The sequence below is a fragment of the Pseudomonas sp. H3_C08 genome, from assembly GCF_054669455.1.
Window position 1 is genome coordinate 6216961 of record NZ_CP162803.1, and the last position, 57671, is coordinate 6274631.

At 58.3% G+C, this 57671-nt stretch carries 43 protein-coding genes (2 of these 43 only partly in view); 20 read left to right on the plus strand and 23 right to left on the minus strand.

The window, feature by feature from the left end:
* The 3 genes in view from AB4N74_RS28190 to AB4N74_RS28200 are tightly spaced (each overlapping or abutting the next) and all read right to left on the minus strand, a layout consistent with a single transcriptional unit that may run on beyond the window.
* A protein-coding gene (locus AB4N74_RS28190; RefSeq protein ID WP_460097892.1) for a hypothetical protein crosses the window boundary here: on the minus strand, positions 1–121 show its 5' end (the start). 1844 nt of this gene lie to the left of the window's left edge; the window shows 121 of its 1965 coding nt (coding positions 1–121); the start codon lies at positions 119–121; its stop codon lies off the left edge, out of view.
* Positions 118–2004 carry a hypothetical protein gene (locus tag AB4N74_RS28195; protein ID WP_460097893.1) on the minus strand — a complete coding sequence of 629 codons (1887 nt, stop codon included), beginning with the start codon at positions 2002–2004 and terminating at the stop codon, positions 118–120. Before AB4N74_RS28195 ends, AB4N74_RS28190 begins: the two co-directional genes overlap by 4 nt.
* The gene (locus AB4N74_RS28200) at positions 1979–3346 is read right to left on the minus strand and encodes a hypothetical protein (protein WP_460097894.1); all 1368 of its coding nucleotides are present in this window, start codon (positions 3344–3346) and stop codon (positions 1979–1981) included. Before AB4N74_RS28200 ends, AB4N74_RS28195 begins: the two co-directional genes overlap by 26 nt.
* A 728-nt stretch (positions 3347–4074) precedes the next feature.
* Here AB4N74_RS28200 and AB4N74_RS28205 point away from each other — a divergent pair.
* A complete protein-coding gene (locus AB4N74_RS28205) occupies positions 4075–4374 on the plus strand; it encodes a DUF6388 family protein (RefSeq protein ID WP_093435776.1) in 300 nt (99 codons plus the stop codon).
* A 51-nt stretch (positions 4375–4425) separates the two neighbouring features.
* Here the strand turns inward: AB4N74_RS28205 and nadC are convergent, their stop codons facing one another.
* Positions 4426–5274, minus strand: coding sequence for a carboxylating nicotinate-nucleotide diphosphorylase (gene nadC / locus AB4N74_RS28210; protein WP_460097895.1), 849 nt, complete (start codon positions 5272–5274; stop codon positions 4426–4428).
* Positions 5275–5660: 386 nt separating this feature from the next.
* Between nadC and AB4N74_RS28215 the strand changes: the two genes are divergently transcribed.
* From AB4N74_RS28215 to AB4N74_RS28235, 5 genes are all read left to right on the plus strand, one after another.
* Complete coding sequence (locus AB4N74_RS28215; protein WP_460097896.1) at positions 5661–7841, plus strand: DUF1631 domain-containing protein; 2181 nt, start codon at positions 5661–5663, stop codon at positions 7839–7841.
* A 64-nt stretch (positions 7842–7905) separates the two neighbouring features.
* Complete coding sequence (gene ampD / locus AB4N74_RS28220; protein WP_093435788.1) at positions 7906–8466, plus strand: 1,6-anhydro-N-acetylmuramyl-L-alanine amidase AmpD; 561 nt, start codon at positions 7906–7908, stop codon at positions 8464–8466.
* Positions 8463–9302, plus strand: a complete 840-nt coding sequence (ampE, locus tag AB4N74_RS28225) for a regulatory signaling modulator protein AmpE (protein ID WP_093435791.1) — start codon at positions 8463–8465, stop codon at positions 9300–9302. The genes ampD and ampE overlap by 4 nt, the downstream gene beginning before the upstream one ends.
* Positions 9303–9529: 227 nt before the next feature.
* Complete coding sequence (locus tag AB4N74_RS28230; RefSeq protein WP_460097897.1) at positions 9530–11560, plus strand: methyl-accepting chemotaxis protein; 2031 nt, start codon at positions 9530–9532, stop codon at positions 11558–11560.
* 243 nt (positions 11561–11803) lie between these two features.
* A complete protein-coding gene (locus AB4N74_RS28235) occupies positions 11804–12193 on the plus strand; it encodes a hypothetical protein (RefSeq protein ID WP_093435799.1) in 390 nt (129 codons plus the stop codon).
* Here AB4N74_RS28235 and AB4N74_RS28240 read toward each other — a convergent pair whose 3' ends face one another.
* Both AB4N74_RS28240 and cra read right to left on the minus strand, forming a co-directional pair.
* Positions 12194–12970: a TatD family hydrolase gene (locus AB4N74_RS28240; protein ID WP_460097898.1), complete on the minus strand. Its 777-nt coding sequence runs from the start codon at positions 12968–12970 to the stop codon at positions 12194–12196. It lies immediately after the preceding gene.
* A gap of 3 nt (positions 12971–12973) precedes the next feature.
* Positions 12974–13969, minus strand: coding sequence for a catabolite repressor/activator (gene cra / locus AB4N74_RS28245; protein ID WP_093435805.1), 996 nt, complete (start codon positions 13967–13969; stop codon positions 12974–12976).
* Between the two features lie 308 nt (positions 13970–14277).
* Between cra and ptsP the strand changes: the two genes are divergently transcribed.
* From ptsP to AB4N74_RS28265, 4 genes are all read left to right on the plus strand, one after another.
* Complete coding sequence (gene ptsP / locus AB4N74_RS28250) at positions 14278–17139, plus strand: phosphoenolpyruvate--protein phosphotransferase (protein WP_116256438.1); 2862 nt, start codon at positions 14278–14280, stop codon at positions 17137–17139.
* A complete protein-coding gene (gene pfkB / locus AB4N74_RS28255; protein WP_093435812.1) occupies positions 17139–18080 on the plus strand; it encodes a 1-phosphofructokinase in 942 nt (313 codons plus the stop codon). The genes ptsP and pfkB overlap by 1 nt, the downstream gene beginning before the upstream one ends.
* An 11-nt stretch (positions 18081–18091) precedes the next feature.
* Entirely contained in the window at positions 18092–19825 is a 1734-nt protein-coding gene (locus AB4N74_RS28260) for a PTS fructose-like transporter subunit IIB (RefSeq protein WP_460097899.1), read from the plus strand.
* Between the two features lie 186 nt (positions 19826–20011).
* Positions 20012–21553 (plus strand): alkaline phosphatase D family protein, encoded by a 1542-nt coding sequence (locus tag AB4N74_RS28265; protein WP_186623088.1) that lies wholly within the window; start codon positions 20012–20014, stop codon positions 21551–21553.
* A 238-nt stretch (positions 21554–21791) separates the two neighbouring features.
* Here AB4N74_RS28265 and AB4N74_RS28270 read toward each other — a convergent pair whose 3' ends face one another.
* Together AB4N74_RS28270 and AB4N74_RS28275 are read right to left on the minus strand one after the other, a co-directional pair.
* On the minus strand, positions 21792–24320 hold the full coding sequence (locus AB4N74_RS28270; protein WP_460097900.1) for a PepSY domain-containing protein: 2529 nt from the start codon (positions 24318–24320) through the stop codon (positions 21792–21794).
* A gap of 235 nt (positions 24321–24555) precedes the next feature.
* The gene (locus tag AB4N74_RS28275; RefSeq protein ID WP_099757982.1) at positions 24556–26871 is read right to left on the minus strand and encodes a TonB-dependent receptor; all 2316 of its coding nucleotides are present in this window, start codon (positions 26869–26871) and stop codon (positions 24556–24558) included.
* Positions 26872–27078: 207 nt separating this feature from the next.
* Here AB4N74_RS28275 and AB4N74_RS28280 point away from each other — a divergent pair, with 207 nt between their 5' ends.
* Both AB4N74_RS28280 and AB4N74_RS28285 read left to right on the plus strand, forming a co-directional pair.
* Positions 27079–27759 (plus strand): Fe2+-dependent dioxygenase, encoded by a 681-nt coding sequence (locus AB4N74_RS28280; protein ID WP_257357006.1) that lies wholly within the window; start codon positions 27079–27081, stop codon positions 27757–27759.
* Positions 27756–28511 (plus strand): tetratricopeptide repeat protein, encoded by a 756-nt coding sequence (locus AB4N74_RS28285; protein ID WP_460097901.1) that lies wholly within the window; start codon positions 27756–27758, stop codon positions 28509–28511. The genes AB4N74_RS28280 and AB4N74_RS28285 overlap by 4 nt, the downstream gene beginning before the upstream one ends.
* Before the next feature lie 271 nt (positions 28512–28782).
* On the opposite strand, the gene AB4N74_RS28290 is transcribed toward AB4N74_RS28285, so the two are convergent.
* The 5 genes from AB4N74_RS28290 to AB4N74_RS28310 form a co-directional block, all read right to left on the minus strand.
* Complete coding sequence (locus AB4N74_RS28290; RefSeq protein WP_007915304.1) at positions 28783–29946, minus strand: type III PLP-dependent enzyme; 1164 nt, start codon at positions 29944–29946, stop codon at positions 28783–28785.
* 636 nt (positions 29947–30582) lie between these two features.
* Positions 30583–31740: an osmoprotectant ABC transporter ATP-binding protein OsmV gene (locus AB4N74_RS28295; protein WP_034154441.1), complete on the minus strand. Its 1158-nt coding sequence runs from the start codon at positions 31738–31740 to the stop codon at positions 30583–30585.
* The gene (locus AB4N74_RS28300) at positions 31737–32390 is read right to left on the minus strand and encodes an ABC transporter permease (protein WP_320335793.1); all 654 of its coding nucleotides are present in this window, start codon (positions 32388–32390) and stop codon (positions 31737–31739) included. Before AB4N74_RS28300 ends, AB4N74_RS28295 begins: the two co-directional genes overlap by 4 nt.
* A gap of 12 nt (positions 32391–32402) precedes the next feature.
* Positions 32403–33308, minus strand: coding sequence for a glycine betaine ABC transporter substrate-binding protein (locus AB4N74_RS28305; protein ID WP_460097902.1), 906 nt, complete (start codon positions 33306–33308; stop codon positions 32403–32405).
* Between the two features lie 21 nt (positions 33309–33329).
* The gene (locus AB4N74_RS28310) at positions 33330–34019 is read right to left on the minus strand and encodes an ABC transporter permease (protein WP_169844036.1); all 690 of its coding nucleotides are present in this window, start codon (positions 34017–34019) and stop codon (positions 33330–33332) included.
* Between the two features lie 358 nt (positions 34020–34377).
* Here AB4N74_RS28310 and AB4N74_RS28315 point away from each other — a divergent pair, with 358 nt between their 5' ends.
* The 3 genes from AB4N74_RS28315 (at position 34378) to AB4N74_RS28325 (ending at position 38438) form a co-directional block, all read left to right on the plus strand.
* Complete coding sequence (locus tag AB4N74_RS28315; protein ID WP_316917672.1) at positions 34378–35961, plus strand: peptide chain release factor 3; 1584 nt, start codon at positions 34378–34380, stop codon at positions 35959–35961.
* A gap of 859 nt (positions 35962–36820) precedes the next feature.
* Positions 36821–38020, plus strand: a complete 1200-nt coding sequence (locus AB4N74_RS28320) for an MFS transporter (RefSeq protein WP_099757987.1) — start codon at positions 36821–36823, stop codon at positions 38018–38020.
* 160 nt (positions 38021–38180) lie between these two features.
* A complete protein-coding gene (locus tag AB4N74_RS28325) occupies positions 38181–38438 on the plus strand; it encodes a hypothetical protein (RefSeq protein WP_186623098.1) in 258 nt (85 codons plus the stop codon).
* 213 nt (positions 38439–38651) lie between these two features.
* On the opposite strand, the gene AB4N74_RS28330 is transcribed toward AB4N74_RS28325, so the two are convergent.
* The 9 genes from AB4N74_RS28330 to AB4N74_RS28370 all read right to left on the minus strand — a co-directional run bounded on the left by AB4N74_RS28330 (position 38652) and on the right by AB4N74_RS28370 (position 51281).
* The gene (locus AB4N74_RS28330; protein ID WP_007917625.1) at positions 38652–39632 is read right to left on the minus strand and encodes a peptide ABC transporter ATP-binding protein; all 981 of its coding nucleotides are present in this window, start codon (positions 39630–39632) and stop codon (positions 38652–38654) included.
* The gene (locus tag AB4N74_RS28335; protein ID WP_093435852.1) at positions 39632–40600 is read right to left on the minus strand and encodes an ABC transporter ATP-binding protein; all 969 of its coding nucleotides are present in this window, start codon (positions 40598–40600) and stop codon (positions 39632–39634) included. The genes AB4N74_RS28330 and AB4N74_RS28335 overlap by 1 nt, the downstream gene beginning before the upstream one ends.
* A gap of 10 nt (positions 40601–40610) precedes the next feature.
* Positions 40611–41534, minus strand: a complete 924-nt coding sequence (locus AB4N74_RS28340; RefSeq protein ID WP_134174556.1) for an ABC transporter permease subunit — start codon at positions 41532–41534, stop codon at positions 40611–40613.
* An 11-nt stretch (positions 41535–41545) separates the two neighbouring features.
* Entirely contained in the window at positions 41546–42556 is a 1011-nt protein-coding gene (locus AB4N74_RS28345) for an ABC transporter permease subunit (protein ID WP_075947650.1), read from the minus strand.
* A gap of 73 nt (positions 42557–42629) precedes the next feature.
* On the minus strand, positions 42630–44225 hold the full coding sequence (locus tag AB4N74_RS28350) for an ABC transporter substrate-binding protein (protein ID WP_093435859.1): 1596 nt from the start codon (positions 44223–44225) through the stop codon (positions 42630–42632).
* Positions 44226–44302: 77 nt separating this feature from the next.
* Positions 44303–45718 carry an OprD family porin gene (locus tag AB4N74_RS28355; protein WP_257357009.1) on the minus strand — a complete coding sequence of 472 codons (1416 nt, stop codon included), beginning with the start codon at positions 45716–45718 and terminating at the stop codon, positions 44303–44305.
* 175 nt (positions 45719–45893) lie between these two features.
* A complete protein-coding gene (locus AB4N74_RS28360; RefSeq protein WP_093435865.1) occupies positions 45894–47492 on the minus strand; it encodes an ABC transporter substrate-binding protein in 1599 nt (532 codons plus the stop codon).
* 301 nt (positions 47493–47793) lie between these two features.
* A complete protein-coding gene (locus AB4N74_RS28365; RefSeq protein WP_093435868.1) occupies positions 47794–49419 on the minus strand; it encodes an ABC transporter substrate-binding protein in 1626 nt (541 codons plus the stop codon).
* 260 nt (positions 49420–49679) lie between these two features.
* Positions 49680–51281: an ABC transporter substrate-binding protein gene (locus tag AB4N74_RS28370; protein ID WP_460097903.1), complete on the minus strand. Its 1602-nt coding sequence runs from the start codon at positions 51279–51281 to the stop codon at positions 49680–49682.
* 872 nt (positions 51282–52153) lie between these two features.
* On the opposite strand from AB4N74_RS28370, the gene AB4N74_RS28375 reads away from it, so the two are divergent.
* Positions 52154–52510, plus strand: a complete 357-nt coding sequence (locus tag AB4N74_RS28375; protein WP_460097904.1) for a DUF6124 family protein — start codon at positions 52154–52156, stop codon at positions 52508–52510.
* Between the two features lie 171 nt (positions 52511–52681).
* Here the strand turns inward: AB4N74_RS28375 and AB4N74_RS28380 are convergent, their stop codons facing one another.
* On the minus strand, positions 52682–53398 hold the full coding sequence (locus AB4N74_RS28380) for an SIMPL domain-containing protein (protein WP_016984326.1): 717 nt from the start codon (positions 53396–53398) through the stop codon (positions 52682–52684).
* Between the two features lie 315 nt (positions 53399–53713).
* Between AB4N74_RS28380 and AB4N74_RS28385 the strand changes: the two genes are divergently transcribed.
* The 4 genes from AB4N74_RS28385 to AB4N74_RS28400 all read left to right on the plus strand — a co-directional run.
* Complete coding sequence (locus tag AB4N74_RS28385) at positions 53714–54976, plus strand: ATP-binding protein (protein WP_093435878.1); 1263 nt, start codon at positions 53714–53716, stop codon at positions 54974–54976.
* Entirely contained in the window at positions 54969–55529 is a 561-nt protein-coding gene (locus tag AB4N74_RS28390; RefSeq protein ID WP_003221630.1) for a response regulator transcription factor, read from the plus strand. The genes AB4N74_RS28385 and AB4N74_RS28390 overlap by 8 nt, the downstream gene beginning before the upstream one ends.
* Before the next feature lie 96 nt (positions 55530–55625).
* Positions 55626–57353, plus strand: a complete 1728-nt coding sequence (locus AB4N74_RS28395; protein ID WP_093435882.1) for an ABC transporter ATP-binding protein/permease — start codon at positions 55626–55628, stop codon at positions 57351–57353.
* Positions 57354–57543: 190 nt separating this feature from the next.
* A protein-coding gene (locus AB4N74_RS28400) for a FadR/GntR family transcriptional regulator (RefSeq protein ID WP_175559635.1) crosses the window boundary here: on the plus strand, positions 57544–57671 show its 5' end (the start). 622 nt of this gene lie beyond the right edge of the window; the window shows 128 of its 750 coding nt (coding positions 1–128); the start codon lies at positions 57544–57546; its stop codon lies beyond the right edge, outside the window.

Here is a 57671-nt window from a genome sequence, read left to right on the forward strand (position 1 = left end):
CTCGGCTAATAACGAAGTTTTTTGGTACTTCGGGTGTCATATTCTTTCGATTGCGCCAATCATAGGTATCAGGGGCTGAAAGGAGAGATGTGTTCGAAAGGATGGATGGAAGCGCACTCATTGAATAAATCCTAAATCAATAAATAATGACAATTTTGCTGACCAGTAATTTGTGAGTTGTCCATCAAAAACTTCTCCCTGTATTTGATTGACTAGGTTTTTTTTATCTTCTGAAATAAGTTCAATGGTTTTTATTAGGTGTTTCAATGCGCTTTTTGATTCCCCGAAAAGATTATCGAAATGTGCATCGGAAGATGTTGCTTGTTCAAGCTCATTTATAAAGTATTGCATGCTGAGTAGTTTTCTTACTCCCTCGCTATCTGGGTTTACAGCGAAGTTTTTGCAAAACAGGCACCCGACCATATTTTTACAGTCAGGTTCGATTCGGGAAAGATGATTAAATTTTGAGTGTGCGCCTGGAGTGCCATTACAATTCCCTCCGGGAATTTTAAGGGTTCCGGTAGTTTCATAATTTTGAATGTGTGATTCTAATTCATCAAAGAAATTAGAAAATTCCAAGTTTTGCTGAAATTCGCTTCCGTTGGTATAACTTTTTTCAACTGTTTCCACCCTGTTTTGTAGTTGCTCCGCAGCTGCGGTAACTCCAAAGTGATTAGCTACCCAGTCGGCTTTGAATACTCGCCACTGACGGGCGTTGACGGGTTTTAGGTGCGGATCAAATTGTTTTTTTGCTAGGTCGAAATATGTATATAAGAAGTTCGGGTCGATAGGTATAAGCTTTGATCCGGTATCACGAAAAAAAAGTAAATTAGTGTCTCTGCCATCAGCAAGAAAATTCCTCAGGCGGCAGTATTTTTGGAACTCTTTTAGGAATTTAATGTGGATCTCAAAGTCTACTAAGTGTCCGGCTCTAGTTTTAAAGCTTCGGAAATGTTGACGCGTTATGACGGGGTTGTCTTCCATCTTTGGTTCCCATACTTGTTTGACTAGATCTGCGGGGTTAATTCCTGTAATGGCAAACATTTTTAATTGAAATGAATTTACTGCCCAGTACGCTATCCTTAGTCTGGCCGGATGACGAGGGTCTAAGTTGGCGCGCTCCAAAGCTAATTCGCTTCGTTTACGATTAGATCTCGCGCCGCTAGGAGGGTAGTCAAACTTCTTCGCTATATAGTCAAGTGAATTTAGCTGTCCATTAGCGTAATCCCACATCCAGTTCCCATTGACCATCTCCTCTCGCTTAGCCAATTTCCATTTCGGCATAATCCAGCAAGTACAGGGCAGCGCCCAAGCGCTTTCGTGGGGGAGGTGGAGAAGGTAAGGAAAAGGAAGTTTATCGAGTAAAAAGTCAGTGATGTTATGAAAAAGGTTATCCGCGAGATGTAGCGCTTGATTTACTTCGTCTTCGTCCGGGATTTCTGTATGATTAGTATCATTGTTGAACCTTATTGGGCTAATTCCGGATTTTACTTTTGATATTTTATGTTCATACCACCATGTTAAAATGGCGAGCGCTCCTCCTTGTTTATGCAATGCTGTCTGAGAGTTAAGTCCAGCGTAGAGAAGCTCGTCTCGAAGCTCAAGGATATAATTGTGAAACGCGTGTCTTGCATTTTGTATATCTTCAAAGATGTCTTTGTATCCGTTGAAGTCTGCCCAATCTACGAATGCAATTCCGTTTTTTATTTGGTTTCTAACAGTGACTTCAGATAGGTTTTTTTGGGCGATGCTTTGCAGAGATCCAATAACTATCTTCGAGATGACATTTCGGCGTGAAGGCCTGAAGCTGTGTTTTTCAACCGAGTAAATCCAATCTGTGCGCATTCTTACCAGGTATGCTATCGCACCTATTTGAATTGCGGTTTTACCCTTGGGGGATAGAATTTTGTAAAGCTCTGGCGAATTCGCGGTCGCAATGGCTTCGAAATCAGTTACAGACGCGTCCTCAAGCTTGATTTCATATATGTTTGAGTTTTGGTTCATGCGTATTTAAGGTGTCGTGAATGAGTGTGTTTCGGTTTGGAAGCATCTTGTTCTCCCAAGCCGTTTGGATCAGTTTTTTATCAGACGTTTTTTTTGCCAATGACAAATACTGAAGGGTTGTATCTAGCTTTGAGTGCCCCAATTTTTCTTGGGCCATTTTGAGTAGATTATCCATGCTTATAATCCCTAGTTCTACTAATGCGAGATTGTCAAGCAGTAGGTTAAGTCCCGTAGTTGCACGGATGTCGTGAAAGTGAAAGCTTCTATTGAATCCATTTAGCTTAAGGATGGGTGTGAGTTGGCAGTGGATAAAGGTTCTTATTGAATTGCCCTTTGGAGACCATTGAGAGTTTTGATAATGAGTGTCGTCATTTGCTGCGTAAAATGGGTTTCCGTGGGTGCTTATGAAAACGTAATTATCAGCAGCGCTATACTGCGATGCCAGTTTAGTAACGCGGTTCGCGTAATCTGCACTTGATATGTATGTCTTGATCATATTGTAAAGCCAGCCGGGAAACTCAAGCACACCAACCTTTGAGTATTTGGTGTCAATGCCAGTCCCGGGCCCGGATCTCACGTTTATAATTTCGTCATCGGATATGTTTTTCTTTTCAAAGTGCTTTTTTCTAAGAGTGCATACCGACTGAATCCGCGCCCCTGTAATAAGTGAGGTAACGAATATTAAAATCATTACGTAATTGTTGAGTTTCTTTAGTGATTGGAGAAGTTTGAACTGGTCATCATCGTCCAGTGGAAACAATTTCCCATCATCAATAACACTATTTGCTGATGCTGGTTCACCTTTCGATTTGATATTAAGGTCAGTGCTGATGATTTCTTTGTATCTGGCTAGGCCTATTTTTTGTTCGTACCTAACAACTGTTTTCTTTTCTATCCATAATGTGTATTTGAAAGTCACATTGCGGGAAGACATCAGCCAGCGATAAAATGTTACGACGCGATTTATCTTTCTATTTCCGGTGCTAGTGGCATATTTACTATCTGCAATGTATTGGCTAAAAAAGTAAGTTGGTCGTAATGGCTTTAGTCTGTGATCCGTTTTGTAGCTCATGTTGTTGGTGTGCATTACATTCATAAACGTGACGAGATCATCAGCAATCCCTTTTAATGTCTCGTAATTAGTGATGGCACGGTACTCAGGTTTGGTAAGATCAGTTATGAAGTTAATACCATCCTCCCATGGCTCACCACTAGGTGTAATTATGCATGGGATATAGAGTGCAGTCATTTCAATGAGTGTGCTGTGCAGAGACTCTATTTCAGTACTTTCGACTGAGGTTTGGGTTGGTGATGGGTTTTTGATCTTTATTGTGCTGTACATGTGCAATGTCTATCGACTAGTTGCATATATGTTGTGATATGTGAGGTTTGATTGTCAAACTTATTTCGGGTTGGTTTTATGGGTTGGTTTTATGGGTTGGTTTTATGGGTTGATTTTATGAGTTGATTTTATGAGTTGCTGAAGTAAGTTGGTTTTATGAGTTGCTGTGGTGGGTTGGTTTTATGGGTTGTTTTGATAGGTTGGTTTTATGGGTTGCTGAGGTAAGTTGGTTTTATGAGTTGCTGTGGTGCGTTGGTTTTATGGGTTGGTTTTATGGGTTGTTTTGATAGGTTGTTTTGATAGGTTGGCTTTGTGGATTGCTATATTGGATCGGTGCTATTGGAGGAGGCGCAGGGCTCAACTATCCCTTGAGGTTACTGCGCCGCGAACACCTTGGCGTTTTGCCATTTTTGTACTAGCTTGTAGAGCCGAATAGGCCAAACTAGCTCGTAGAAGGTCGCAGGTTCGATTCCTGTCTCGGGCACCACCTTCTTGATCACTCTCACTTATCCCCATGTGGATTTATGTTCCGCAGGTCAGCTTTTTGTGGGAGAGATGTAAAGACCCGTGTAATTCGTCATGCAAACGTCCTATATTCGGTGCCTGCATGAGCATCGCTTAGCAGTTTTCAGATGATCCCGAATGGTTCCGAAGGCCGGTCAATCCGCGTCAGAGAGATCCTTGATGATCCAGATCCATCCTCCATTCCTAAGATCAGCGAGAACGCCATGACCGAATTAACTCAAGAGCAACGTCACGTACAGGCGCTGGAAAAGTACAAACTCGACGCCCCGCAGCTGTTGGAAGAGATCAAGGATCTCAGTCCCGATGATCAGAAAGATCAGATTCAGTGGGCCTTCGAAGATGAAGCCGAAGCCCAGGGCTTGCAGCCGTGGGAACTGACGCTCAAGTACACGAGCACGCCGGAAGAGTTCGAGGCGCAGCGCCTTGTGCTGCACAAAGAGGCGGCGGAAGTGCTGGGTGTCGAGTGGGAAGAATACTGCGAGATGAATAATCTGGTGGTCTGAAACAAAAACGCCAGCCTCAACCGGGCTGGCGTTTTTTATTGCGTGAAACCTTCAGAGGCTCAAGCGCATCGACAGATCCACCGCTTTCACATCCTTGGTCATCGCACCGATCGAGATGTAATCCACGCCGGTCTCGGCAATCGGCAGCAACGTGCTTTCGTTGATGCCACCGCTGGCTTCCAGCTTCGCCTTGCCGCCGTTCAGGCGCACGGCTTCGCGCATGTCATCCAGGCTCAGCTCGTCGAGCATGATGATGTCGGCGCCGGCGGCCAGTGCCTCCTTCAGCTCCCCCAGACTTTCCACTTCGACTTCCACCGGTTTGCCCGGCGCGATCTTGTGCGCGGCGGCAATGGCTTGTGGAATGCCACCGCTGGCGGCGATGTGGTTTTCCTTGATCAGGAACGCGTCGTACAGACCGATGCGATGGTTGTGGCAGCCACCGCAGGTCACCGCGTATTTCTGCGCCAGACGCAGGCCTGGCAGGGTTTTGCGGGTGTCGAGCAGTTTGACCTGGGTAGTACCGACGAAATCGGCCAGGTACTGCGCGCGAGTCGCCACACCCGACAGCAGTTGCAAGAAGTTCAGCGCACTGCGTTCCCCGGTCAGCAGCGAACGGGCCGGCCCTTCCAGATGAAACAGCGGCTGATTGGGGTTCACCCGCTCGCCATCGACCACTTGCCAGTGCACCGCGACCCGTGGATCGAGCTGACGAAACACGGCATCGACCCACGCCGTGCCGCAGATGACGGCGGCATCGCGCGTGATGATGGTGGCTTTGGCCAGACGTTCGGCCGGGATCAGTTGCGCGGTGATGTCGCCGCTGCCGATGTCTTCGAGCAACGCACGGCGCACGTTGGCTTCGATTTCGGCGGTCAAATCGGCGAGACGTAGATTCGGCATAACGGGCTCCACAAACAAAGTGGTTCGATTATAGGGGCATGGCGCGAGCCAACCCAAGGCGAGAACGCGCGTGCTTGCCTGCATCCGGTCGATTTTCTTTGAGTAAAACGCGCCCGGACAGGGTCATTGAGAGGGCATAGGGGAAACCCTGACGACTATGGCGCCGTGGGCAAGTTATGAAAGATAATCCGCCTTGCATTTGACGTCATAGCTTTGACGTGCAATGCGGCCGAAGTTGTTGAGACCTGTGGGATCGAGCTTGCTCGCGAAAGCGCAGTGTCAGTCACCAACCATGTCACTGACAGATCGCCTTCGCGAGCAAGCTCGCTCCCACAGGAGGCTTATGTTGCAAGTGACCGAACGAATCACCGTTTCAGGAGGCTTGGATGCACAACGACGGGAAAGTGGTGCCTTTGCACAAGGGCGCTACCGATCAGGCGAATCACTCGCCGCTCGCCCGCCTGCCTGTGATTCTGCTTCAGGTTCGCGACAAGGCTGCCCAGCAACTGCGCCACGGCTTGCAGGAGCTGTTCGATAACGCTGACGACACGCTGTTTGAAATGGCCGACCGGGCGCGCAACGATGTCGAGCAGAATATCTTTTTCGAAGCCATGCGCGACTTGCGCCTCAAGCGCAAAAACATCGAGCGTGGCTTCCTTGAGCAATTTTTCGAAGCCTTCGTCGGCCTGACGCAATACGATCCCACGCACAACACGCTGCCGCACGCCCTGATCTACGACGAGCTGGCACCGCGCAGCGACGACATGGAGCGCAGCGTGGCGGTCGAGACCATGGTCGGTCGCGTGCTCAAGCGTGACGGCTTCGCCCTCGATCAACTGACCGCGCGCCTTAACGCGCTGCTCGGCAACACCCTCGACGATCAGCACAACCCGCTCGGCCCGGCGCGGCTCTGCGAGTTTTTCCTCCAGGCCGGGCGTAATCTGGGCGTGGAAATCAAGGTCAAGCTGATCCTGCTCAAACTGTTCGAGCGCTATGTATTGGCCGACACCGAGCAGCTTTACGCCGAAGCCAATCAATTGTTGCTCGCCACCGGTGTGTTGCCCGAGTTGAAAGCGGCCCCTGCACGTCGCGCAATTGATCGTGCGATCGCCAATGTGCACAGCGAGGAACGCGACGACACGCTGCCCGTCGACGAAGGCGTGCAGGAGGTTTTCGCCGCGTTGCAGCAGTTGCTCGCGCAGGTGCGCGGCAGTGTCGCGCCGACGCTGGAACCCAGCGTCGCGGCGCAACCGATTTCCACCCGCGACCTGCTGCGCCTGCTCTCGCATTTGCAACAATACGTGCCGGCGCTGGCGGCGCAGGATGACTTTGATCTGCGCAATCAGCTCGAACAACTGTTGACCCGGGTCAGCGTCAGAAGCGGCAAATCGCGGATCGTCGGCGATGCGGACGAAGACGTGATCAACCTGATCGCGATGGTCTTTGACTGCATTCTTGAAGACCGCAATGTGCCGGATTCGCTCAAGGCCCTGATCGCCCGGTTGCAGATCCCGATGCTCAAGGTCGCGGTACTCGACAAGAGTTTCTTCAGCCGCAGCACCCACCCGGCGCGGCGCCTGCTCAACGAAATTGCCGAGGCGGCCATGGGCTGGGGCGATTGCGACGGTGAGGCACGCGACAGCTTGTACCTGCGTATCGAACAAGTGGTGCAGCGCCTGCTCAACGATTTCGTCGACGACCCGGCGATTTTCTCCGAGTTGCTGGCTGACTTTCTCGCCTTCACCAGCGATGAACGCCGCCGCAGCGAACTGCTTGAACAGCGCCTGCGTGATGCTGAAGAGGGGCGGGCAAAAACCGAACTGGCGCGGCGTCGGGTCGAGCGCGCGTTGAATCAAGCGCTGCTGGGCAAGACCCTGCCGCCGACCGTGGTCACCTTCGTCCAGGACGCCTGGAGCAAAGTATTGCTGCTGACCTGTCTCAAGCATGGCGATCAGTCCGCTGAATGGCAGGCCGATGTGCAGACCATGGAGCAGTTGATCTGGAGTGTGCAGCGCCATGACGACGCTGAATCCAGCCTGCGCTTGCTGGCGCTGGTGCCGGGCTTGCTCAAGGCACTGCGTGATGGTCTGAGCAGTTCAGCGTTCGATCCATTCGCCACCAGCGAGTTTTTCAGTGAGCTGGAAGCCCTGCATGTGCGGGTGCTGGAGCGCTCCGAGCAGGCCGAGCAGGCTTTGCCCATGGTGGAGGTGTCGCAACAGATCATCCTGCAAACCGCTGATGAAGGCAGCGCGGCGTTGACCTCGGTACGTTTGCCTCACGACGCCGCCGGTCTGCGCCAGGTCGAGCAACTGCGTCTTGGCAGTTGGGTGGCGTTTCAGGAAGACGATGAAAACAGTCTGCGCTGCAAACTCGCGGCCATCATCGAAGTCACCGGCAAGTATGTATTTGTCGATCGCACCGGGATGAAGGTGCTGGAGCGCAGCCGCATTGCACTGGCCTTGGAATTCGAGCGCGGAGCGGTGCGTGCGCTGGACGACACCTTGTTGTTCGATCGCGCGCTGGAGTCGGTGCTGGGCAATCTGCGACGACTCAATCGCGGCAAGTGATCGCGCGTCGGGGGCCGATCACGGCATACTGGGCGCCAACACAGTCGGCGTTGAAGGAATCGGTATGCAGTTGGATCCCGCTAGCGGGTGGTGTCACGGGGTGCAGGTCTGCCCATCGCCCAACTTCAATGAGCGCCCAGCGGGCGAAATTTCCCTGTTGGTCATCCACAACATCAGCCTGCCGCCGGCGCAGTTCGCCACGGGCAAGGTGCAGGAATTTTTCCAGAATCGTCTGGATGTCACCGAACATCCCTATTTTGCAGGGATTGCTGACCTGCGCGTCTCGGCGCACTTTCTGATTGAACGTGACGGCAAGGTCACCCAGTTTGTCTCCTGTCTTGAGCGAGCGTGGCATGCCGGCGTCTCGGTCTTCGATGGACGAGAAACCTGTAACGATTTTTCCGTGGGCATCGAGCTCGAAGGCACCGATGATCTGCCGTTCACCGACGCGCAGTATCAGGTGTTGACGGCGTTGACCCGCCAGTTGCAAAGCGCATTTCCGGCCATCACCGGCGCCCGCATTTGTGGGCACAGCGACATAGCACCCGGGCGTAAGACCGATCCTGGCCCGGCATTCGACTGGGCGCGTTACCGCGCGGCCCTGGCACAAGAGGAAGGACAATGAGTTTTCTGGTGTTACTGCTGGCGTTGTGGATCGAGAAGTTTTCGGCCCTGCGTCATCGGGTTCAACGCGATGGCGGATGGATCCGCGAACTGAACAAACTCGAAACCAGCACGCGCCTGGCCAGACAACCCTGGCTGGTGCTGACGATTCTGGTGCTGTTTCCGGTGGCGCTGCTGGCGTTGTTGCTATTGGTACTGGAGCCTGTGGCCTACGGCTTGCTGGCGTTGCCGGTGCATTTGCTGGTGGTGATTTACAGCCTGGGGCGCGGCGATTTGCTCGGCGGTCTCGGGCCGTTCCGTGATGCCTGGCGACGTGAGGATTTGCAAGCCGCAGCGCATGTGGCCAAGCGTGATCTGGATATTTGCGCCGACAGCGGCGAGCAGTTGCTTGAAAGCGTGCAGGGGCATCTGCTGTGGCAGGCCTATCAGAGCTTTTTTGCGGTGATATTCTGGTATTTCGTGCTCGGCCCGGTGGCGGCTTTGGCGTATCGCCTGTTGGCGCTGGCGCAGGAGCACGGCCAGAACCCGGCGCTGGTCGAGCGCGCGGCGCAACTGCGGCACGCCTTTGACTGGCTGCCGGTACGCTTGCTGGCGGCGAGTCTGGCGCTGGTCGGCAATTTTGTCGCGGTCAGTCGGGTGATGCTGCATGAACTGCTGAACTGGAACATCAGCGCTGCACAATTGATCAACCGGGTCGGTCTGGCGGCGGGGGAGATTCCACCTCCGGTGGTCGGGCCGGACGGCATCAATACCCTCGATTGCCTGTGGGAATTGCTCTTGCGCGCGGCGGTGCTGTGGTACGCCGGGTTTGCCTTGTGGACCGTCTTGATCCACTGATTTCATTGATTTAAACAAAGATCCGAAGATCGCAGCCTGCGGCCGCTCCTACACAGGGATTGTGTATTTTCTGAAGGAGCTGCCGCAGGCTGCGAGGTTTTTTCGTTAACCTTAAGTTACAAAACCTCCCTCCGATTTGAGCTATACAGAGATGGCGCTCGATAGTGGCTATCTGCTGTCGCCCCGCGCCTGCCAATAAAAACAAGAAAAACCAAGGGAGACTTCCAGTGAAGAGCTTGCTCTATCCCGCCGTCTCGCTGATGAACCGTCTGAGCTTCGGCATGAAGTTCAGCCTGATCAGCGTGCTGTTTCTGGTGCCGATGCTGGTGACCAATTTTTATCTGGTGCGCGATTCCTATCGCGAATTCCAGGGCACTCGGGTCGAGCTGCAAAGCCTTGATCTGCTGGGCAGTAGCCTGGCCCTGCGTCGGGATCTGGAAACGCTCAACAATCTGGTACAGATCAACGTCACCCTCGGCCAGTCCGGCAAGGCCGGGAATATCGAGGCGCAGATCACTACGCTCGAACAAGCGGTTATGGCACGCCTGCAAGGGCTGACGGCGATGACCGACGATCCCGAGCAGATTCAGGTCTTCGATGGTAAACGCGACGAAATGATTGCCGCGTTCAAGGCCCAGCAAGCGGAAAACTCACTGCAGAGCAAAAGCGCGTTGATCAGCAAAGTGCTCGCCAGTGCGCAGATTTTCAGCCAGATCATCACCAGTCAGGCCGGCCTGAGCCGCGACAACCAGAGCGATATCCGTCAGCTCAGCGAACTGGTCACCCTGATCACCCCGACCGTCACGCAAACCCTTGGCGAAGGTCGGGCCATGGGCTCGTATTCATTGGGCCAGGGTTTCCTCAACAGTTCTTCGAGTACGCGTTTCGATGAGTTGCTGGTGCAGATCGAAAAACTCCAGGCCGAGTACGCGCTGAAACTGCAGGACGCTCTCGGCTCGAGCAAAGCCGCGCGGGACACCCTCAGCACGGCGGCCGACAGCAGCAAGGCCTCGCTGAAACAGGCCAGCGAATTGTTTGAGGAACAGGTGGTGATGGCCGACACCCTCGATGCGCCGTGGCAGGCGTTTTACGATCAGGTCACCGCGCTGATCGACAGGACTTACCAGCTCAACGACGCCACGTTGAAATTTCTCGACACGCAATTGCAGCAGCGTCTGGCGCAGAACCGCACACATATGGTCTTGCAGGCGGTGGCGCTGTCGGTGGTGTTCGTGCTGATTTTCTATCTCTACGGCGGTTTCTACGCCTCGACCCGCACCACACTGAAACGCCTCGGGGCGATGATGGACAAGGTCGCGGCCGGCGACATGACGGTCAACTTCAAAGCCAATAGCCGCGATGAGCTGGGCGAGTTGGGCGAAGTCTTCAATGGCACGGTGAGGAAGATTCACGACTTGATCGAGCGTGTAGGTCTGACTGTCGCTGAGGTCGAGCGCCAGGCCGGGCAGGTTGAAAACGTCTCTGCGCAGAGCAATCAGGCGGTCGCCGGGCAACGCACGCAGATCGAGCAAGTGGCAACGGCGATGAACCAGATGTCGGCGACTTCACTGGAGGTGGCGCGCAGTGCGGCGGCAGCGGTGAGCAGCGCCCATAGCGTCAATGACGAGACCATCAGTGGCCGTGGCCTGGTCGAGTCGCAGCAGGGCAGCATTGCTGCGCTGGCCAGCGAAATCGACCAGTCGGTGTTGGTGATCAACCAGTTAGCCAGCGACAGCCAGGCGATCAGTCGTGTACTGGAAGTGATCAAGAGTATTGCCGAACAAACCAACCTGCTGGCGCTCAACGCCGCGATCGAAGCCGCCCGTGCCGGCGAGCAGGGACGCGGTTTTGCCGTGGTCGCCGACGAAGTGCGCACGCTGGCCAAACGCACTCAGCAATCAACTGAAGAAATCGAACAGATGATCGCCAAACTGCACGGCGGTGTCGGCGCGGCCGTGAAGGCCATGGGCGTCAGCCATCAGATGGCCAATGGCACGGTCGGGCAGTCGGAAAAGGTCCAGCAGGCGCTGGAAAACATCCTTGGTGCGGTCGGCATGATCGTCGATCAGAACCAGCAGATCGCCGCTGCGGTTGAACAGCAAACGGCGGTGGCCCACGACATCGATCAGAACATCGTCGAGATCAACCGCGCCGGCGAGCGCACGGCGCAAGGTGCGCATCAGACCGAAGACGCCAGCCGGGCGCTGTCAGCCCAGGTCGTTGAGCTTAAACAACTGATCAGCGCGTTCCGCGTCTGAGGCACGCACGAAAAACTGTGGGAGCCTGCTCGCGAATGCAATCTGTCAGTGACATCTCTGTCACCTGATACACCGCCTTCGCGAGCAGGCTCGCTCCCACAGGGTTTTGGGTTTTGTCAGAACCCTTTGTAGTACTTCTTCACTTCCGGCCGTAAGCCCAATCCTGTTTCCCTCCAGGCTCTGGCATTTCCCCATCAATGAGCCAGTATCCATACCCAATCGTTCGCATAGAGGATGTCGCTCATGTCTGCCGCAACCTTGGGGGTTCTGGGCCGTTGCGCTCATTGCCAGACCACGCTGCTGCTCAAACCCTGGCAGCTCAATGCCATCTCGATCAATGAACCGTTTACCTGCGAGCATTGCCAGAAAGCGCTCGAGCTGCGATGCCCGCAACAGATCAAGCGCTTCAAGTCGCTCGACTCACTGGCGCTGCTGCGTTTCAGTGCTTCGTTGACGGTGTGCACCGCGCTGCTGGTGGCGCTGGTGATGGAATGGGTGGGACTGCTTAGCGTCACTGAGCAACTGAACGCGTCACTGATCACGATCTTTGTGTACTTCGTGGTCGTCCGTTACGCGCGCCAGCGGCAACACCTGACGCTGATTCTGGAGGCGGCCAAGGCGCACGCCGACTGATTACCAGCCGAATACTTCGCAGCTGTTGGCGGTACTGGCCGTGGCCAGTTGTTGCGGGCTGATATTCATCAGTCCGGCCAGCGCCTCGCAGATCGCCGGCAAGTGCGCCGGACTGTTGCGCTGACCGGGAAACATGACAGGTGCCATGTCCGGTGAATCGGTTTCCAGCACAATCGAATCCAGTGGCAGTTCCGCCAGCACCCGATGCATGCGCAACGCTTGTGGCCAGGTCGGTGCGCCGCCGAGGCCCAGTTTGAAACCGAGTTTGATGTATTCCCGCGCCTCTTCACGGCTGCCGGCAAAGGCGTGGATGATCCCCGCGCGTTTGAGCTTGAAGCGCTTGAGCGTCGCGATCACCGCCGCGTGGCTGCGTCGCACATGGATCAGCGCCGGCAACTGAAAGTCTGCGGCCAGTTGCAGTTGCGCCTCGAACAGCGCCTGTTGCCGCTCGCGGTCGAGGGTTTCGATGAAATAATCCAGACCGATCTCGCCCACCGCACACAACTGTCGATGACCATGCAGCCGGGTCAGCCAATCACCGAGTGTCGACAAATCTTCGGGTCGATGCTGATCGAGATACACCGGGTGCAGACCGAATGCCGCGTACAAATCGACATCGCTCTGCACCAGATCCCACACCCGTTGCCAATTGCCCTCATAGACGCCCAGCACGACCATCCGCCGCACCCCGTGCGCGCGGCTTTCGGCGAGCAACGCCGAGCGGTCGGCGTCGAAGTCGGGGAAGTCGAGGTGGGTGTGGCTGTCGATCAGCTCCACGGTTCAGTCCCGGTGAATACGTTGCTTGAAGGTCCGCGCGATGGCCTGCACGCCAGGCTTGTACTCCGACTGCTCGACCGCCGCCAGGGCCAGTTCCAGCGCCTTGTCGGCGATCAACTGGTGCTGCTGGGCCATGGCATTGACCGGCAGCGGCAGGAAATCCAGCAACTGCGTATCACCGAAGGTGCCGAGGCGCAGCGGCCGCGATTTCAGCGGGAAGTCATGCAGCGCATCGAACACGCCTTGCAGCAGCACGTAGGACGTTGTCACCAGCGCATCCGGCAAATGTCCCAGACGCTGCAGGAGTTCTTCCATCAATTGCTTGCCGCATTCGCGACTGAAGGATTCGGCGTGTTCGACCAGCACTTCGCCTTTGAAGTCGACCAGTGCCTCTTTGAAACCGGCGGCACGTTCCTGACTGATGCTCAGTTCCGGACGCGCGCCGAGCAGTACGATCTGCTTCGGTTGCGGGTCAAGCAGACTCTGGGTCAGGTGCAGGCTGGCTTCGCGGTCGTCACTGATCACCGAGCAGAAATGCTCGGGTTCCATGACCCGGTCGATGGCGATGATCGGCAGACCTTTGGCCTGCAACTGCCGATAACTGTCATCGCCGGCCGGAAGGCAACTGGCGACAATCAGCGCATCGCAGCGGCGCGCCTTGAACAGTTGCAGCAACTGCCGCTCGCTGTCTGGCGCATCGTCGGAGCTGGCGATCAGCAACTGATAGCCGCGTGCTCGCGCACCTTGCTCGAGCAGCTTGGCGATCCGCGCGTAACTGGGGTTTTCCAGATCCGGCAGAATAAAGCCCAGCGTGCGCGTGTGCCGACTGCGCAGCCCGGCCGCTTGTGGGTTTGGCGTAAAGCCGTGCAGATCGACCACCGCCCGCACCCGCTCGACGGTGGCGGTGCTGATGCGTTGCTGTTCGGCCTTGCCGTTGATGACGTAGCTGGCGGTGGTCACGGACACTCCGGCCAACCGCGCGATATCACTGAGTTTCAACCCGGGATTTCCTTGTTTTTTCGAGCTTGCCGCGACATTTTCGCCAATCCTACCCGATTAGGGCAGGCGACTATTGTCGCAGCGCATCCGACAAGTTGGACTTCAAGGATGGGACATTATCGAGTAACGTGCCGATCAATCTAGATTAAACGTTTCAGCAAGCGTATTTTCTACGTTTTAGACGTCTTTGGCCGGTTCTGCCGTGAAACCGCCAAAACTGCCGCTGAAAAGCAAAGCGGTAAAGCGCCTAAGCTGCAAACCATCCAAAACAATACCTGGCACTCATAAAGCGCCAAAAAGGAGATCGCATGCTCGAGCTCACTATAGAGCAGATATCCATGGGCCAATCGGCTGTGGATAAACCCGCTGCCCTGCAACTACTCGCCAATCACCTGGTGGCCGATGGTCTGGTTGCTGACGGTTACCTCGCTGGATTGCAGGCACGGGAAGCCCAGGGCTCGACCTTTCTCGGTCAAGGTATTGCCATTCCCCACGGAACGCCGCAAACCCGTGATCAGGTGTTCGCCACTGGCGTGCGCCTGATGCAGTTCCCGGAAGGCGTGGATTGGGGCGATGGCCAGATCGTTTATCTGGCGATCGGCATCGCCGCCAAATCCGACGAACACCTGCGCCTGCTGCAACTGCTGACCCGCGCCCTCGGCGAGACCGATCTGGGCCAGGCCCTGCGTCGTGCCAGTTCCCCCGAAGCGCTGCTGAAATTGCTGCAAGGCGCACCGCAAGAGCTGGCGCTGGATGCACAGATGATTGGCCTCGGCGTGTCGGCTGACGATTTCGAAGAACTGGTCTGGCGTGGCGCGCGTCTGTTGCGTCAGGCCGATTGTGTGAGCAACGGTTTTGCCGGTGTGTTGCAACAAGTCGAAGCGCTGCCGCTGGGCGATGGCCTGTGGTGGCTGCACAGCGAGCAGACCGTGAAGCGTCCGGGGCTGGCGTTCGTGACGCCGGACAAACCGATGCGCTACCTCGGTCAACCGCTCAGCGGTCTGTTCTGTCTGGCCAGCCTTGGCGAAGCGCATCAGGCGTTGCTTGAACGTCTTTGCGCGTTGCTGATTGAAGGTCGCGGCCATGAGCTGGGCCGCGCCACCAGCAGCCGTAAAGTCCTTGAAGTGCTCGGCGGTGAATTGCCCGCCGATTGGCCGAGCGCACGCATTGCCCTGGCCAACGCCCATGGTTTACACGCGCGCCCGGCGAAGATCCTTGCGCAACTGGCGAAGAGTTTTGATGGCGAAATTCGTGTGCGCATCGTCGACGGCCAGGACAGCGCCGTGTCGGTGAAGAGCTTGAGCAAACTGCTCAGCCTCGGCGCCCGTCGCGGTCAGGTGTTGGAGTTGATCGCGGAACCGAGCATCGCCGCTGACGCCTTGCCGGCACTCTTGGCCGCGATCGAAGAAGGCCTTGGCGAAGAAGTCGAGCCGCTGCCAGCCGTAAGCCAGCAGCGCGAGGTCATTGCCGACATCGCCGAAGTGCTGATCGCCCCGGCGTCCGGCGCTCAGTTGCAGGCGATCCCGGCAGCCCCTGGCATTGCCATCGGGCCTGCGCATATTCAGGTTCAGCAAACCATCGATTACCCGCTGCGCGGCGAGTCTGCCGCCGTTGAGCGCGAACGTCTCAAGCAAGCGCTCAGCGACGTGCGCGGTGACATTCAGGGCCTGATCGAACGCAGCAAAGCCAAAGCCATCCGCGAGATCTTTATCACCCATCAGGAAATGCTCGACGATCCGGAACTCACCGATGAAGTCGACACCCGCCTCAAGCAAGGCGAAAGCGCCGAAGCGGCGTGGATGGCGGTGATCGAAGCGGCGGCCAAACAACAGGAATCGCTACACGACGCGTTGCTCGCCGAACGGGCGGCGGACCTGCGTGACGTCGGTCGTCGCGTGTTGGCGCAACTGTGTGGCGTGCAAACTCCGAGCGAGCCTGAGCAACCGTACATTCTGGTGATGGACGAGGTCGGTCCGTCCGATGTCGCACGGCTGGATCCGGCGCGCGTGGCGGGGATTCTCACCGCGCGCGGCGGCGCCACGGCGCACAGCGCCATCGTCGCCCGTGCTCTCGGAATTCCAGCGCTGGTCGGCGCTGGCGCAGCGGTGTTGTTGCTGGCGCCGGGCACACCGTTGCTGCTCGACGGCCAACGCGGTCGCCTGCACGTCGACGCCGATGCGGCAACCCTGCAACGCGCCACCGAAGAACGCGACACCCGTGAGCAACGCTTGAAGATTGCCGCCGAACAGCGCCATCAACCGGCACACACCACCGACGGTCACGCGGTCGAAGTGTTCGCCAACATCGGCGAAAGCGCGGGCGTGATCAGTGCGGTGGAGCAGGGCGCCGAAGGCATTGGCCTGCTGCGTACCGAACTGATTTTCATGGCCCATCCGCAAGCGCCCGACGAAGCCACGCAAGAAGCCGAATACCGCCGCGTCCTCGATGGCCTCGCCGGTCGTCCGCTGGTGGTGCGCACGCTGGATGTCGGCGGCGACAAACCGCTGCCGTATTGGCCGATTGCCAAAGAAGAAAACCCGTTCCTCGGTGTGCGCGGTATTCGCCTGACCCTGCAACGTCCGCAGATCATGGAAGCGCAATTGCGCGCCCTGCTGCGTTCGGCGGACAACCGTCCGCTGCGGATCATGTTCCCTATGGTTGGCAGCGTCGAAGAGTGGCGTCAGGCCCGCGATATGACCGAACGTCTGCGCCTGGAAATCCCGGTTGCTGATCTGCAACTGGGGATCATGATTGAAGTGCCGTCCGCCGCTCTGCTCGCGCCGGTACTGGCCAAGGAAGTCGACTTTTTCAGTGTCGGCACCAACGACCTGACCCAGTACACACTGGCCATCGACCGTGGTCACCCGACCCTGTCGGCGCAGGCGGATGGCTTGCACCCGGCGGTGCTGCAACTGATCGACATCACCGTGCGCGCGGCCCATGCCCACGGCAAATGGGTCGGCGTCTGCGGTGAGCTGGCGGCAGATCCGCTGGCGGTGCCGGTGCTGGTCGGCCTCGGTGTCGATGAACTCAGCGTTTCCGGTCGCAGCATTGCCGAAGTCAAGGCGCGCATCCGCGAACTCAGCCTGACCCAGGCGCAAACCCTTGCTCAACACGCCCTGGCCGTGGGCAGCGCGAACGAAGTGCGCGCATTAGTGGAGGCCCTGTAATGGCCAAGATTCTTACCCTGACCCTCAATCCGGCGCTCGACCTCACCGTCGAACTGCCACGCCTGGAGGCGGGTCAGGTCAATCGCAGCGACGAGATGCACACCCACGCTGCCGGCAAAGGCGTGAACGTCGCGCAGGTGCTGGCCGACCTCGGCCATCAACTGACGGTCAGCGGCTTTCTCGGTGAAGACAATCTGCAAGCGTTCGAAACCCTGTTCGCCAAGCGTGGTTTTGTCGACGCGTTTATCCGCGTGCCGGGCGAGACGCGCAGCAACATCAAAGTAGCTGAACAGAGTGGCCGCATCACCGACATCAACGGCCCTGGACCGGTGGTCGATGCCGCCGCGCAGCAAGCGTTGCTCGATCGACTGGTGCAGATTGCACCGGGTCACGATGCGGTGGTGGTAGCTGGCAGTTTGCCGCGTGGCGTGACGGCGCAGTGGTTGCGTGAACTGATCGAGCGTCTCAACCAGCTCGGTTTGAAAGTCGCTCTCGACAGCAGCGGCGCAGCATTGCGCGAAGCTTTGAAAGCCAGTCCATGGCTGATCAAACCGAACACCGAAGAACTCGCCGACGCGCTCGGTTGCGACGTGGTTTCCCACGCGGCGGAAGCGCAAGCAGCGGCGCGCTTGCATGCGCAAGGTATCGAGCACGTGGTGATTTCTCACGGTGCTGATGGCGTGAACTGGTTCAGCGTCGGTTCGGCACTGCACGCCACGCCACCGAAGGTCAGCGTTGCCAGCACGGTCGGTGCTGGTGATTCGCTGTTGGCCGGCATGCTCCACGGTTTGCTCAGCGCCGATACGCCCGAGCAAACCCTGCGCACGGCCACCGCGATTGCGGCGATGGCGGTGACCCAGATCGGTTTTGGCATCAACGACGCGGCGCAACTGGCGCAGCTCGAACAGGGCGTGCGCGTGCGTCCCCTGACAGAACAATAAGAGGGTTTGTCATGAAATTAGCCATTGTTACGGCTTGCCCGAACGGCATGGTCACCAGTGTGCTGTGCGCGCGTTTGCTCGATGCCGCCGCGCAGCGTCAGGGCTGGAGCACCAGCGTTGAAGTGGTCGATGCAGCGCACCCGGAACGCGAATTGTCGGCAGCGACGATTGCGGCGGCGGAATGGGTGTTGCTGGTCGCCACAGGCGCGATCGACATGACGCGTTTTGTCGGCAAACGGGTGTTCCAGATCGCCCCGGCGCAGGCGTTGCAAGATGTCGAAGCGGTGCTGCGTCGGGGCGCTGAAGAGGCTGCCGTCTACGTCGCCAGCGAGGCTGAACCGGTAACTGATGCGCCGCGAGCACCACGCATCGTCGCCATCACTGCCTGCCCGACCGGTGTCGCGCACACCTTCATGGCCGCCGAAGCCTTGCAGCAAACCGCTAAGCGCCTGGGCTATGACTTGCAAGTCGAAACCCAAGGCTCGGTGGGCGCAAAAACCCCGTTGAGCGCGGCGGCGATTGCCGACGCAGACGTGGTGTTGCTGGCGGCGGATATCGAAGTCGCCACCGAGCGTTTTGCCGGCAAGAAGATCTATCGCTGCAGCACCGGGATCGCCTTGAAGCAGTCCGAAGCCACGCTGAAAAAAGCCTTGGCCGAAGGCGCTGTGGAAAGCGCCGCGAGTGACGGCCAGGCACCGGCCAGGCAAGAGAAAACCGGCATCTATAAACACCTGCTGACCGGCGTGTCATTCATGTTGCCGATGGTCGTGGCCGGCGGTTTGATGATCGCGCTGTCGTTCGTCTTCGGCATCACCGCGTTCAAGGAAGAAGGCACGTTGGCCGCTGCGCTGATGCAGATCGGCGGTGAGACGGCGTTCAAGTTGATGGTGCCGCTGCTGGCCGGTTACATCGCTTACTCGATCGCCGACCGTCCGGGCTTGGCGCCGGGGATGATTGGTGGTTTGCTTGCCAGTACGCTGGGCGCCGGGTTTATCGGCGGCATCATCGCCGGGTTTATCGCCGGTTATGCGGCCAAGGCTATCAGTCGATATGTCGCCTTGCCGCAAAGTCTCGAAGCGCTGAAGCCGATTCTGATCATCCCGTTGTTCGCCAGCCTGATCACCGGTCTGGTGATGATTTACGTGGTCGGTAAACCGGTCGCCGGCATGCTCGGTGCGCTCACGCATTTCCTCGACAGCATGGGTACCACCAACGCGATTCTGCTCGGTGTGCTGCTCGGTGGCATGATGTGCGTCGACCTTGGCGGGCCGATCAACAAAGCCGCGTACGCGTTCTCGGTAGGTCTGCTGGCGTCGCAGAGTTATGCACCGATGGCCGCGACCATGGCCGCAGGGATGGTGCCGCCGATTGGTCTGGGCATCGCCACATTCATTGCGCGGCGCAAATTCGCCCAGACTGAACGCGAGGCCGGCAAGGCTGCCTTCGTGCTGGGGCTGTGCTTCATCTCCGAAGGGGCGATTCCGTTTGCCGCGAAAGATCCGTTGCGGGTGATTCCGGCGAGCATCGCTGGTGGCGCGCTGACAGGTGCATTGTCGATGTACTTCGGCTGCAAACTGATGGCGCCGCACGGTGGCTTGTTTGTGCTGGCGATTCCGAATGCGATCAATCATGCGTTGCTGTATTTGCTGGCGATTGTCGCGGGGAGCCTCTTGACCGCCGTTGTCTATGCGACGGTCAAACGCCCGGAAGCCGTTGAGCTGGCGCTGGAACCGGCGAAGGCTTAACTGAAAACACAAATCCCTTGTAGGAGTGAGCCTGCTCGCGATAGCGGTCTGTCAGTGACATGAATGTTGGCAGATATACCGATATCGCGAGCAGGCTCACTCCTACAATTGGTTCTGCGGTGTGTCTGGTGTCATGTGTGTTTCATGATCGCGTGCTTAAGTTTTCCTTTTTTCAGGGAGAACACCATGAGCGATTTCAACCCCGGTCGCCGGCGTGTCATGCAAGTCGTTGGTGCCGGTCTGCTGATGCCAAGCCTGGCGCCGGCGGTGATTGCGTCGGTCAAGGATCGCCCGCAGTTGACCGACGGCGTGCAGTCCGGCGATCTGCAAGGCGACCGCGCGATGATCTGGAGCCGCAGCGATCGCCCCGCGCATATGGTGGTCGAGTGGGACACCCGCAGCCAGTTTCGTCACCCGCGCCGGGTGGTCTCGGCGCTGGCCGATGCCCGCAGCGACTTCACCGCCCGCGTTGAACTGACCGGGCTGCCCGCCGATCAGGCGATTTTCTATCGGGTGTATTTCAAGGACGCGCGCACCGGCGTCGCCAGCGAACCGTGGTTGGGTCACCTGCGCAGCGCTCCGACGGCGCGGCGCAATATTCGTTTCGTCTGGAGCGGCGACACCGTCGGCCAGGGCTTCGGCATCAACCCGGACATCGGCGGCATGCGCATCTATGAAGCCATGCGTCTGCGCCTGCCGGACTTCTTTATCCACAGCGGCGACACCATCTACGCCGACGGCCCGGTACCCGCGCAGCTCACCACGGAAAACGGTCGCATCTGGCGCAACCTCACCACCGAAGCCAAGAGCAAAGTCGCGCAGACCCTCGACGATTATCGCGGCAATTACCGCTACAACCTGATGGACGAAAACATTCGCCGCTTCAACGCCGAGGTGCCGCAGATCTGGCAGTGGGACGACCATGAAGTGGTCAACAACTGGTCGCCGGGCAAGCAGCTTGATGAGCGCTACCAGGAGAAAGATATCCACACCCTGGTCGGGCGTGCACGCAAGGCGTGGCTGGAATATTCACCGATGCGTTTGCAGGCCGCTGACGGTGGCGGGCGGATTTATCGCAAGTTGAGTTATGGGCCGATGCTCGATGTGTTCGTGCTCGACATGCGCAGTTATCGCGGCGCCAATGACGACAACCTCGGCGCGGCGAAACCGTTCCTGGGGCGTGAGCAACTGAACTGGCTCAAGCACGGCTTGAAGAAATCCAAAGCCCAGTGGAAGGTCATTGCCGCCGACATGCCGATCGGTCTGGGCGTGCCGGATGGTGAGGTCAGTCCGGGTGTGGCGCGTTGGGAAGCGGTGGCTAACGGTGATCCGGGACCTGCGCAGGGGCGCGAGGTGGAAATCGCCGAATTGCTCGGCTATCTGCGTGCGCAGCAGGTGCGCAATTTTGTCTTCCTCACGGCAGATGTGCATTACTGCGCGGCGCATCACTATCACCCGGATCGCGCGGCGTTTCAGGATTTCGAACCGTTCTGGGAGTTTGTCGCCGGGCCGCTGAACGCCGGGAGTTTCGGGCCTAATCCACTGGATAAAACCTTTGGCCCGGAGGTTGTTTTCGAGAAGGCGCCGCCGGCGCAAAACACTTCGCCGTTTGCCGGGTTTCAGTTTTTTGGCGAGGTGAATATTGAAGGGGGGAGTGGGGAGATGAGCGTGGTGTTGCGGGATTTGAATGGGGTGGCGGTTTTTGAACAGAAGTTGCAGCCGGTTTGAAGATCAAAAGCTAACCCTCATCGGAACGCCGCCCGCCCAGCCCTCTCCCAGAGGGAGAGGGGGCCGACCGTGGTGTCTGAAGAGGTACGTCGACCTGAAAGACCGTATCGATTATGAGATTGGATACAAAGCCTTTCTCGATTATGGATTCGGTGAAGCACGTTCAGGTCGGCGTATTGCGTGAATCTCCCCCAATCAGTCCCCTCTCCCTCCGGGAGAGGGTTAGGGTGAGGGGCTTTTAATAGACGTCGCGGCGATAGCGGCCCTGTTCGATCAGGCGTTCGACTTCGGCGCTGCCGAGGATGTCATTGAGCACCTGATCAACCCCCGAAGCCATCCCCTGCAAGCTGCCGCAGATATAAATCACCGCCCCGTCCGCCAGCCATTTCTTCAACTCTGCAGCCGACTCACGCAAGCGATCCTGCACATAAACCTTCTCAGCCTGATCCCGCGAAAACGCCAGGTCCAGCCGTTCCAGATCACCATTGATCAACCACTCTTCCAGCTCCGCGCGGCAGAGGAAATCGTGCTCACGATTGCGCTCGCCAAACAGCAACCACTGGCGCTGCTGACCATCGGCAATCCGCGCCTTGAGCAAGCTGCGCAACCCGGCCAGACCCGTACCGTTGCCCAGTAGAATCATCGGCAGCGGTTCGTTCGGCAGATGGAAACCACTGTTGCGTCGCACCCGCAAACTGATACTTCCGCCCACGGGCGCGTGCTCAGTCAGCCAGCCGGAACCGATGCCAAGGGTGCCGTCGGCATGCTGTTCCTGGCGCACGATCAACTCCAGCACGCCGTCGGCGGCAATCGAGGCGATCGAGTATTCGCGCATGGCCAGCGGCACCATCGCGTCGACCAGCGATTGCGCATGCAAACCGACCAGATGTGCGCGGTGCTCGGGCAATTGCCGCGAGGCCAGCGCGACTTCCAGCGGCTCGTCGAGGCCGTTGATTTTCACGGTGGTTTCGCCACGAATGCCGAGGCCGTCGAGGAAGTGTTCGATGGCCCACGGGCAGTTGCGCGGCAGCACTTCGACCAGATCACCGGCCAGCCAACTGCTGGTGTTCGGTGCGCTCAGGCCCAACAAGTAAACCGGCGCACCGCTGCTGTCCGGGTTCATCAGCTCGCGGCGTACCAGCGTCCAGTTGTCGTAACTCGGTGCTTGCCAGGTATCCACGGGCGCTTGCCCCGTAAGCAGGCCAAGTTGGGTTTGCCAATGGCGCAGGGCATAGGGATCACCGCTATCGACTTCCACCGGCGCGAACAATGTCTTGCCGCCGTGCTCCGCCAACCATTGGTGCAGGCGTTTGGCGAAACCACAGAAGTGCTGATATTGACGATCGCCGAGACCGAGCACCGAGTAATTCAGACTGTCGAGCGTTGCCGCTTTGCCCAGCACTTTGCGCTCGAATCCGCGCGCGCTGTCCGGCGCTTCGCCGTCGCCGAACGTGCTCACCACAAACAGTGCGTTGTTCGATTCACGCAGATCCTGTTCGCTGACATTCGCCAGCGGCTGCACTTTCACCGGCAGTCCGGCAGCCTGCAATTGGCCGGCGGTCTGCCACGCCAGTTGCTCGGCGAAACCGCTCTGGCTGGCGAAGCCGATCAGCCATGCCGACGCATCGCCGGCCGGTTGAACGAGGCCTTTACGTGCATCCTTGATCTGCTTTTTCTTGCGGCGGCGGTCGAGGTACAGCAGCCAGCCGGTGATGAAGAACAGCGGCATGCACACTGCCGCGAGGGTAATGATGATCCGTCCGACCAGGCCGAAATAGCTGCCGACGTGCAGCGCATAAATGCTGGTCAGCAGTTGCGCCTTGAAGCTCTTGTCGGCGTAACGGTCGACGCGTTTGACCAGGCCCGTGGCCGGGTCGAGGGTGATCTGGTTCAGGGCGCGATCATGCGGCGAGCTGTCGAGCAGGTAGAACACGGTCGCCGGTTGGCCAGCGATGGCCGGCATGCGGATGTTGTACGCGGCCAGACCCGGGCCGGCGGCGCTGTAGATGCTGCTCCACATCGCCGCGTAATCGGCTGTCGGCGCAGGGCCTTCCGGTGCCGGGCCGCGACCACCGCGTACGCGCTCGTTTTGTGGCGAGTCGGAAAGCAGTCGGGTCAGGCCTTTGTTGTACCACTCGTATGACCACGACAACCCGGTCAGTGCCAGCAGCAGATACACCAACAAGCACCATGTACCGGCTACCGAATGCAGGTCCCAGTTGAAGGCGCGGCCCTTTTTCTTCCAGTCCAGCGTCAGCCACACGCGCCAGCTGTGCCACTGACGTGGCCAGCGCAGATACAAACCAGAGAGGCAGAAAAACAGCAGGATCAATGTGCAGGCGCCGGTGATGTTGCGCCCGGTATCGCCCATGGCGAGGAAGCGGTGCAGTTGCAGCATCAGGCCGAAGAAATCCTGGCCGACCGCGTCGCCCATGAACTCAGCGGTGTACGGATCGAAGTAACGCATCTCGCCACGACGTTCGCCCTTGGGCGGGGTGAAGAACACTTTCGCGGCGTTGCCGCTGTCGGTTTCGACCCAGAGCATCGAAACCTTTTTGGCGGACGTGGCTTCGATGCGCTCGACCAGTTCCACGGGCGGCAGCACACCGGCCACCTGTTTCTCTACTTGCAGGACGGACGGATTCAGCGCCCGCAGGATCTCGTCCTGAAACGAATAGGCCGCGCCGGTGATGCCCATCAACGCCAGCACCAGGCCTGCGGTGATGCCAAAAAACCAGTGCAACTGGAACAGGGTTTTCTTCAACACGTCACTCGCCGTCCGTTCGAATATTGTCTTCACGGCGCGCATTATGCCGTGGGTTATCGAGAAGCGTTCTTTATTACGCGCAAAAGCCCCGTTCAATGGAATGAACGGGGCCAAGCTTGGCGGCGCATTCCCTGTAGGAGTGAGCCTGCTCGCGAAGGCGTCGTGTCAGTCAGCCTCTACTTGACTGACCCAGCGCTTTCGCGAGCAAGCTCGCTCCCACAGGTTTCCACATCGGTCAGAAGTGGAAGTTGGTGCTCAACAGTGCCGTACGGCCCGCCGCCTGGTTGGCGAAGTGGGTCGAGAAGGCTTTGTCGTAGTAGGTTTCGTTGGTCAGGTTCTGCACGTTGAGTTGCAGGTCGACGTTCTTGGTCAGTTTGTACGCAGCCATCGCGTCGTAGCGAACATACGAGTCAACCATGGTGGTGTTGGCCACGCTGCCGTACACGTCGTCGACGTAGAACGCGCCGCCACCGATGGTCAGCTTCGGCGTGACCTGGTAAGTGGTCCACAGGCTGGCGCTGTTTTTCGGCGTGTTAGGCAGTTCGTTGCCGTCGTTGGCCTTGCCCAGCGGGCCGCCGTCGACTTGTTCGCTGTCCATGAAGGCGTAACCGGCGAACACTTGCCACTTGTCAGTGATCTTGCCGCTGGCCGAGAGCTCGACACCTTGCACACGGGTCTTACCGGCGTTTTCGTACGACGTGGTGTCGACTTGCACACGAGCGTTTTCTTTCTCGGTGCGGAAGATGTCAGCGGTCAGCGACAGGCGATCGTTGAGCAGATCCCACTTGGTGCCGATTTCATAGTTCTTGGTGGTTTCCGGCTCCATGTCGCTGCTCAGCAGGTTGCCGCTGCGATCCGGGGTGCCGCCCAACGGGTTGCCTTCCTGACCCTCGCCCAAGGTGTTGCCCGGTGGCGTGGCCGAGGTGGCGTAGGAGGCGTAGATGCTGCCGTTTTCCGCAGGCTTGTAGACGACGCCGAACTGACCGGTGACGAACTCGCTGGTGTCATCGCCCTTGGACGTGGTGGTGCCAGCGGCGTTGTAGGTCTTGTAGTCGGTGTCGAAGTGGTCGTAACGCAGGCCCATGTTCACCAGCCACTGCTCATTCAGCTCCAGCGTATCGAACACATACAGCGCGTAGGTGTTGGCCTGGGTGTCGGTGCCGGCGTAGTTGCGCGAAATCGCGCCGTTCCACGGATCGTTCGGGTTCGGGTTCGACAGCGAGGTGCAGTTGTAGCCACTGGCGGCGCCGATCAGGCCCGGGTTGCAGTTAGTGGTCACTGCGCTGGTGCGCGGCGTGGTGTCGGTGTTGACGTTGTACGAAGACTTCTGGCTTTCCTCACGGGTGTATTCAACGCCGGTGGAGAAGCTGTTCTTGAAGCCGGCGACGTAGAAATTGCCGAACAGGTCAGTCTGGTTGGTGGTGGTCTCGGTGTTGCTCACCCGAGTGTTGGCACGACGCCAGACCGTGCCGTTGTTGACGTTGCCCTTGCTGTCGTCAGGTTGGGTCAGGATGTAATCCTGCATGCTGGTGCCGTGACGCAGGGTGTTCTTGATCGTCAGCGAGTCGCTCAGGTCATGCTCGATGGCGAAGGTCGCGGTGTCGGTGCGGCCCTTGCGGAAGTCGCGATCCAGACCGTAGAAATTGCTGTGGTCACCGCCAGCGTAAGGCTTGTCCGGATTGGACTTGGTGCGTGCAGCGGAGCCGCCGGCCGGAATGGTGTACGGCACGCCCGAGTCCGGGGTGTCGTTGCTTTCGAGATGGTAGTAGTCGAGGTTGACGCGGGTGTCGGTGCCCAGGCCAAACGCCAGGGACGGGGCGATACCCCAGCGGTCGTAATCGACTTTGTCGCGACCGGCGACATTGCTCTCGTGGCTCATCAGGTTCAGACGGCCGGCGGCGGTGTCGCTGAACTGGTAGTTGCCGTCGAGGGTATAGCGCTGAGTCTGGTCGGAGCCCCAGGTGAAGCCGCCGTCGAACGAATTGCCCAGGTGCGCTTTCTTGCTCACCAGGTTGATGCTGCCGCCCGCTGCGCCACGACCGCCGATGGCGGAGTTCGGGCCCTTGCTGACTTCAATGTTTTCCACGGCGAAGATTTCGCGGCTTTGCGAACCGGTGTCGCGCACGCCGTCGAGGTAGGTGTCGCCCTGCGCGTCGAAACCACGAATGAACGGACGGTCGCCCTGTGGATTGCCGCCTTCACCGGCGCCGAAGGTGATGCCCGGCACGGTGCGCAGCGCGTCCTGCATGTTCAGGGCGCCGGTGTCTTTGAGCACTTGTTGCGGAATAACGGTGACCGAGCGCGGTGTATCGACCAGCGGCGCGGTGTACTTGGGCGAGGAGGCTTTTTCGACCTGATAGGACGTCGAATCCTGGGCTTCGCCGGTGATGGCGGTGGCGTCCAGGGCGATGGCATTGCCGGAGGCTTTGCTGTCGGTTTTTTCAGCGGCGAACACCATCTGGCCAGCGGAACCGGCGGTGATTGCCACACCGATTGCAGAGGCGAGCAGACGTGGTGAACTGACCGGTAATTGTGCGTGTTGACGTGCCATTTTTATTCCCCTCCCCAAGGATTTGAGGCCGCGGAATATAGGGTAAACAGTTATTCGTATCAATTGCGAAACATTGTTATTCGCACTGAATTTACATTCTTTACAATTTAACCTTACGGTTTTTGCCAGTTCATTCGTCTCTCGGGTTTTACACAGTCAATAAGAATCAATACCATTGCCGCCTCTTTGCCATCAGGTGACATCGCCATGCTGCTGCACATCCCCGGACTGTTCGCGAAAGACGAAGTGCAGCGTATCCGTGAGGCGCTGGAGCAGGCCGATTGGGCTGATGGCAAGATCACCGCTGGCTTTCAGTCGGCCAAGGCCAAGCACAATTTGCAGCTGCCCGAAGGTCATCCGCTGGCCAAGGAAATCGGCGCAGCGATGCTGGAACGTTTGTGGAAAAATCCACTGTTCATGTCCGCCGCGTTGCCGCACAAAGTCTTCCCGCCGTTAGTGAACTGTTACACGGCCGGTGGCAGTTTCGATTTCCACATCGATAACGCCGTGCGCCAACCCAAGGGCAGCATCGAGCGGGTGCGCACCGATCTGTCGGCGACGCTGTTCTTCAGCGAGCCCGAGGATTACGACGGCGGCGAGCTGGAGATCCAGGACACCTTCGGCACGCAACGGGTGAAGTTGCCGGCCGGCGACATGGTTTTGTACCCCGGCACCAGCCTGCATAAGGTCAACGCGGTCACGCGTGGCGCGCGTTATGCGTCGTTCTTCTGGACACAAAGTCTGGTGCGTGAAGATAGCCAGCGCGCGCTGTTGTTCGAGATGGACGGGGCGATTCAGCAACTGACTCAAGATCTGCCTGATCACCCGTCACTGATTCGCCTCACCGGCACGTATCACAACTTGCTCCGTCGCTGGGTCGAGGTATGAGTTTCCTGCTGCGCCGCGAGGAAATCCTCAGCGGCGAACAACTTAGCGTCATGCTCGGCGAAAGCCCGGCCCGTGCCGCGCAGGCGATTTTGCTCGCGGCGGGTGAGGGCGAAGTAGAGGCGCAGGCGTTGCTTGGGCAAATCCTGCTCGACGGCCTAGGCATCGCCCAGGATCAAACGCTGGCGCTGCGCTGGTTCGGCATCGCTGCCGGGCGTGGGCACCTGATGGCGCGCAACATGCTCGGGCGTTGTCATGAGCATGGTTGGGGCATTGCGGCGGATGCGTCGGTTGCTGCGCAGCATTATCGGATCGCAGCGAATGCCGGACTGGATTGGGCGATGTACAACCTCGCCAATTTGCTGGCGACCGGGCGGGGAGTGGAGGTGGATCATCTGCAGGCGCTGGCGCTGTATCGCCGCGCGGCTGAACTGGGCCATGCGAAATCGATGAATCTGCTGGGGCGGTATCTGGAAGAAGGGCGGGTGTGCCCGGCGGATCCAGTTGCGGCGCGTGAGTGGTATCGGCGCTCGGCTGAGGGTGGGGATTTTCGTGGGCAGTTCAGTTTCGCTGCAGTTTTAGCGGATGAGGGGCGGATTGATGAGGCGGTCGATTGGCTTGAGAGAGCTTTGGCCGGCGGCAATCTGAATTTTCTGCGGGTGGCGAGTCAGACGCTGTCAGTTGCGACAGATCCCAGGATTCAGGGGATGGCTGCTCAGTTCGCGCTTCGATGCACAGACTTGCAGCGCGTCTGAATTCGCAAAGCCCTCACCCTAGCCCTCTCCCAGGGGGAGAGGGGACTGACCGCGTCGTTCTGGCGCTATACATCGACCTGAGATATCCAGTCGAACTCAATTTTGAAAAGCTTACACATCGGCTCCCTCTCCCTCGGGAGAGGGCTGGGGTGAGGGGCCTCGGTCTCAAGTACCCGGCAAAACTTCAAGCCGAACGCACAGACACAAAAAAGCCCATGACACGTCATGGGCTTTTCACTTGCAGCTAGCAGCTTGAAACTCGCAGCTGCTCTTACACGTAAAACGACTTCAACGGCGGGAAGCCATTGAACTCAACCGCGCTGTAACTGGTGGTGTACGCACCGGTCGACAGCCAGTACAGACGATCACCAATCGCCAGGTTCAACGGCAGACCGTACTTGTAGTTCTCGTACATGATGTCGGCGCTGTCGCAGGTCGGGCCGGCGATGACGACTTCTTCCATCTCGCCTTTTTTCTCGGTCCAGATCGGGAACTTGATCGCTTCGTCCATGGTTTCGATCAGGCCGGAGAACTTGCCCACATCGGTATACACCCAACGCTCGACGGCGGTGCGCGACTTGCGTGCAACCAGTACCACTTCGCTGACCAGAATACCGGCGTTGGCAATCAACGAGCGGCCCGGCTCGAGAATGATTTCCGGCAGGTCATCACCGAAGTCTTCCTTGAGGAAACGGATGATTTCTTCGGCGTAGGTTTCCAGGCTGTTGGTGCGGGTGATGTAGTTGGCCGGGAAGCCACCGCCCATGTTGATCAGCTTCAGGTGGATGCCGTCTTCTTCTTTCAGGCGTTCGAAGATCACTTTGACCTTGGCGATCGCCGCGTCCCAGACGCTGATATCGCGTTGCTGCGAGCCGACGTGGAAGGAGATGCCGTAAGGCACCAGACCGAGGTCGCGAGCGAGAATCAGCAGGTCCATGGCCATGTCGGTCTGGCAGCCGAACTTGCGCGACAGTGGCCAGTCAGCCGTGGTCGAGCCTTCGGTGAGGATGCGCACATAGACTTTCGAACCCGGGGCCGCCTTGGCGATGTTGCGCAGGTCAGCTTCGGAGTCGGTGGAGAACAGACGCACGCCCTTCTCGTAGAAGTAGCGGATGTCCTTGGATTTCTTGATGGTGTTGCCGTAGCTGATACGGTCCGGGCTGACGCCACGATCCATTACCTTGTCCAGCTCATAGATCGAAGCGATGTCGAAGCTCGAACCTTTTTCTTTGAGCAGGTCGATGATCTCGACGGCCGGGTTGGCCTTGACCGCGTAGTAGACCTTGGCGAATTCGAAACCGGCGCGCAGGTCATCGTAGGCCTGGGCGATCATCGCGGTGTCGATCACCACGAACGGGGTTTCCTGTTTGTCGGCGAACGCCTTCATTTTGTCGAATGTAGCGCGCGCGAAATAGTCTTCGACCTGGATCGACATGCTGGGAACTCCTACTGGCAAACTAAGTTAAACAATGGGTGCAAATGAACGCCCTCCGTATCCCCACTTTGGTTCGCCTACTTCCCAAGGCATGTCGCCGAAAGCAAAAAGGCCACGGGTGGTTTTACCCTTGGCCTTGCTGTCTCGTCGTCAGTACTTGAGCCGGATGGATCGTTTCCAGCATGGACGTTCGGCGCGAACTTTAGGGCGTGAGGGGCCTGAGATCAACTAAAAATGTCGCGTTTTTGCACGCTTCTGACGTACGTCGCGCTCATCACTCTTTGTAGCCGACCGAGATGACGGGCAGATGTTCCCCGGGAATTTTCCAGTGTTAAAAATACCTGCACGTTCGTGGATTTTGTCGGCTAGGTCGTGGGTAAGTGTGATGGCTGCAACTTCGGCGACGTTGGCCGCGAGAGGAAGGGGAGAGGGGGATTTTGGTTGTTTGGAAGGCTGTCCAGAGCATGCTGCCTGGTTCTCAGGTGTTGAGATTCTTTTCCGCCTGATGAGTGAAGAAAAAATCACCCGGATCCTGTGGGAGCGAGCTTGCTCGCGAAGGCATTTTCACAGTCGACATCGTTGTTGACTGATATTCCGCTTTCGCGAGCAAGCTCGCTCCCACAGGTTGTGTATTTTTTAGGCGACTACCGCTTCAGCCGGCGAGACGATACTGGTCTTCATTCCGCGTGAACGCCCCGAACTCAGATAAGCCGCAATCGACTCCTGCGTCACCTCGCCAAGGAACACCCGCTCGGCATCCATCACCGGCAGCCACGAACGGTTGAACTCGTACATCCGCGACAGCAGGATGCGCAAATGCTCGTCGTACGCCGCTGTGGCATTGAACTCACGCAGGAACTGCGCGCACGTACCGGTCTGACGGTGCAGATCGCGACGACGCACATAACCCAGCGCCTTGTTCTCGGCACAGGTGACCACCACGTAGCGACGGTCATGCTCATCCATCAATTCCAGCGCATCGGCCACCGGGGTTTCCGGGCTCACCGATGGCGCGTTGTCCGCCGCATCTTCAGCCTTCACCAACAGCAGGCGCTTGAGCGTGCTGTCCTGGCCGACGAAGTTGCTGACAAAATCGTCCGCCGGATGCGCCAGCAGCGTGTCCGGGTGATCGATCTGCAGCAGTTTGCCGGCGCGGAAGATCGCGATCTTGTCGCCGAGTTTGATCGCTTCGTCGATGTCGTGGCTGACCATGATCACGGTCTTGTTCAGCGCGCGCTGCATTTCGAAGAACTCGTTCTGGATCATCTCGCGGTTGATCGGGTCGACCGCACCGAACGGCTCGTCCATCAACAATAACGGTGCATCCGCCGCCAGTGCGCGGATCACACCGATGCGCTGTTGCTGACCACCGGACAATTCGCGCGGATAGCGATGCAGATACTGCTTGGGCTCCAGCTTGATCATGCTCATCAATTCGCGGGCGCGGTCGTGGCATTTCTGTTTGTCCCAGCCGAGCAGTTTCGGCACGACGACAATGTTTTCTTCGATGGTCATGTTCGGGAACAGACCGATCTGCTGGATCACGTAGCCGATGTTGCGACGCAGGGTCACTTCGTCGAGATCGGTGGTGTCTTCGCCGTTGATGAGGATCTTGCCCGAGGTCGGTTTGATCAGGCGGTTGATCATCTTCAGCGTGGTGCTTTTGCCACAACCCGAGGGCCCGAGGAACACGCAGATTTCGCCTTCATTGACGGTCAGGCTTACCGAATCCACAGCTTTGACGTCTTTGCCGTTGCTTTGGAAGGTCTTGCTGAGATTTTGAAGTTCGATCATTTCAGGAGTCCTTTTGGAGTCAGCGAGCGTTGCAGCCACTGCAAAACGAGGTCGGCGAAAATCGCCAGAAGACTGACCAGCAGCGCGCCGACGATCAGCATCGACATGTCACTGCGGCTGATGGAAGCGAGGATCAACACACCGAGGCCGCCGGCGCCGATGGTCGCGGCGATGGTCATCACGCCGATGTTCATCACCACGGCGGTGCGTACGCCGGCGAGGATCACTGGCACCGCAATCGGCAACTCGACCATGCGCAGGCGCTGGCCGAAGGTCATGCCGATGCCGCGTGCTGCTTCACGGATGCCCGGTTCCACGCCAGTGAGGGCGAGGTAGGTGTTGCGCATGATCGGCAGCAGTGAATAAAGGAACACGGCGGTGATCGCCGGCATCGGCCCGAGGCCCTGGCCGAACTTGGAGTAGAACGGCAACAGCAGACCGAACAGGGCAATCGACGGCACGGTCAGCAGCACCGTGGCGCTGGCCTGCAACGGCCCGGCAAGGGTCGGAAAGCGGGTCATCAGAATGCCCAGCGGCACGCCAACGACAATCGCCAGGGTCACGGCGATGCCGACCAGGGTGATGTGCTGCCAGGTCAGGTGCATCACCTGCTGCCAGTCGAGGTGGGAAAAGGCGTTCAGAAATTCCATGACTTTTCCTCCTTAATCAAGTGGGTGCTGGCGCAGAAAATCGGCGGCAACTTTCGATGGGCTCTCGTGATCGACGTCGACCCGCGCGTTGAGCTGGCGCATGGTTTCGTCATCGAACAGTTCGGCTAATGGCTTGAGTTGCTCGGCCAGTTGCGGGTGCGCGTCGAGGTAAGCCTGACGCACCACCGGTGCGGCGGTGTAGTCGGGGAAGTAATGCTTGTCGTCTTCCAGCAGTTTCAGGCCGAAGGCGTTGAGGCGACCGTCGGTGGTGTAGACCAGACCGGCGAACACCTGACCGTTGCGCAATGCCGTGTAAACCAGCCCGGCATCCATCTGGCGGATATTTTTGCGGGTCAGGTTCATGCCGTAGAGATCGACCATGCCGATCAGACCGTCGGAGCGGTTGGCAAACTCGGTGTCCAGCGCCACCAGATGATTGGTCTTGGCCTCGGCGCGCAGCACTTCGTTCAACTGGCTGATGTTGTTGATCTGCGGATATTCCTCGGCGACTTTCTTCGGCAAGGCGAGAGCGTAGGTATTGCTGAATTTCGACGGGGTCAGCCAGACCAGGCCTTTTTTCGCGTCGAGTTCTTTTACCCGGGCGTAGGACTGGGCGCTGTCGAGTTTTTCAGTGACATGGTTGTAGGCCACCAGCGACACGCCGGTGTATTCCCAAAGCATGTCCAGTTGTCCGCTTTCGTGGGCGCTGCGGGCGAGGTTGCTGCCCAGACCGCCGGTAATCTGCGCGTCGTAACCTTTGCTGCGCAGGTATTGCGCGGTGATTTCGGCGAGCAGGGTTTGCTCAGTGAAGACTCGGGCGCCGAGGCGGATCACCGGTTTTTCAGCGGCTTGGGCGATGCCTGCAAACAGCAGGGCACTGCTCAACATCAGGCCTAACATCAAGCTAAGTCGTTTCATATTCATTCCTTCGCAAAAGCCTTAAGACGGGCGCAAACCGCGTTCCAGCCAGAGACGGCTGGCGAGGGTGACGACGCCATCGAGCAGCAAGGCCAGCAGCGCGGTGCACGCGGCGCCGAGCAGCAGTTGCGGCTGATTGTTCAGGGCGATGCCAGGGAAGATCAGGCTGCCGAGGCTGTTGGCACCGATCAGGAAGGCCAGCGGCGCGGTGCCGACGTTGATCGCCAAAGCCACGCGCACACCGCCGACAATGATCGGCACGGCGTTGGGCAATTCGACTTTCCACAGCACCTGGCGCGGGGTCATGCCGATGCCGACGGCCGCTTCTTTCAGCGAACCCTGGACATTTTTCAGGCCTTCGTAGGTGTTGCGCACAATCGGCAGCAACGAAGCGAGGAATAAAGCAAAGATCGCCGGGCCACTGCCAATGCCGAGGACGCCCAGAGCAATCGCGAGCACGGCCAGCGGCGGCACGGTGTTACCGATATTGAAAATCTGCATGAAGCGTTCAGCGCGACCGACCATGGTCGGACGACTGAGGAAGATGCCGGCGGGGATGCCCACGACAAGGGCGGCCAGCATTGAAGCGAGGACGAGAATCAGATGAGCTTGCAGGTAAAACAACAAATCGTCGCGGTAGTGTTCGATCGTGTTGATGCCGATCCAGTGGACCAGCAGGGCCAGGAGCGCGATCACCACCGCACCTCCCATCAGCCCTTTGCCATAGCGGATAGCCACAGGCGGACTCCTTTTTTTGTAGTCGGCGAACGCCCTCCCGTGTGGCATGCCATACATGGCTGCCGGGAATAAACGTTCGCGAGAAGCAGCTCCCTCAGCACCGGCAAAAAACGGTCTGAAAGCGAGCCATGAGCGCAGCCTCGTCAGGCTAACTTGCTGATTTTTCAGCCCCTGACGAAAATTCGTAACAGGGGATGGACGTCTCCGGGCTTTAAAAGGTTCCCATCTGCGGCAGCATTTGGCCACCCTTAATGTGCTCAACGGTTCGGTTATTGCATCGAGTTGGGCTATAATCGCGGCCCTTTTTTGAATCACCGCCAGGCGATTTCCCATGACCAACCAGGCCGCCGAAGTCGCGAAACGCCGCACTTTCGCCATTATTTCCCACCCCGATGCCGGTAAAACCACGATCACCGAAAAGCTCCTGTTGATGGGCAAGGCGATTGCAGTGGCCGGTACGGTGAAATCCCGTAAATCCGATCGCCATGCGACATCCGACTGGATGGAGATGGAGAAGCAACGGGGTATTTCCATTACCACGTCGGTCATGCAGTTCCCGTATCGCGAGCACATGATCAACCTGCTCGACACCCCGGGCCACGAAGACTTCTCCGAAGATACCTACCGCACCTTGACGGCGGTGGACTCGGCATTGATGGTCCTCGACGGCGGTAAAGGTGTCGAGCCACGGACCATTGCGCTGATGGACGTCTGCCGTCTGCGTGACACGCCGATCGTCAGCTTCATCAACAAACTCGACCGTGACATCCGCGACCCGATCGAACTGCTCGACGAGATCGAAGCCGTTCTGAAGATCAAGGCTGCGCCGATCACCTGGCCGATCGGTTGCTACCGTGACTTCAAGGGCGTGTACCACCTGGCTGACGACTACATCATTGTCTACACCGCCGGTCACGGTCACGAACGCACCGAAACCAAAATCATCGAGAAGCTCGATTCCGACGAAGCCCGCGCGCATCTGGGCGACGAGTACGACCGCTTCATCGAACAGCTGGAACTGGTTCAAGGCGCCTGCCACGAATTCAACCAGCAGGAATTCCTCGACGGTCAACTGACCCCGGTGTTCTTCGGTACGGCACTGGGCAACTTCGGTGTTGACCACGTACTTGACGCCGTTGTTGATTGGGCGCCGCGTCCGCTGGCCCGTGTCGCTAACGAGCGTACCGTTGAGCCGGTGGAAGAGAAGTTCTCGGGCTTCATCTTCAAGATCCAGGCGAACATGGACCCGAAACACCGCGACCGTATCGCCTTCATGCGCATTTGCTCCGGCAAGTACGAGAAAGGCATGAAGATGCGCCACGTGCGCACCGGCAAGGACGTGCGCATTGGCGACGCCCTGACGTTCTTCTCCTCCGAGCGTGAACAGCTTGAAGAAGCTTTTGCCGGCGACATCATCGGTCTGCACAACCACGGCACGATCCAGATCGGCGACACCTTCAGTGAAGGTGAAACCCTCGGTTTTACCGGTATTCCGCACTTTGCGCCGGAGCTGTTCCGTCGTGTGCGTCTGCGTGATCCGCTGAAGTCCAAGCAGTTGCGTCAGGGTCTGCAGCAACTGGCTGAAGAGGGCGCGACGCAGGTGTTTTTCCCGGAGCGCAGCAACGACATCATTCTGGGCGCCGTCGGTGTGCTGCAGTTTGATGTGGTCGCCAGCCGTTTGAAGGAGGAATACAAGGTTGAGTGCTCGTATGAGCCGATCACTGTGTACTCCGCGCGCTGGATTGAATGCGGCGACAAGAAGAAGCTTGAGGAGTTTTCCAACAAGGCTGTGGAGAACCTGGCGGTCGATGGCGGTGGTCACCTGACTTACCTTGCGCCGACGCGGGTTAACCTGGCGTTGATGGAAGAGCGTTGGCCGGATGTGAAATTCCGGGCGACGCGTGAGCATCATTAAGTTCTGAATTGGTTTGTCCGAAGCCCTCTAGGTGTATACCTAGGGGGCTTTTTTTGTTTGGTTGGTTTTGGGGGTATATCCGTTTCTGCGGGTGTTGCTGATTACGGTTTCGCCCTTACGGCGACTCACTTTTTTTACAAACGCCTAAAAAAAGTAAGCAAAAAAACGCTTGCTCCTACGTGCGGCCCGCTCGCTGGGGCTCGGGGTTCCTTCGCTGCGGGATCGATCCGGGCGCAGCGCCTACGGTTTGCTTCGCTGCACCTCCTCTCGCTGTGTTTGGCTGCGCCAAACGGTCGCTGCGCTCTCTCGCCCGGATCAATCCCTCCACTCAGCCTTCCGACGTCGCCCTACAGATCAAGAGCTGCAGCCGAGCTAACGCTCATCCTGTTGAGTGGTGAAGAGCGGGGCGTGGTCGGCTTTGGATTTGTGTTGGATTTGCCCCTCACCCCAGCCCTCTCCCGAGGGAGAGGGGGCCGATTTGTGTGTTTTTCAAAGCCTCAGTTCGACGCGGTATTGCACGTCGGCGTAGCTCTCCCAAACACTGCAGTCAGTCCCCTCTCCCTCCGGGCGGTCCGACGTTTCGGGAGGGCTAGGGTGAGGGGCTTTTGATCTGTTTCAGAATCTGAATTCGACTCGGTATTTCACGTCGGCGTAGCTCTCGTAATCACTGCGGTCAGTCCCCTCTCCCTCCGGGAGAGGGTTAGGGTGAGGGGCTTTTGATCTTCGGTACGGTTTTATCGCGCGCAATGGCTGTAGGACGACTCGGTTTTTTGTGGTCTCGATGTTCTTGAACGCGACAACCCGCCTGCTGACCGTTAGTGTTCCAGCTCCACGCAAGTCGTTTTGAGAGGTCAATGGAATGACGAGTCGGCTGACTCACCTGCTTCGGCTGAACGGCTATTTCGGCGTGATGGCCTGGGTGCTCGCGGCGCTGTTGTTCATCAATCGCTTGAGCAGCATGGTCAAGCTGTTCATGGCGTTGTACCTGCGTCAGGAGCTGGGGCTGGCGATCGAGACGGTTGGCTGGTTGCTGTCGGCGTACGGCGCGGGTTTGCTGCTGGGGTCGATGCTCGGTGGCTGGCTCAGTGATCATGTGCGCACGGCGCGGCTGACGGCGGCGCTGTTCTTTGTTTCGGTGTGGGTGCTGATCCTGCTGGGGCTGGTGACGCAGGTGCCGTTGCTCGCTGCATTGTTGTTGCTCAGTGGGGCCATCGATGGGGCTATTCGCACGCTGCATCAGCGGCTGATCATGGAGTATTGCGAGGTGACGCAGCGCTCGCGTGCGCAGGCGTTGAGTCGGGTGGCGCGCAACCTTGGGATGGCCGCCGCCGGTGTGGCGGGCGGGGTGTTGGCGCAGACCGATTTTCGCTGGGTGTTTTTCGGTAGCGCGGCGATGACGTTGTTGGCGCTGCTCTGGTTTGTTCGTACCACGTGGCAGCGTCCGGTGCTGATCAATGAAGAGTCATCGATAGTCGGCGCCGGTGGTCCGGGTGTGCCGTATCGCGACAAACCGTTTCTCTGGTTGCTGGCAGCGACGGCCGTGCTCGGCATCGCGTTCGACACGGTCTACAGCACGCTGGGCAATTACCTGCGTGATTACTATCACTTGAGCACCGAGGCGATCGGCTGGCAGTTCGGCCTCAATGCGTTGTTGGTGATCGCCCTGCAGATTCCGCTGTCGCACTGGGGCGAGCGTTGGGGGATGCGCCGGCAAATGCTGCTCGGCAGTGTGTTGCTGGCCTGCGGACTCGGTATGTTGCCGTTCGGCTCCGGGCTGTTTTACGTCTGCCTGTCGACGCTGATCTGGACCTTGGGCGAGGCCTTTTTCATGCCGCCGCTGAATGTGCTGGCCATGCGTTTTGCCCAAGGCGGTAAAAGCGGTCAGTACTTCGGCCTGTTCTTTATGAGCTGGAGCGCCAGTGCGCTGTTGTCACCGGTACTCAGTGGCCAGTTGTACGGTCATTTCGGCGGCCACAGTGTGTGGCTGGCGAGTGCGCTGATGGTGTTGATTTCCATGCCGTTGACGTGGCAGGCCACGCGATCACGCGGCGGCGCTTAGCTGTTGCGGCTATGAGCATTATTCGAAAACTGTCTTTCCATGAAGGGCATTTCTGCCTGCTCCTTAGCGTCCTATCTGGTGAACCCGATGGATCGGAACTAGATTTCACACAGCGCCAGTCAGGCACGAATGTCTCACCTGAAAATGGATGGAGTCAGCTATGAAAAGCAGGTTGCTACGGGTTTTATTGCTGTTGAAAGTGATGGTCATGCTGTCCCTCGGCACCGCGACGGCCTGGGCCGAGTGCGAGGATCACGATTCCCAGGCCTTCAACGGAAAGGTCGGGCATAGCGGCTTGATGCTGGCCAAGTCTGAGTCCGAGCCGGGCGATCAGGGCCAGGGCGGCAGCGCCGATGACGACGACTCGACCACTGATGATCCGGACACTGATGACGACGAAGGCGATAGCCAATCGTAAATCGCAGGCAAAAGAAAACCCCTTCCGCCTCGACTGATGCGCAATTGAGGTGGGAGGGGTTTGGTTAACACGTCACTCTCTTTGAAATGCGATCACTGTGGGAGCGAGCTTGCTCGCGAAAGCGGTGTATCAGGCGACATTTATGTTGAATGATCCAACGCCTTCGCGAGCAAGCTCGCTCCCACAGTGTTTTGTATCGCTCTCCAGATTTGCTTACGCCGCGCCGTCGAGGAACTGCTCGGCGTAGTGGCAAGCCACCTGCCGGCTGTCGAGCTGGCGCAACGCTGGCTCTTCAGTGCTGCATCGCTCGGTCGCGTACGGGCAGCGCTTGTGGAAAGCGCAGCCCGGTGGCGGGTTCAGCGGGTTAGGCAGTTCGCCGACGATCTTGATTTTCGGCTTGTTCGGGTCCGGGTGAATGGTCGGGGTCGCCGACAGCAGCGCCTGGGTATATGGGTGCAACGGACGCTCGTAAATGTCGTTCTTCGGACCCAGTTCCACCGGGCGACCGAGATACATCACCATCACGTCGTCGGCCACGTGTTGCACCACCGCAAGGTTGTGCGAGATGAACACGTACGCAGTGTTGAACTCCTGCTGCAGATCCATGAACAGGTTCAGCACCTGCGCCTGAATCGACACGTCCAGTGCCGAGGTCGGTTCATCCGCCACCAGCACTTTCGGTTGCAGCATCATCGCGCGAGCCAGGGCGATACGCTGACGCTGACCGCCGGAGAACATGTGCGGATAGCGCTGGTAGTGCTCAGGGCGCAAGCCGACCTGCTTCATCATCGCCTGGACTTTCTCGCGACGCTCGGCGGCGGAGAGGTTGGTGTTGATCAGCAGCGGTTCGCCGAGCTGGTCACCGACTTTCTGCCGTGGGTTCAACGACGCGTATGGGCTTTGAAAGACCATCTGCACGTCTTTGCGCAGTTGCTTGCGCTGGGCCTTGTCGGCGCCGGCGACTTCTTGGCCGGCGATTTTCAAGGATCCGGAAGAAGGGTCTTCAATCAGCGTCAACGCACGGGCGAGGGTGGATTTGCCGCAGCCCGACTCGCCAACTACGGCGAGGGTCTTGCCGGCTTCCAGTTCGAACGACACGCCGTTGAGGGCGCGTACGGTCGCATGGCCCTTGAACAGGCCACGGGAAACTTCGTAGTGACGGGTCAGGTCGCGGGCGGTAAGTACGACGGCCATTACGCCACCTCCTGGTTCAGCGGGAAGAAGCAGCGGGCGAGGCTGTGGCTTTTCGGATCAAGGCCTGGACGCTGCGCGCGGCAGCTGTCCTGCACGTACGGGCAGCGCGGCGACAGCAGGCAGCCCTGCGGACGGTCGTAGCGGCCCGGGACGATGCCCGGCAGGGTCGACAGGCGTGCGGCGCCGAGGCTGTGCTCGGGAATCGCCTTGAGCAGCGCTTCGCTGTACGGGTGCGCCGGGATGTCGAACAGTTGCGGCACCTGACCGACTTCAACGGCTTGGCCGGCGTACATCACGCAGACGCGCTGGGCGGTTTCGGCCACGACCGCGAGGTCGTGGGTGATCAGCACCAGGCCCATGTTCTGTTCTTTCTGCAACGCCAATAGCAGATCCATGATCTGCGCCTGAATCGTTACGTCCAGAGCAGTGGTCGGTTCGTCGGCGATCAGCAGTTTCGGCTCGCCGGCAATCGCCATGGCGATCGCAACTCGCTGGCTCATACCGCCGGACAGTTGATGCGGGTAGGCGTCCATACGGCTGGCAGCGCCCGGGATTTCAACTTTTTCCAGTAGTTCGATCGCACGTTTGCGCGCTTGCTTGCCGGACATTTTCAGGTGCAGACGCAGCACTTCTTCGATCTGGAAACCGACGGTGTAGCTCGGGTTTAGTGCGGTCATCGGGTCCTGAAAGACCATCGACAGGTCTTTGCCGACAATTTGCCGACGCTGACGATTGCTCAGCTTGAGCATGTCTTTGCCGTCAAAGCTGAGCGAGTCGGCGGTGACGATGCCGGGATGCTCGATCAGGCCCATCAGCGCCATCATGGTCACGGATTTACCCGAACCCGACTCGCCAACGATGGCCAGTACTTCGCCTTTGTCGACTTTCAGGTCGAGGCCGTCGACCACCGGGGTCGCGGTCTTGTCGCCGAAGCGAACGTTGAGATTCTTGATTTCTAGCAGTGACATGGGAATCTCCTCAGGCGGCGTTCTTGAGTTTCGGGTCGAGCGCATCGCGCAGGCCGTCGCCCATCAAGTTGATTGCCAGCACGCTGAGCAAAATGGTCAAACCAGGCAGGCTCACCACCCACCAGGCGCGTTCGATGTAGTCGCGGGCCGAGGCCAGCATGGTGCCCCACTCAGGGGTTGGCGGTTGTACGCCAAGGCCGAGGAAGCCCAACGCTGCGGCATCGAGAATCGCCGACGAGAAGCTCAGGGTCGCCTGCACGATCAGCGGCGCCATGCAGTTGGGCAGCACGGTGATGAACATCAGACGTGGCAGACCGGCACCGGCCAGGCGCGCGGCGGTCACGTAGTCGCGGTTCAGTTCGCCCATCACGGCCGCGCGGGTCAGACGCACATAGGACGGCAGCGAAACCACAGCGATAGCGATCACGGTGTTGATCAGGCCAGGGCCGAGGATGGCGACGATCGCCACCGCCAGCAGCAGCGACGGCAGGGCCAGCATGATGTCCATCAGACGCATGATGGTCGGGCCGATCATCTTCGGGAAGAAACCGGCGAACAGACCGAGCAGGATCCCCGGAATCAGCGACATCACTACCGACGACAAGCCGATCAGCAGCGACAGACGCGAGCCCTGGATCAGACGCGACAGCAGGTCACGACCCAGTTCATCGGTGCCGAGCAGGAATTGCATCTGCCCGCCTTCCAGCCACGCCGGCGGCGTCAGCAGGAAGTCGCGGTATTGCTCGCTCGGGTTATGCGGCGCAACCCACGGCGCGAACAGCGCGCAGAAGATGATCAGCAGCATGAACATGAGGCCGGCAACTGCGCCCTTGTTCTTCGAGAAGGCTTGCCAGAATTCTTTGTACGGAGACGGGTACAGCAGGCTTTGATCCGCGTTGGCGGCGGTGGCTACTGAGGATGTTGGAGTGCTCATGGTTATTGACCTCAGCGCTGATGACGGATGCGTGGGTTGGCAAAGCCGTAGAGGATGTCCACTACGAAGTTGACCAGAATCACCAGGCAGGCGATTAACAGGATGCCGTTTTGCACAACCGGGTAGTCCCGGGCGCCGATGGCTTCGATCAGCCATTTACCGATGCCGGGCCAGGAGAAGATGGTTTCGGTCAGAACCGCACCAGCGAGCAGGGTGCCGACTTGCAGGCCGACCACGGTGAGTACCGGAATCAGTGCGTTACGCAGACCGTGCACGAACACCACGCGCGACGGCGACAGGCCTTTGGCCCTGGCGGTGCGGATGTAGTCTTCACGCAGCACTTCGAGCATCGACGAACGGGTCATTCGCGCGATCACCGCCAGCGGAATGGTGCCGAGGACGATGGCCGGCAGGATCAGGTGATGCAGGGCATCGAAGAAGGCGCCGACGTCATCGGCCAGCAGCGTGTCGATCAGCATGAAACCAGTGCGCGGCTCGATGTCATAGAGCAGGTCGATGCGCCCGGAAACCGGGGTCCAGCCCAGGCTCACCGAGAAGAACATGATCAGGATCAGGCCCCACCAGAAGATCGGCATCGAATACCCCGCGAGGGAGATGCCCATCACCCCGTGGTCGAACAGGGATCCTCGCTTGAGTGCCGCAATTACCCCGGCCAGAAGCCCGAGAATGCCGGCGAACAGCAGGGCGGCCATGGACAGTTCCAGGGTCGCCGGGAAAAGGGAGGTGAACTCGGTCCATACGCTTTCACGTGTGCGCAGGGATTCGCCGAGATCGCCGTGAGCCAGTTTGCCGATGTAGTCCAGATACTGGGCATACAGCGGCTTGTTCAGACCTAGGCGTTCCATTGCCTGAGCGTGCATTTCGGGGTCGACCCGACGTTCGCCCATCATCACTTCCACGGGGTCGCCCGGAATCATGCGAATCAACGCGAAAGTCAGCAAGGTGATGCCGAAAAACGTGGGGATCAACAACCCCAGTCGGCGGGCAATAAAACTAAACATCGTGTGTGGTACCTCATCAGCCGGTTAGGCGTGCCCGGCATCCCTGGGGTCAGGGACGCCGGGAGTTTCTTATCTACTTCACCTGGGTAGTGGCGAAGTTATTAGTGGTGAGAGGGCTGATGTGATAGCCCTCTACGTTGTTACGCATTGCAGTAAACATCCTGGTGTGGGCCATGCTGATCCATGGCTGATCCTGATTAAACAGCACTTGCGCCTGTTCGTAGAGCTTTGCGCGTTCGGCCGGATCTACTTTAGCCCGTGCTTCATCCAGCAGTGCCTGGAATTTCTCGTTGCACCAGCGAGCGTAGTTCTCGCCATTTTTTGCCGCTTCGCAACTGAGCATAGGCGTCAGGAAGTTATCCGGGTCGCCGTTGTCGCCCGCCCATCCGGCCGAGACCATATCGTGTTCGCCGGCCTTGGCGCGTTTAAGCATTTCGCCCCATTCCATCACGCGAATGTCGATCTTGATCCCGACTTTCGCCAGGTCAGCCTGCATCATTTGCGCGCCGAGCATCGGGTTGGGGTTGGTCGGACCGCCACCGTTGCGGGTAAACAGGGTAAACACGGTGCCTTCCGGAACCCCGGCTTCCTTGAGCAGCTTGCGGGCGGCATCGAGGTCACGTGGCGGGTTCTTCAGGTCGTGGTTATAGCCGAGCAGGGTCGGCGGGTACGGGTTGACCGCGACCGACGCATTGCCTTTGCCGAACAGCGCGTTGACATAGGCTTCCTTGTCAAAGGCGATATCGATGGCTTTGCGCACGCGCACGTCACTCATGTACTTGTGCTGGGTGTTCATGGCGACGTACGAGACGGTCATCGCGTCGAGCTCATCGACTTTCAGGTTGCTGTCTTTCTTGATGCTCGGGATGTCATCCGGCTTCGGATACAGGGCGATCTGGCACTCGTTGGCCTTGAGCTTCTGCAGGCGCACGTTGTTGTCGGTGGCGATCGCCAGGATCAGCGCGTCAGCCGGCGCCTTGCCACGGAAGTAATCCGGGTTGGCCTTGAAACGCACCTGCGCGTCTTTTGCATAACGCTGGAAGATGAACGGGCCGGTGCCGATCGGCTTGTTGTTCAAGTCACCTGTCTTGTTGGCCTTGAGCAATTGGTCGGCGTATTCGGCCGGGTAGATCGAGGAGAACGCCATCGCGATATCGGCCAGGAACGGCGCTTCGCGGCGGGTCAGGGTGAACTTGACCGTGTTGTCGTCGACTTTCTCGACATTCTTCAGCAGTTCCTTGAAACCCATGCTTTCAAAGTACGGGAAGCCCACGCTCGACAGTTTGTGCCACGGGTGATTCGGGTCCAGTTGACGCTGGAAGCTCCAGACCACGTCGTCGGCGTTCATGTCGCGGGTCGGCTTGAAGTATTCGGTAGTGTGAAACTTGACGCCTTTGCGCAGGTGGAACGTGTAGGTCAGGCCGTCTTCGCTGATGTCCCAGGACTCGGCGAGTGCCGGGATCACTTCAGTGGTGCCGGGCTTGAAGTCAGCCAGGCGGTTGAAGATGGTTTCGGCCACAGCGTCCGCCGTGACTGCAGTTGTGTACTGGACCATATCGAAGCCTTCCGGGCTGGCTTCGGTGCAGACCACCAAGGGTTTGGCCGAGACGCCAACAGCGACACTCAGCAACGCAGCCGCGATGGCCGCACGTAGGGGAAGCATTTTCATCGATAACCCTCTGCAATCGGTTGAAGACAAAAAGCCGAACGGCCGACTCATCATGAGTCAGCCGTCGGCTGGCGTTTTTACAGGATGTTGAATGGAATCGTGGTCACGAGACGGAACTCGTTGATGCTGCCATCCAGCTGGTTTTCACTGGCACGGTGTGCGGTGTAGGTTGCGCGTATTGCGGTAGCCTTGAGCGGCCCGCTTTGCACGGCGTATGCAGCACCGATCCCGTATTCGTAGTGGTGTTCGCCATCCATCGCCAGCACGCTGTCGTAAGCGCCGCCTTTGTAGTGAGTGCCGTCGATGCCCCAACCACGAGCGCTGTAGATGTTGAACTTCAGGCCTGGCACGCCATATTCAGCCATGTTCAGACCGTAAGCGACCTGGAAGGATTTCTCGTTCGGGCCGTTGAAGTCCGAGAGCAGGGAGTTGGCCAGGTAAATACCGTTGGTTTCGTGCAGATAGTCGAAGTACTCGTTACCGTTAATTTCCTGGTACGAGAAGGTCAGGCTATGGGCCTGGTGAGTCAGACCCAGCGACAGCGAGTAGGTATCGTTGTCGATTTCGCCCAGCTTCTTTTTGCCTTCATCGACGGTCTTGTAGTAGTTCAGACCGGTGGTAAGGCTAAGGATCTGGCTATCGCCCAGCTCGTGGGTAGCGCCGAAGTAGTACTGTTTCCACATGTCTTCAGCCTGAGTTGCCCACAGACTGGTTTTCAGACTGGCAAACGGCTGGTAGGAAATACCAGCGGTGTTGACGTGATCAATTTCAATGAGCGTGTCAGCATATTCGGAGCGGAACTTTCGCTGGCTTTCTTCCGTACGTGGCGAGTTCTTGTCGAATGTGGCGATGTCGAAGGTCAGGTTTTCCAACTCTTCGCTGTGCAGGCTGACACCTTGGAAGCTCGAAGGAAGAGCGCGGTTGCCGATCACATCGACCATCGGGCTGCTGAAGTTTTGGCGGCCGGCGGTCAGAGTGGTATTTGAAACCCGCGCCTTGACGTTGGCCAGGCCCAGTTTGCTCCACTGTCCCTCCGCATCGCCACCATCTCGGGTCAGGGTCCGGTTGTTACCGGAGGCGACGTTAGGAATCGGCGCCCCACCGACGTTTGCAGCGAGGTTTTTGCGGTCACGCTCAAGAGCTACAGCGTTGTAGACCGCCACTTCAGTGCTGATGCCGACAGTACCTTCGGTGAACCCCGAGTTGTACTTGAGAATCGTGCCTTGTACCCAGTTGATCCGGCGATCAGTAAGTTCGGTTGTACCGTTTTTTTGGTACTTGAACTTGGCGCCACGTTTCAATTGCTCATTGGCATACCAGTTACGTGTCGTACCGGTGATCGACTGTCCTTCGACGAAGCCGGTTGCTTCAGCCTGGGCGCTCTTGGTGTTGACGGTCACCGGAGTGAATGCCTGACTCTGGGTTTCCGCATAAGCCGTGGCGGTGACGCTGCTGATGGCCAGGGCCAGTATCGCGGTGCTGCTCAGTTTCATGGGTGAAGCTCCTTTACTTTCTTTTTATGCCGGCTTTTTTTGGTATGCCGGTTATTGGTTTAGAACTCGTTCACACATCGCAAACGTTTGCCAGAAGCCGGATTGGCGAATTTAGGCAAAGCGCTTGCGTGAGGGGCTAGACAGCGCCCCCCAGCATTGCGGCTAATCGTCTGGTTTAATCGATACCGACACCCGAGAACACGTTGCGACCGAACGGGCTGACTTTGAAACCCTCGATCCTGGCGCTTAACGGTTGGTTGACCGTCGAGTGGGCGACAGGCGTGATCGGCACTTGCTGTTTAAGCAATTGCTGAGCCTGTTTGTAGAGCACGGTGCGTTGGTCACGGTCAGTGACGACCTTGGCCTCTTTGATCAGCTTGTCGTAAGCCGGATCGCACCACATGGAATAGTTGTTGCCGCCAATGGCATCGCAGCTGTACAGCGTGCCGAGCCAGTTGTCCGGATCCCCGTTGTCACCGGTCCAGCCGATCAGGCTGACGTCGTGCTCGCCGTTCTTGGTGCGCTTGATGTACTCGCCCCATTCATAGCTGACGATCTTCACTTTCAGTCCGATCTTGGCCCAGTCCGCCTGGAGCATTTCGGCCATCAGTTTGGCGTTCGGGTTGTACGGGCGCTGCACCGGCATCGCCCACAGGGTGATCTCGGTGCCTTCTTTGACACCGGCAGCCTTGAGCAGCTCTTTGGCTTTTTCCGGGTTGTAGGCGGCGTCTTTGATGCTGTCGTCGTAGGACCACTGGGTCGGCGGCATGGCATTCACGGCCAGTTGGCCGGCGCCCTGATAAACAGCGTTGAGAATCCCTTGTTTATTCACCGCCATGTCCAGCGCCTGACGCACTTCGAGCTGGTCGAATGGCTTGTGGCGAACGTTGTAGGCGATGTAGCCGAGGTTGAAACCCGGCTTGGAGATCAATTGCAGTTTCGGATCGGCCTTCAGCGCTTCAACATCGGCAGGGCGCGGGTGCAGGGTGATCTGGCACTCGCCGGCCTTGAGCTTCTGCACGCGCACCGAGGCGTCGGTGTTGATCGCAAAGATCAGGTTATCGAGTTTGACTCGGCTCGGATCCCAGTAATGTTGATTACCGGTGTAACGAATGTTCGAGTCTTTCTGATAACTCTTGAACACGAACGGCCCGGTGCCGATCGGTTTCTGGTTGATGTCGCTTGGCTTGCCTTCGGCCAGCAGCTTGTCGGCGTATTCGGCGGACAGAATGGCGGCGAAGCTCATGGCGATGTTCTGGATGAACGCGGCGTCGACGCTGTTGAGCGTGAATTCCACGGTCAGCGGCCCGGTCTTCTCGACCTTGGCGATGTTCTTGTTCAGGCTCATCCCGTTGAAATACGGGAACTCGGTTGGATAAGCCTTACGGAAAGGTTGTTGCGCATCGAGCATGCGATTAAACGTGAACAGCACGTCGTCGGCGTTGAAATCGCGAGTTGGCTTGAAGTACGGCGTTGTATGAAATTTCACACCTTCACGCAGGTGAAAGGTGTACTTGAGACCATCCTCGGAAATGTCCCACTTGGTCGCCAGACCGGGTACGACATTGGTCGCGCCTTTTTCGAACTCGACAAGACGGTTGTAGATCGGTTCGGCGGCGTCGTTATCCGTCGCTGTTGTGTACTGCGCGGTATCGAAACCGGCCGGGCTGCCTTCAGAGCAGAACACCAGGCTTTTGCTGGCGGCGAAACTGGCGGACGAGGCGGCCAACAGGCCGGCACCCAGCAATGCGGAATAAATCAAGGTATGGCGCATGACGCTCCCTCTTTTTTTAGTGTTGTTCAATGCACCGTCACCTCATCCAGAGACGTTTTGGTTGCATCGAGCTCAATCCAGTACGTACGGCAAACCGGTGGCCCACGCAGACACTGGTCAGTACCCGACGGTAGGGGCCGCGGTTCTGGCAGTAAATGCGTAAATGCCTTAAATCTCGTAGGAAAAGGCGACGCGTCCTATACCTCTGCGGTAATCCGCAGCGGAATTGGTTGTAGGCAATTTCCTAACTTCTCGGCAGGTAAAACAACGGCGACGTTATAAACGTCGCCGCTGCAGTGCCTTATTTGCTGACGCTGACGCCGTAGAAGGAGTTCAAGCCGAATGGGCTGATCTTGAAATCCTGCACGTTGGCGCGCATGGGTTGGTACACCGTCGAGTGAGCGATAGGTGTCATCGGGACTGCATCTTTGAGGACGTGTTGCGCCTCTTTGTACAGTTCGGTGCGCTTGGCCTGGTCGGTTGTACGCTTGGCTTCTTTGACGAGGCCGTCGAACTTCTTGTCGCACCACTTGGAGAAGTTGTTGCCGCTGAGCGAGTCGCAGCCGAACAGCACGTTCAGCCAGTTGTCCGGATCACCATTGTCACCGCTCCAGCCAATGATCATGGCCTGGTTCTCGCCACCTTTGGAGCGCTTGATGTACTCGCCCCATTCGTAGCTGGTGATCTTCACTTTCAAGCCGATCTTGGCCCAGTCGGACTGGAGCATTTCAGCCATCAGTTTGGCGTTCGGGTTGTACGGACGCTGCACCGGCATCGCCCACAGAACGATTTCGGTACCTTCCTTGACGCCAGCTTCCTTCAGCAGTTGCTTGGCTTTCTCAGGATCGTACTTGGCGTCCTTGATGGTGGTGTCGTAAGACCACTGGGTCGGCGGCATGGCGTTGACGGCCAGTTGGCCGGCGCCCTGGTAAACCGAGTCGATGATCTGTGGTTTGTTCACAGCCATGTCCAGCGCCTGACGGACGCGCAGGTCAGCCAGTGGGTTGGCTTCGTTGCTGCCCTTGACCTTGTCCATCACGTTGTAGGCGATGTAACCCAGGTTGAAACCAGCCTGGTCAGGCATCTTCAGGGTCTTGTCTTCTTTCAGCGCTTTCAGGTCGGCCGGACGCGGGAACAGGGTGACCTGGCACTCGTTCTTTTTCAGCTTCTGAATACGCACCGACGGGTCAGTGGTGATGGCGAAGATCAGGTTGTCGATCTTCACATCCTCAGGCTTCCAGTAATCCTTGTTGCCGGTGTAACGGATGTTCGAGTCTTTCTGATAGCTCTTGAACACGAACGGACCAGTGCCGATCGGCTTCTGGTTGATGTCGGCAGCCTTGCCTTCTTTCAGCAGCTGCGCTGCGTACTCGGCGGACTGTACCGAGGCGAAGCTCATGGCCATGTTCTGGATGAACGCCGCGTCGACTTCTTTCAGAGTGAACTTGACGGTGTGGTCGTCGACTTTATCGATCTTGGTGATGTTGGTGTCCATCCCCATGTCGGTGAAGTACGGGAATTCGGTCGGGTACGCCTTACGGAACGGGTCATCCTTGTTAATCATGCGATTGAAGGTGAACAGCACGTCGTCGGCGTTGAACTCACGCGTCGGCTTGAAATACGGGGTGGTGTGGAACTTGACGCCTTCACGCAGGTGGAAGGTGTAAGTCAGGCCGTCATCGGAGATGTCCCACTTGGTCGCCAGACCAGGAATCACGGCGGTGCCGCCGCGCTCGAACTGGGTAAGACGGTTGAACATGGTTTCGGCTGAGGCGTCGAAGTCGGTTCCGGTGGTGTACTGGCCTGGGTCGAAACCGGCCGGGCTGCCTTCGGAGCAGAACACCAGGTTAGTCGCAGCGGATGCGAAAGGTGCGGAGGCTAACAAGCCTGCGCCGACTAAAAACGGAATGACCGCGTGTTTAAGCATGTTGGCCTCATGATTTGTTGTCATTTTTTAGTTGTGAGGTACGACCTCGTGAGTCGTGCCTGCGGATACTTATGCAGGGGCCATACCCATTGCAAGATCCAGAACGACTGCCGGCCACAAAGCGTGGCACGAACGTACCTTAATGTCGCATCTGTGTAACTTCTGACGCATTTGACCGTTTGCGGGTGGTTTTTACGGTGCAAATGAAGCCCCAAAACGGTGCGTTGGTCACGTTGTGCGCGCCGCCTTGGGGCTTGGTGTTACTTATTTATACCCACGCCATAGAAGGGGGTAAGACCGAACGGGCTGATCCGGAAGTCAGTGACCTCCTTGCGCAGCGGCTGGAACACCGTGGAGTTGGCAATCGGTGTGATCGGCACCTGCTGTTTGAGGATCAGTTGCGCCTGTTGATACAGTTTTACCCGTTGATCTTTGTCGGTGGCCAACTTGGCCTGTTGCACCAGTTTGTCGTAGGCCGGATCGCACCATTTGGCGTAGTTGCTGCCTTTTACCGCCGCGCAGCTGTAGAGCACGCCCAGCCAGTTGTCCGGGTCACCGTTGTCACCTGTCCAACCATAAATCATGGCGTCGTGTTCGCCATTTTTCGCGCGTTTGATGTACTCGCCCCATTCGTAGCTGACGATGTTGGCCTTGATGCCTATTTTTTCCCAATCCTGCTGGATCATCTGCGCCGACATCCGCGCATTCGGGTTTGAGGCGCGTTGCACTGTCATCGCCCAAAGGTTGATGGTTGTACCCGGCGCAACCCCTGCTTCTTTCAGTAGCACCCGCGCTTTTACCGGGTCGTAGGGAGCGTCCTTGATGTTCGGGTCATACGACCATTGCGCCGGCGGCAAGGCGTTTTGGGCCAGTTGGCCGGCGCTTTGGTAGACGGCTTTGATGATTGCCGGTTTGTCGATGGCCATGTCCAGCGCCTGGCGCACCTTGAGCTGGTCGAGTGGCGCGTGGGTGGTGTTGTAGGCGAGGAAGCCGAGGTTGAAACCGGCCTGCTTGAGCACACGCAGATTCGGGTCTTTTTCCATCACTTCGATGTCGGCCGGGCGTGGGTAGCCGCTGACCTGGCATTCGCCGGCCTTGAGTTTTTGCAGGCGCACGGCGGCGTCCGGGGTGATCGAGAAAATCAGGTTGTCGATCTTCACGTCTTCGGGTTTCCAGTAGGCCGTGTTGGCGGCGTAGCGGATTTGCGAGTCCTTTTGGTAGCGCTTGAACACGAACGGGCCGGTGCCGATCGGTTTCTGGTTGAGGTCGGCGGCTTTGCCTTCCTTCAACAGTTGCGCGGCGTATTCGGCTGATTGCACCGAGGCGAAGCTCATGGCGAGGTTTTGCACGAACGCGGCGTCGACGTTGTTGAGGTTGAAGCGCACGGTCTGATCGTCGAGTTTTTCTACCGATTTGATCGTGGTGTTCAGGCCCATGTCGGTGAAGTAGGGGGACTCGGCGGGGTAGGCCTTGCGGAAGGCGTTATCCGGGTCGAGGAGGCGCTGGAAGGTGAAGAGCACGTCGTCGGCGTTGAAGTCGCGGGTCGGTTTGAAGTAGTCGGTGGTGTGGAATTTTACGTTTTGGCGTAGGTGGAAGGTGTATTGCAGGCCGTCGCTGGAGACGTCCCATTTTGTCGCCAGGCCGGGTTCGATGTCGGTGCCGCCGCGTTTGAATTGGGTGAGGCGGTTGAAGACGGTTTCGGCGGAGGCGTCGAAGTCGGTGCCGCTGGTGTATTGGCTGGGGTCGAAGCCTGCGGGGCTGGCTTCGGAGCAGTAGACCAGGGTTGTGGCGGCGTTTGCCAGCGGGGCTATGGTTGTTAGTGCGAGGGTGATTAATAGTGGTTTTAGAGTGAATCTTGGCATGGAGTCCCCGCGGAGATTGGAGGTGGTGGTTTTTTGAGGGTAGCGGGGATTTGGGGGTGTTCGGAAATATCGTTTTTCCTGTTGGAGTGTCTATCTCGGTATATGTAGGGGCTTTTTTGGGTACATATCCGTTGCTGCGGTAACGGCTGCTTAGGGTTTCGCCCTGACGGCGACTCACTTTTTTTCAAACGCCAAAAAAAGTAAGCAAAAAACGCTTGCTCCTACGTTCGGCCCGCTCGCTGGGGCTCGGGGTTCCTTCGCTGCGGGATCGATCCGGGCGCAGCGTCGCCGGTGGGTCAAGATCAAAAGCAGGCGAGCTGACACTCGGCCTATTGAGTGGTGAAGAGCGGGGCGTGGTCGGCGTTGGATTTGTGGTGGATTTGCCCCTCACCCCAGCCCTCTCCCGGAGGGAGAGGGGGCCGATTTTTGTGTTTTTCAAAGCCTCAGTTCGACGCGGTATCGCACGTCGGCGTAACTCTCCCAAACACCACGGTCAGTCCCCTCTCCCTCTGGGAGAGGGCTAGGGTGAGGGTTGGCTTTTGGCTGTTTAAATCTGATGCAAATAACCAGAACCTTCCCACAAGGTTTTCAGGTTGTCCGTCGGACGTGCGCTCTTTAGGCTCTGGGTGTCGCTGAAAACTCAGCGATCGGGAGGTGAGATTCCCGGTTATTGAATTTGGAAACCTGCACAAGCCCCTCCATAATCGCCGCCAGCTCATGCTGTCAGCAGTTTTTATGGCGGCTATGTACGGGCGGACTTTTGTCCGGCCGGGTTGGTTTCCTTACCGGTAATCTCACTCCGTGCATAGTTGCCACCTCATTTCTCGAGTGAGATCGGAAATGAATGGCGTCAGTTCATAAGGAAATTTCCCATGGATAAATTGATACCTGACCCACCCCTCGATACCCCACTCGAAGACGCCATCCGCGCCGAAGACCAGAACAAAACCCGCGAAGCCATCAAACGCGCCCTGGATTTCTACCTCAGCCCCGACCCGGTCAAACCCCGGCAGCCCAGCACGATGTTCCTGATCCAGCCGAACATCGACACCGAAAGCCTGCTGGCGCATGCCTGTGAGTCACTGGCGTCGGCGAACACGTTAACCGGTAACTTTGCCGATCAACTGGGCCGGCCCGAGCGCAATACGGCGTTGGCGATTCAGCAGATCATCATGCTGGCCGAGCTGGCGGTGAATCGGGCGCTGGATCGGGTTGACCCGCAGACCTGAGACCGCGTTATCGTTCTTCGCGAGCAAGCTCGCTCCCACAGGTGGAATGCATTTCAAACTGTGGGAGCGAGCTTGCTCGCGAAGACGGTGGTTCATCCACAGCAAATCCCAGGCACAAAAAAACCGCCGATCATTCACCGATCGGCGGTTTTTCATTCAGCGCAAATCAAATCACTGCATCAACACTTCAATCGAGCCATCGGCGGTCATGCTGACCTGACTGGTGCCCGCTTCAACTTCCGGCGTCACTGGCGCCGAATCCATCGCCGCCGCTTTCATCATCATCGGTGCGCGCAGGTACGGTTGTGGATAACCGTTGCTGTTGAGGTTCAGGTTGACGATTTTGTAACCCTTGCCGCCCAGTGCGTCGGTGGCCAGTTGGGCGCGGGCCTTGAAGGCGGTCACTGCTTCTTTGAGCAACTGGTCTTCACTGGATTTGCGGGTCGGGTCGGCGATGGCGAAGTCCATGCCGCCCATTTTCAGGTCGCCCAGCAGTTCGCCGGTGAGTTTGGACAGGGCGGCGAAGTCGGCGCTTTCCAGACGCAGTTCCGCGCGCTCACGCCAGCCGGTGATTTTCTGGCCTTTGGTGTCGTAGATCGGGTAACTGTTGCGGCTACCCTGGCGCAGGGTGATGTCTTTGACTTGCTTGGCCTGGGCCAGGGCCTTGTTCATGGTAGTGCTGACGTCGGCGGCGAGTTTGGCCGGGTCGGTGTTTTGTTCTTCGGTGTAGAGGGTGACGATCATCAGGTCGCGGGCGACTTCCGTGCTGACTTCGGCGCGCAGCGAAATCTGGTTGTAGTGCAGCTCATCGGCGGCCAGGGCCGGAAGGCTGGCGATGCTGCCGACGGTCAGGGCGAGAAGGGCGGCGCTGCGGCGAAATGTGTGCATGAAAGCTCCTTGATGAGGGCGCAGGTGATGGTTCGGGGGCCTGCGTGAAACCATCAGACTCTAGCTTTTATGATCCGGTTCGCCCAGTTACAACTTCTATACAGATGGCCGGGGCTGCTGCGCAGCCCTTCGCGAGCAGGCTCGCTCCCACAGGGGAATGCATTTCAAAGGTGGGAGCGAGCCTGCTCGCGAAGGCGTCCTTATAGCCGCCGAAGATGTTTCCGCCATGTGGTCGTTTGCCGCACTTTCGCCTCTCAAGGGCGCGGCTTGGTTATACTCCGTGCGATCCGCCTGGAGCGCTCATCAGGAGAGCTCATGCTCGCCCCCGTACAACTGACATCCGCCACTCGCCAGAACCTCTGGCGGCTGACTTTCATCCGCACCCTGGTGCTTGCTGCGCAGGCCGGCTCCGTAGGCCTGGCTTACTGGCTGCAACTGCTGCCGTTGCCGTGGGTGCAACTGGCGATGACCCTTGGCTGCTCGACACTGCTTTGCGTGTTCACTGCCGTGCGTTTGCGCACTTCGTGGCCGGTGACCGAACTCGAATATGCGCTGCAACTGGCCTGTGATCTGGTAATCCACAGTGCGCTGCTGTATTTCTCCGGTGGTTCGACCAACCCGTTTGTTTCCTACTACCTGGTGCCGCTGACCATCGCCGCCGTGACGCTGCCGTGGCGTTATTCGGTAGTTCTCTCCGGTATTGCATTGGCGCTGTACACCGTGATGCTGACGCGTTTCTATCCGCTGGAAACCCTGCCGGTGGCCCGCGAGAACCTGCAGATCTACGGCATGTGGCTGAGCTTTGCGCTGGCCGCTGCGGTGATCACCTTCTTCGCCGCACGCATGGCCGAGGAGCTGCGCCGTCAGGAAGAATTACGCGCGATCCGCCGTGAAGAAGGCCTGCGCGATCAGCAATTGCTCGCCGTCGCCACCCAGGCCGCTGGCGCTGCCCATGAACTCGGCACGCCGTTGGCGACCATGAGCGTGTTGCTCAAGGAAATGCAGCAGGATCATCCCGACCCGATGTTGCAGGATGATCTGAAGGTGCTGCAGGATCAGGTCAAACTCTGCAAGGAGACCTTGCAGCAACTCGTGCGGGCCGCCGAGGCCAACCGGCGTCTGGCTGTCGAGATGCAGGACGTCACCGACTGGCTCGACGAAGCGCTGAATCGCTGGCACCTGATGCGTCCGGAAGCCAGTTACCGTTTCCATCGGCTCGGCCAAGGCACCGTGCCGCGCATGGCGCCGCCGCCGGATCTGACCCAGGCCTTGCTGAATCTGCTCAACAACGCCGCCGACGCCTGCCCGGAAAACCTCAAGGTGACCCTGGACTGGGACGCGGAAACCGTGACCATCAGCATTCGTGACCACGGCGCCGGTGTGCCGCTGGCCATCGCCGAACAGATCGGCAAACCGTTTTTTACCACCAAGGGCAAAGGTTTCGGCCTGGGCCTGTTTTTGAGCAAGGCCAGCGTGACACGCGCCGGCGGCTCAGTGAAACTCTATAGTCATGAGGAAGGCGGCACGCTCACCGAGCTGCGCCTGCCCCACGGCGCCCGAGGAGACCAACATGAGTGACGAAATCCAAGTCGAAGGCGAAGAGCTGCCGCATTTGCTGCTGGTCGATGACGACGCAACGTTCACCCGAGTAATGGCTCGTGCCATGGCTCGCCGTGGCTTTCGCGTCAGCACCGCAGGTTCTGCGGAAGAAGGCTTGACCATCGCCCAGGCCGATCTGCCTGATTACGCCGCGCTCGACCTGAAAATGGACGGCGACTCCGGCCTGGTGCTGCTGCCCAAACTGCTGGAGCTGGACCCGGAAATGCGCGTGGTGATCCTCACCGGTTATTCGAGCATTGCCACCGCGGTCGAAGCGATCAAGCGCGGCGCCTGCAATTACCTGTGCAAACCCGCCGATGCCGACGACGTGCTGGCCGCGCTGCTGTCCGAACACGCCGACCTCGACAGTCTGGTGCCGGAAAACCCGATGTCGGTCGACCGCCTGCAGTGGGAACACATCCAGCGCGTGCTCACCGAGCACGAAGGCAACATCTCCGCCACTGCCCGCGCCTTGGGCATGCACCGCCGCACCCTGCAGCGCAAACTGCAGAAGCGCCCGGTTCGTCGCTGAACCTGCGCTGAACGACTATCGCCAGCCCTCGCGATAAAACGCACCGATCATCTATGATCGGTGCGTGTCTGTTCTTTCCTATTTCGAGCCTTATCCATGAATCAGAACGCTGAATATTCCGCGGTCAACGATGCTGTGCGCGGGCAGTTTTTTCGCAAGGTTTGGGCGATGATCACGCCTTACTGGCGCAGCGAAGAGAAGGGCAAGGCCTGGACGCTGCTGATTGCCGTGATCGCGCTTACGCTGTTCAGCGTATGGATCGCGGTGTGGCTCAACAGTTGGTACAAGGATTTTTACAACGCCTTGCAGAAGAAGGACGAGGCGGCCTTCTGGCAGTTGATCCTGTATTTCTGCGGTATCGCGGCGGTGGCGATTCTCGGCTCCGTGTATCGCCAGTATCTGACGCAAATGCTGACCATCCGCTGGCGTGCCTGGCTCACCGAAAAGCATTTCACCCGGTGGCTGGAGCACAAGAACTACTACCAGCTGGAGCAGGGTGGCTATACCGATAACCCCGACCAGCGGATCTCCGAAGACCTTAATAAATTCACGGCCAACACACTGGCCCTTGGCTTGGGTCTGATCCGCACAGTCGTCAGTCTGGTGTCGTTCTCGATCATCCTGTGGGGCGTTTCCGGAAGCATTGAGGTGTTCGGTTTCACTGTTCCCGGTTACATGTTCTGGTGTGCATTGGTGTACGCGGTGATTGGTAGTTGGCTGACGCATTTGATTGGCAGGCGTCTGATCGGTTTGAACAACAACCAGCAACGTTTTGAAGCCGACCTGCGTTTCTCGATGGTGCGGGTTCGCGAGAATGCAGAGAGTATCGCCTTGTACAACGGCGAGCCGAATGAAAACCGGCGCCTGAGTAACCGTTTCGGGCTGGTCTGGCACAATTTCTGGGACATCATGCGGGTGTCCAAGCGGCTGACGTTTTTTACCTCGGGTTATGGGCAGATCGCGATCATTTTTCCGTTCATGGTGGCGGCCCCACGGTACTTCAGCGGCAAAATCGAACTCGGTGAGCTGATGCAAATCAACTCGGCCTTCGGCAATGTGCAAGAGAACTTCAGCTGGTTCATCAGTGCTTATCAGGATCTGGCAGAGTGGCGCGCTACGTGTGACCGGTTGCTGAGTTTCCGCAATGCGATGAGCAACAACGAAGAACGCACCCCGGCCATCGATGTGCAGAATCAGGGCAGCGAATTGAAAGTGCACAACCTCGGTCTGGATCTGGCCGATGGTCGCCATCTGTTGACCAGTGCCGACATGACTGTGGAGCCCGGCGAGCGGGTGATGCTCAGCGGCCGTTCTGGCAGCGGCAAGTCGACGTTGCTGCGGGCGATGGGGCATTTGTGGCCGGCGGGGCACGGCAATATTCGTTTGCCGGCGGCGCGGTATCTGTTCCTGCCGCAGAAACCGTATCTGCCGATCGGCACTCTGCGCGAGGCGTTGAGTTATCCACAGCCGGGCGACAGTTACGCGCCGGAGCGTTATGCACAAGTGCTGGAAACCTGCCGCTTGCCGCATCTGATTGGGCGACTGGACGAGGCCAATCACTGGCAACGCATGCTCTCGCCGGGTGAGCAGCAACGACTGGCTTTCGCCCGTGCGTTGCTTTATGCACCGCAGTGGCTGTACATGGATGAGGCGACTTCGGCGATGGATGAAGAGGATGAAGCGACGCTGTATCAGGCGCTGATCGATCAGTTGCCGGGGCTGAGTATTGTCAGCGTTGGCCATCGCAGCAGCTTGAAACGCTTCCATCCACGGCACGTGCGGATCGACAGCGGCCATTTGGTTGAACAGACCGTGACCGCCTGATCACCGTTAAACCCCTGTAGAAGTGAGCCTGCTCGCGATAGTGTTGGGTCAGTCACATTGATGCTGAATGTGCGGACGTCATCGCGAGCAGGCTCACTCCTACATAAAGCGATTTGAACAGGCCAGTGATCGTACAACCCGCTTGAGCTATCATGCTCCCAAGCCGAATTTTCGAGACAAGATGCACACCATGGAAAACCTGATCGACACCCCGCGTCTCCCGCGCAAGCGCCGCAGCCTGGCTCAGGAACTGGTGACGGTGCTGAGCGAGCAGATCCGCGATGGCCTGCTCAAGCGCGGTGACAAACTGCCTACCGA

Coding starts and splice junctions, on each gene's coding strand:
- AB4N74_RS28290 (WP_007915304.1), bottom strand. CDS start 29,946: ATGTCGATCCAGGTCGAAGACTATTTCGCGCGCGCTACATTCGACAAA.
- AB4N74_RS28235 (WP_093435799.1), top strand. CDS start 11,804: ATGTCTGCCGCAACCTTGGGGGTTCTGGGCCGTTGCGCTCATTGCCAG.
- AB4N74_RS28390 (WP_003221630.1), top strand. CDS start 54,969: ATGAGTGACGAAATCCAAGTCGAAGGCGAAGAGCTGCCGCATTTGCTG.
- AB4N74_RS28195 (WP_460097893.1), bottom strand. CDS start 2,004: ATGAACCAAAACTCAAACATATATGAAATCAAGCTTGAGGACGCGTCT.
- AB4N74_RS28340 (WP_134174556.1), bottom strand. CDS start 41,534: ATGAGCACTCCAACATCCTCAGTAGCCACCGCCGCCAACGCGGATCAA.
- AB4N74_RS28265 (WP_186623088.1), top strand. CDS start 20,012: ATGAGCGATTTCAACCCCGGTCGCCGGCGTGTCATGCAAGTCGTTGGT.
- AB4N74_RS28395 (WP_093435882.1), top strand. CDS start 55,626: ATGAATCAGAACGCTGAATATTCCGCGGTCAACGATGCTGTGCGCGGG.
- AB4N74_RS28205 (WP_093435776.1), top strand. CDS start 4,075: ATGACCGAATTAACTCAAGAGCAACGTCACGTACAGGCGCTGGAAAAG.
- AB4N74_RS28300 (WP_320335793.1), bottom strand. CDS start 32,390: ATGGAATTTCTGAACGCCTTTTCCCACCTCGACTGGCAGCAGGTGATG.
- ampE (WP_093435791.1), top strand. CDS start 8,463: ATGAGTTTTCTGGTGTTACTGCTGGCGTTGTGGATCGAGAAGTTTTCG.
- AB4N74_RS28315 (WP_316917672.1), top strand. CDS start 34,378: ATGACCAACCAGGCCGCCGAAGTCGCGAAACGCCGCACTTTCGCCATT.
- AB4N74_RS28365 (WP_093435868.1), bottom strand. CDS start 49,419: ATGCTTAAACACGCGGTCATTCCGTTTTTAGTCGGCGCAGGCTTGTTA.
- AB4N74_RS28385 (WP_093435878.1), top strand. CDS start 53,714: ATGCTCGCCCCCGTACAACTGACATCCGCCACTCGCCAGAACCTCTGG.
- AB4N74_RS28335 (WP_093435852.1), bottom strand. CDS start 40,600: ATGTCACTGCTAGAAATCAAGAATCTCAACGTTCGCTTCGGCGACAAG.
- AB4N74_RS28215 (WP_460097896.1), top strand. CDS start 5,661: ATGCACAACGACGGGAAAGTGGTGCCTTTGCACAAGGGCGCTACCGAT.
- AB4N74_RS28325 (WP_186623098.1), top strand. CDS start 38,181: ATGAAAAGCAGGTTGCTACGGGTTTTATTGCTGTTGAAAGTGATGGTC.
- AB4N74_RS28345 (WP_075947650.1), bottom strand. CDS start 42,556: ATGTTTAGTTTTATTGCCCGCCGACTGGGGTTGTTGATCCCCACGTTT.
- AB4N74_RS28260 (WP_460097899.1), top strand. CDS start 18,092: ATGAAATTAGCCATTGTTACGGCTTGCCCGAACGGCATGGTCACCAGT.
- AB4N74_RS28200 (WP_460097894.1), bottom strand. CDS start 3,346: ATGTACAGCACAATAAAGATCAAAAACCCATCACCAACCCAAACCTCA.
- AB4N74_RS28370 (WP_460097903.1), bottom strand. CDS start 51,281: ATGCCAAGATTCACTCTAAAACCACTATTAATCACCCTCGCACTAACA.
- nadC (WP_460097895.1), bottom strand. CDS start 5,274: ATGCCGAATCTACGTCTCGCCGATTTGACCGCCGAAATCGAAGCCAAC.
- AB4N74_RS28305 (WP_460097902.1), bottom strand. CDS start 33,308: ATGAAACGACTTAGCTTGATGTTAGGCCTGATGTTGAGCAGTGCCCTG.
- AB4N74_RS28350 (WP_093435859.1), bottom strand. CDS start 44,225: ATGAAAATGCTTCCCCTACGTGCGGCCATCGCGGCTGCGTTGCTGAGT.
- AB4N74_RS28310 (WP_169844036.1), bottom strand. CDS start 34,019: ATGGGAGGTGCGGTGGTGATCGCGCTCCTGGCCCTGCTGGTCCACTGG.
- AB4N74_RS28285 (WP_460097901.1), top strand. CDS start 27,756: ATGAGTTTCCTGCTGCGCCGCGAGGAAATCCTCAGCGGCGAACAACTT.
- AB4N74_RS28360 (WP_093435865.1), bottom strand. CDS start 47,492: ATGCGCCATACCTTGATTTATTCCGCATTGCTGGGTGCCGGCCTGTTG.
- AB4N74_RS28280 (WP_257357006.1), top strand. CDS start 27,079: ATGCTGCTGCACATCCCCGGACTGTTCGCGAAAGACGAAGTGCAGCGT.
- AB4N74_RS28380 (WP_016984326.1), bottom strand. CDS start 53,398: ATGCACACATTTCGCCGCAGCGCCGCCCTTCTCGCCCTGACCGTCGGC.
- AB4N74_RS28295 (WP_034154441.1), bottom strand. CDS start 31,740: ATGATCGAACTTCAAAATCTCAGCAAGACCTTCCAAAGCAACGGCAAA.
- AB4N74_RS28330 (WP_007917625.1), bottom strand. CDS start 39,632: ATGGCCGTCGTACTTACCGCCCGCGACCTGACCCGTCACTACGAAGTT.
- ptsP (WP_116256438.1), top strand. CDS start 14,278: ATGCTCGAGCTCACTATAGAGCAGATATCCATGGGCCAATCGGCTGTG.
- AB4N74_RS28375 (WP_460097904.1), top strand. CDS start 52,154: ATGGATAAATTGATACCTGACCCACCCCTCGATACCCCACTCGAAGAC.
- AB4N74_RS28320 (WP_099757987.1), top strand. CDS start 36,821: ATGACGAGTCGGCTGACTCACCTGCTTCGGCTGAACGGCTATTTCGGC.
- AB4N74_RS28355 (WP_257357009.1), bottom strand. CDS start 45,718: ATGAAACTGAGCAGCACCGCGATACTGGCCCTGGCCATCAGCAGCGTC.
- AB4N74_RS28275 (WP_099757982.1), bottom strand. CDS start 26,871: ATGGCACGTCAACACGCACAATTACCGGTCAGTTCACCACGTCTGCTC.
- pfkB (WP_093435812.1), top strand. CDS start 17,139: ATGGCCAAGATTCTTACCCTGACCCTCAATCCGGCGCTCGACCTCACC.
- ampD (WP_093435788.1), top strand. CDS start 7,906: ATGCAGTTGGATCCCGCTAGCGGGTGGTGTCACGGGGTGCAGGTCTGC.